Source organism: Gloeocapsopsis crepidinum LEGE 06123 (assembly GCF_015207655.1).
Classification (GTDB): domain Bacteria; phylum Cyanobacteriota; class Cyanobacteriia; order Cyanobacteriales; family Chroococcidiopsidaceae; genus Gloeocapsopsis; species Gloeocapsopsis crepidinum.
In genome coordinates this window covers 1-57,671 of sequence record NZ_JADEWN010000033.1, presented here as the reverse complement: position 1 = coordinate 57,671, position 57,671 = coordinate 1, and the positions used below count along the sequence as shown (strand labels likewise).

Genomic DNA, 57,671 nt, shown 5'->3' with positions numbered 1-57,671 from the left:
CCCGCCCACGAATCAAACATTTGGACAACTTGCGCCCCGCAGTCGATTTGATAGCATACGTAAGTGGCGATCGCATCAGATAATTTCGTCAACAGTTGATGCAATACTGTTGGATCGGCAAACGCCATTCCTTTAATTTTGGAATAAGTTTTAGAACCTTTACCTTCTACCATGTATGCAGCGAGTGTCCACGGCGCACCTACAAAACCTAAAACCGCAGCTTTATTACCAACTTCTTGGCGTAACGCTTGTAAAATTGTTTTAATAAATGGCAATGATTCTTCAGGTTCAAGAGGACGTAACTGATCGACTTGTGCAGAAGAGCGAATTGGTGAGGCAATAATTGGACCTTTCCCCTCAGCAATATCCATGTCTACACCCAAGCCTGGTAAGGGTGTCACAATATCGGAAAATAAAATCACTCCATCGGGTTGAAATGCCCTCCAGGGTTGCAAGGAAACTTCAATAGCAACTTCAGGGATTTCAGAACGTTCGCGAAATGAAGGATATTTCTCCCGTAGTTCCCGATAGGCTTTCATATAGCGACCTGCTTGCCGCATCATCCACACTGGCGGACGTAAGAGCGTTTCACCATATGCTGCTCTTAGTAAATAGGGAACCTGGGTAGCAACGGTCATTTATCTTTTCACCTAAAGAATGTTTTTTATCCATTGTTCATTGTATCAGTGGTAATTTACTCAGCTCTTTGACTCATTCATTAAATTAACAGTGCAGGGGTATGAAACTAAATGCTAATACACCTTGTTGCTACCAACATTTAGCTGATCGTTCTTTGAAAGTACTTGTTTTTGCTTGATTTAGACAAAACCCTCCGCTTTGCAGAGAAAAGATGTGAACCCATCCTGGCACGATCAGTCATAGATGGAGATTTTTTGGGGTGTTATTTATGCAGTTAAATGAATTTGCACAACAAGAAAAATGCCCTACGTCGCTTCCCCCAGCGTTACAAGCATTGTGGTATGCCAAAACAGGTAATTGGCATAAAGCGCATGAAATTGTCCAAGAGGCAGATGATATTGATAGTGCTTGGGTTCATGCCTACTTACATCGTCAAGAGGGAGATTTGAGTAATGCACGTTATTGGTATCGTCGTAGCAGGCAACCAGAGTTTACAGCATCTTTGAGCCAGGAGTGGGAATACATTACGCAGGAACTACTCAAAAAGTTTACACAAATTAACGTTTAACGTGTTTAGGCGCAAAACAAGCAGATCAGGGGCTTAAAATTAAGTGATTGATGGCTCGAAGCTTAAGATCCCTTTGTCTGCATTCAGCTGGACTGGGATTCCTACAGGTAAGGCGGCGTTAGTACCATCATGACCAAAAGGAAGATCGGAAACAATTGGGATATTAAGATCGCCAAGGCGATCGCGTAATACTTCTTCGATGGTTAAGCTAGGAATAGTTGGTGGTGGTTCGCAGCGGCTGAAACGTCCTAATGCAATACCGCGTACTTTGTTAAACGCACCGTTTAAGCGCCATTGTGTGAGTAGTCGATCGATGCGGTAAGGCGCTTCTGTAACATCTTCTATGGCAAGAATGACACTATCTAAATTTGGTTGTATTGGTGTCCCCAGTAGATGTGTAGCAACAGTAAGATTTGCGGGTAACAAAATACCACTCGCACTACCACCTCCCCAGCCTGTTCCTGTAAGCGAAGTTATTTTGTGACTTTCAACTAAATCAAACAAACGCTGAACTGACCAATCGGGTTCTTTAGCTAGGGTAGTGAGTACAGGCGCATGAACGCCAGAAATCCCAACTGTACTAAGACTCCACAGTAATGCAGTAATGTCTGAAAACCCAATTAACCATTTAGTGAGGGGTGAGGGATGAGGGGTGAGGGATGAGGGTTTCTTTTGATTTTTTGCTAACTCGTATACTTGCCACGTCCAATCTTCCAAAATTCTGGCACTACCGTAACCACCTCTAGCACAGAGGATACCCCGACATGCGGGATCTTTCCAGGCGTTGAGTAACTGAATACGGCGATCGCCATCTTTACCTGCTAAGTAACCCCAACGGTTATCGATGTCAGCACTGATTTCTATCCGATAGCCACGCTTTCGCCAAATTTCTACTCCTTGATGAAATGCTTCTAATTCTCTTAATGCCCCACTAGGTGCAATGACTCGTAGCAAGTCTCCTGGTTTTAATAATGGTGGTAGTTGGCAAATTTTCATATTAAAGATATTGAGTAAGTTTGACAAAGTCTTTGATTAATCAGTATTTAATAATCAATCAAAAGATATAATAGTTATTCTTTGCTTATCAGTATTTGTTCTACAAATTCAACAAAAGTTTTAAGTTTTACATGATTTTATTTCATGTCTTCTGTGCGATAACGCAATTCTATCAATTTGTTTTATGATGTCAGAATTAGTCCTTCTTTGTTTATTTTCTTTTTTGGCTGGGTTAATTGATTCAATTGTTGGTGGAGGAGGTTTAATTCAGCTTCCGGCACTTTTAATTGTTTTACCTAATACAGATTTACCATTATTATTAGGAACAAATAAACTTGCTTCAATTGCTGGAACATCTGTGGCGGCAATTCGCTTTTACCTGTATCTAAAATTAGATTTTTCAATTGTTATTATGGCAGCGATCGCTGCTTTTATTTTCTCTTTTGTTGGCGCTAGCACTGTTAGTGTTATCAATCCTAATATTTTACGTCCTTCAATTCTTGTATTATTGACTGTTGTTGCTATCTACACTTTTCTTAAGAAAGATCTTGGTTCGCAACACTTGTTTGAGACAGCGCGTGCAAGGCAAATTATTCTTGCTCCAATTATTGGAGGTATAATCGGTTTTTATGATGGCTTTCTAGGACCTGGAACTGGCAGTTTTTTAATATTTGCCTTTGTTGGAATTATTGGCTTTGATTTCTTAAGAGCTTCTGCCGCTGCTAAAATCGTAAATTTTTGCACTAATCTAGCTGCTTTAGTATATTTCATACCTAATCATAATGTTATTTACTCCTTTGCTTTACCAATGGCTGTATGTAATATTGTTGGAGCTATGATTGGAACTAAATTAGCCATTTTTAAAGGAAATGCTTTTATTCGCAATTTGTTTTTAATAATAGTTTGTGTTTTAATCATAAAGCTTACTCATGACATATTTTTTAGTTAACCCTATTACACTTATCTCATAGATAAATGATGACCCTAGAATTTATAAAAATTCTTCTCTATCTCTTTTTTTGCGTTCTTTGTGTTTCATTAGACTTCCTGCGTGAAGAGAATCGCGAATAAATTCGCACCTAAATAAACAAAGTCCACCTCCGTGGACTTACTGCTAAAAGTCTTATTTTAGTGTACGAAGGTACACTCCGCTTGGATACCCCGACTTTAGTCGTCGGGCATCTGTGATTTATGCAGGAGGTCTATTTAAAAAATCAAGTTATTTACTTCAATTTTTTAAAGCTATTGGATTAGTTGCAAATACATACTTAGAAAGAACCTAATAGTTTATCAGATAAAGATTTTGACTCAATTTTTACCACAGATAAGCCGACTATCTTTGCTTTCCACAGCTATCCTTGGCTAATTCATCGTCTGACATACCGCCGTATCAATCATAAAAATCTCCATGTACGCGGATACCAAGAACAGACAACAACACCGTTTGATATGTTAGTAATGAATAATTTAGATCGTTTTCATCTTGTAGGAGACGTCATTGACCGCGTTCCTGGGCTACAAAACGTCGGTGCGCACGTTAAACAAATGATTCGCAATAAACTGATCGAACATAAGCAATATATCAACAAGTACGGCGACGATCTGCCGGAAGTACGCGATTGGACTTGGCATTACTAGAGATTAGAAAGTATGTAATGATACCTTAGCCTACTAAGTGGGCTGAGGTTTTGTTTGTTATTTTTATTTTTCTGTAATGAGCTATATTTTTTCGCAAACAAAGCGTGAGTACTATAGTTGATGTTTCATGTTGATTTGTAAATGGATTTAACGCTATAACAACCCTTGTGCGCGTTTTGAATCATAAAAAGGATGTAAGCATAAACACAGATAGAATATGAATTCCTGATCGTTCGGACAAGTGGCTGTATGTCCTCAAGTGTTTGAAACACAATGAATCTCTGACTTCTCAATTCCCAACTTCTCAACCCTGCTTATGCCTGTGATGGTAACAAATACAGCAATAATTACCTCAGAAGAATGGTAGCAAGGCAAGAAGACACTACATCTATGCTTGAAATTTAAGTAAAAAAGGAACAAATAATGCAAACTGTGCCGAATCATCAGGTAGACAACCTACAGATAGAAGACGACCGGACAGGATTAAGTGTTGAATGCCTAAAGCGAGCCTTTTTAGATAATTTGTTCTACGTTCAAGGCAAGTTTCCTAAAATTGCGACAAAAAATGATTACTATATGGCGTTGGCGTATACAGTACGCGATCGCTTACTACAACGTTGGATTAATACTGCGGTAATTTATACCGAAAGAGCTTCGCGGACAGTATCATATCTTTCGGCTGAGTTTCTGATGGGACCACATCTTGGTAATAATCTAGTAAATTTGGGAATCTATGACCAAGTAAAGCAAGCTGTTAGTGAATTAGGACTAGACCTAGAAGATTTACTCGAACAAGAAGAAGAACCAGGACTTGGTAACGGTGGTTTGGGACGCTTAGCAGCTTGCTATCTCGATTCGATGGCAACTCTAGAGATTCCCTCATTAGGATACGGGATTCGCTACGAATTCGGTATCTTCGACCAAGATATTCGCGATGGCTGGCAAGTTGAAATTACTGACAAATGGCTACACTGCGGTAATCCTTGGGAAATTGCGCGTCCTGAGTGGGAAGTCTACGTCAGACTAGGCGGACATACTGAAGCATACACCGATGAACATGGACGCTATCGAGTCCGATGGATTCCTTTCCAAGTGATCAAAGGTGTTCCGCACGATACCCCAATTCTTGGCTATAAAACAAATACTGCAAATACTTTGCGCCTCTGGACAGCCGAAGCCCCAGAATCGTTTGACTTTGCTGCCTTTAACTCTGGCGACTACTTGGGTGCAGTACAAGAGAAAATGGTTTCGGAAAACCTCTCAAAGGTACTTTATCCCAACGATGACTCTTCACAGGGTAAGCGCCTGCGTCTAGCACAGCAAATCTTCTTTGTGTCTTGTTCGCTGCAAGACATGATTCGGATTGTCTTTCGCCAAAATGTCCCGTTAGAAAAGTTCCACGAAAAGTTTGTCGTGCAACTCAATGATACTCACCCAGCGATCGCTGTTGCTGAGTTGATGCGACTCCTCATCGATGAACATGATATGGGCTGGGATCAAGCATGGCAGATCACCCAAAAATCGCTTGCCTATACAAACCATACATTACTACCAGAAGCACTCGAACGCTGGCCCATCAGCTTGTTTAGAGAATTACTACCTCGGCACTTAGAAATTATCTATGAAATCAACTATCACTTTTTAGAGGAAGTCAAAGCCAAGTTTCCTGGAGACAGCGATCGCTTGCGCCGGATGTCGTTAATCGACGAATCAGGAGAAAAATATGTGCGCATGGCACATCTGGCGTGTGTTGGTAGCCATTCAATTAATGGTGTTGCGGCTTTACACACCAAACTGTTGCAACAGGATGTGTTACGCGACTTCTATCAAATGTACCCTGAGAAGTTCAATAACAAAACCAACGGCGTTACTCCCCGACGGTTTATAGTATTGAGTAATCCACGACTGACCAACTTAATTTCTAGTAAAATTGGTGATAACTGGATTAAGCACTTAGAAGATCTCAAACATTTAGAAGCGTTTGTAGACGATCCTGAGTTTTGTAGTCAGTGGAGATCGATCAAGTCTGCTATTAAGCAAGACTTAGTGGCATATATCGCACAACAAAATGGCATTACTGTCAATCCTGACTCGATCTTTGATATCCAAGCAAAACGCTTTCACGAGTACAAGCGCCAGCATCTCAACGCACTGCATATCATCACGCTGTATAACCGGATCAAAGCAAATCCTGATATCGACATTACGCCACGTACGTTTATTTTTGGTGGTAAAGCTGCCCCTGGCTACTACATGGCAAAGTTGATTATTAAATTACTCAACTCGATTGGCGATGTTGTCAATAACGATCCTGATGTGCGCGATCGCCTTAAAGTTGTCTTTTTGAAAGATTACAGCGTTAAGTTTGCCCAACGCGTTTATCCTGCTGCGGATTTATCCGAACAAATTTCGATGGCGGGTAAAGAAGCTTCTGGTACAGGTAACATGAAATTTGCCTTGAATGGAGCGCTAACAATTGGTACGCTGGATGGAGCAAATGTAGAAATCCGCGAAGAAGTCGGAGAAGACAACTTCTTTATCTTTGGACTCACCGCACCTGAAGTTTACGCACTAAAAGCAAGAGGCTACCGTCCGCTAGATTACTACCATAGCAATCGCGAACTCAAAGCTGTGATTGATCGCATTGCATCAGGTCATTTTTCGCATGGTGATACTAAGCTGTTCAAACCCTTGTTAGATTCTCTACTGTATCGCGACGAATACTTATTGTTTGCCGACTATCAAGCCTATATTGATTGTCAGGATCGTGTCAGTCAAGTGTACCGCGATCGCGATCGGTGGACGCGGATGTCAATTTTAAACGCTGCGCGGATGGGCAAGTTTTCCTCTGATCGTTCGATTCGCGACTACTGTCAAGATATCTGGAATATCAAACCTGTACCCATTGAATTAGGAGAATGTATTCAAGCTAAGGAGAATATGCAACCGATTAGTATTTAAAGAGAGGTCAGAGGAGTTATGAGTCAAGAGTGTTGAGACAATTCTTTTAATTCAAAACTCAAAACGTGCTAAGGCACCGCTACGCTAACAAAATTCAAAACTCTTGAGGATTCAAAACTCAAAACAATCCCCTCACCCCTAGTTCAAGATATCTCCAAACCACTTTTCAAAGCGATCGCCCAATGCTTCTAGTGAAAATTCTATTTCGGCTTGTTGACGACAAGTGTAACGGTCAATTTCATCAAGACGGGCGATCGCATTTACTAACCCCGTGACACTATCGGGTTCTATCAAAAACCCTGTTTTCCCATCTTGCACAATTTCTGCTGGACCACCACGACGGTAAGATATTACTGGTACGCCACACGCTAGCGCTTCAATTGCAACATTTCCAAAAGCTTCTACCCAACGCGGAGTCATTAATAGTACTTGACATTGACGGACTTGCTGTTGCATTTCTGATGTTGAGAGAAAGCCTAAATATTCCACTGGTGCATCAGGATAAGCTGCAACGATTTGTTGCCAGTAAGTTTCATCCTGCATTTTCCCCATAATCTTTAAGGGAATTTGCGTTATTTTTGCCGCAGCGACAGCATCTTCTAACCCTTTTTCTGGGGCAATTCTGCCTAACCAGGCTAAACATTTTTGTGGTTGAGCGCAAAATTCATATAGTGATAAATTGATACCACTTCCTAAATACGGACATTTGTCATCAAGCGCAAACGTTTGTGCTTGCGATGCGGTGTAAAAGCCAAGCGTACCTGGAAAGCGATCTGCTGTTTGTTTGATCGTACGATCCATCGCCTCATAAAGCGATCCCATACTGACGAAGTGAGCGATCGGACAACTGAAAAACGGCGTCAGGTAAAAAGGCAACCAATCGTAAGCAAAATTTACAATTAAGTCATACTCAGTTTGTACTTGCCGTGCATACTCCCACATATTTGCCAAAACCGAGTCACCAGGCATCACAATTGAAGCGTTGCGTTCCTGACTTTGGGCAATCATTTGTAACTCGCCAGGAATCTGCACAATATTAGGTAATGATTCAAAATAAGAACCATTTGGCGCGACAATTTGCACCTCATGTCCGCGCCGCCGCATTTCTTGGGCAATATTGTATAAACTTAATTCCACTCCGCCACCAAGTCCAGTACCTAGTGGTCCCACCGAAGTAGAAACAAATAATAGTTTTAGCAATTCGTGCGTAGAATTTTATTTTGATGAAGAACAGCTGATTCGGTTGAAACCGTAGCTACACAGGCAAAACCTGTCTTCACAGGTTTCAAAAACTCTTATTTTCGCGTTAGTCTACAAAGGTGGACTTCGTTTGCTTAGCTGCGACTTTAGTCGCCAAGCTTCTCAGAGTCTTGAATTGATAAAGAAACAGGTATTCTACTAGTTTCTAACTCTTCTGTCACAGCAGAAATTTTACCACCAATTCCCAAAACTTCCCGCTGATTAATCAGGTAAATGCTCATCAAAGTTAAGCTAACACCTGCCCATTGTAGAGGGCTAAGGACTTCAGCAAGTAAGAGATTGCCAAACAATAAAGCAAAGACGGGAGTCAGAAAAGTTAACGAACTCAAGCTGGTGAGGTTTCCGCTAGAGGCGAAGTAAAAGAATAAACCATAAGCGATCGCACTACCAAAGATTGTGGAGTATGTTAGTGCCATCCAGCCAGATAAATCAATATTTACCCACTGCTGCGACTCTACACTCGCACTCAATGCAAATAATGGCAATCCTCCCAAAATCATATGCCATCCAGTTGCAACAACGGGATCGGCATAGCGACAAACATAGCGAATAATCACCGTTCCCACTGCCATTGAAAGCGCAGCTAGTAGCATCAACCACTCACCACTTTCAAATAAAGCAGTGAAAGTGAAATCAACATGACTTGCTGTCCCCAAAAACCATTCATCTGGCAAGCCAATCAAACTGATTCCCACAATACCAATACATAACCCTAGCCAGCCCCACAACCCAATTCTTTCACCAAATAGCCAACAAGATAGCAAAGCCACTGCAATAGGCTGCGAATCAATCATCACTGAACCCAAACCCGCACCAGTTCGCACTAATCCTTCAGCTAGGAAACCTTGAAACAGCGTGCCATCTATCAGGGCAAAAATGCTAATCCACAACCACGCTTGCCAACTGTGAGGCTGCGGTTTACGCAAGATTGCACCAGCTGCCAAAACTAAAACTCCTGCCGGAACTAAACGCACCCCTGCCATAAATAGCGGTGTCGTATGCGGGATAACTCCTTTCATTGCCACCATTGCAGTTCCCCACAAGAAAAATGGCGCAATTAATAAAAGCGACGCGAAGGGAAGTCGAGATTCAGTTAGTTTGTGCATGCAATTGCTAACCGCTGGGATAAATCAATACTTCTGATTGTAATCAATTATGTATTTTCATGAAGACACCCCAGGCACGGGTAAAAAAAATTAAGATGGGTGTAGATTTCTAAGTACTAGTAGGCAAGTGAACACAAAGCAATTAGCAATTAGCCGATTCTTTGTTGCTTTACCTAGTGCTACTTGATATTAATTTACTCAAATCAGTTTAGACTGCTCATGGTGTGGCCTTTTAAGCCGTCGTTTCGGAAACAAATTGCGCGAATTGAAATTACAGGTGCGATCGCTAGTGCAACTCGTAAGCGAGTCCTCGACGCCCTCAAAACAGTAGAAGAAAAACGTTTTCCTGCTTTACTTCTACGCATCGATAGCCCTGGGGGAACAGTTGGAGACTCCCAAGAAATTTACAGTGCCTTAAAGCGACTGCGCGACAAAGTGAAAATAGTTGCCAGCTTTGGCAATATTTCAGCTTCTGGTGGTGTTTACATTGGCATGGGTGCGCAGCATATCATGGCAAACCCTGGTACAATCACCGGAAGTATTGGCGTGATTCTCCGAGGTAATAATCTCGAACGCTTACTACAAAAAGTTGGTGTGTCTTTTAAGGTCGTGAAGTCAGGTCCTTATAAAGATATTTTGGCGTTTGACCGCGAATTAACTCAACCTGAAGAAAACATCCTACAAGAATTAATCGATACAAGTTATATCCAATTTGTGCAAACCGTTGCCGAGGGACGAAATCTAGCATTAGAGACAGTGAAAAGTTTTGCTGATGGTCGGATCTTTACGGGACAGCAGGCATTAGAATTAGGCGTGGTAGACCGTCTTGGTACTGAGGAAGACGCCCGTCGTTGGGCAGCAGAACTTGTAGGGCTAGATCCAGAGAAAACTTTGTGTTACACCTTGGAAGAACGCAAACCATTGCTAGCGCGGCTAATTTCAGGAGATAGTCAGATTTCATCCTGTTTATCGTCTGGAATCGATTGGGTAGAATTTGATCTTTCTACTAATGGTCTACCTTTATGGTTGTATAGACCATAATATTGGGCAATGACGATCGCGCTACAGCAGCGACAAGCTAGTGTAAAAGGAGATAAAGCGTGGAGTGGCAAGTTCGAGCAATTCGCGGTGCAACAACGGTTTCAGAAAATTCTTACGAAGCAATTCGAGAAGCCGTATTAGAACTACTAGCAGAAATTGAGGCGCGAAATCAACTCGAACCTACTGCAATTATAAGTGCCACGTTCTCAGTGACACGAGATCTCGATGTTGTCTTTCCCGCAGCGATCGCCCGCGAACGCCCGTGTTGGGACAGTGTTCCCATGCTAGATGTACAGCAAATGCACGTCGAGCGCAGTTTACAACGATGCATCCGTTTGTTACTTCACGTTAATCTACCTGTTTCACATACTCAGATTTATCACACTTATCTTCGCGGTGCTAAATCTCTACGTCCTGACTGGAACTTACCGCAGAAGAGGGGCGAGGGGCGAGTTTCTTCGAGAGGCGAGGGGATATTGAATTTTTAACGCACCCAGAAGTAAACGATAGATAGCGTTAACACAGTTAGGGGTAAGCCAAAACGAAAATGTTCCCAAAATGTTAGTTCATAACCTAATCTTGCGGCTGCTTCTGCTGTAATCAAATTAGCGACAGCACCAAATAACGATAAATTTCCAGCTAAAGTTGCACCTGCTGCTAGCATTAGCCACGATCGCGTATCTTCTTGCGAAATCAACGGTTCAATTAAAAGTACGGCAGGAACATTAGAAATCAGATTAGATAAAATTGCGGTAACTCCAATTAGTCCTGCGGGATCGCCTACCCAAGCGGTAAACGGGGCTAACAAATTCAGTTTTTGCGTACCCTGCGTCAAAATAAATAAGCCGGAAAACATCACGAGTAAATTCCAGTCTATTTCGCGAAGAACGCGTTCGGGTTTTAACCGGCGCGTAATCAACAATAAAGCAGCAGCAACCAATGCAGCCTCAGCAAGAGGAACACCTAAGACGAAACTTGTTAATAGCGCTAAGGTAATAGCAACACTTTTGATAAACAGTGGTCGATAGATGCGGTAACTAACTAGCGTTGCTTCTCCAGAAACCGCTTGCAGCGATGCCGCCTCTGGCGGCTTGCCCCTGAGGGATCGCACTTCAGGGTAATACCACCATAACAACGCGATTTGTATACATAACCCTACCACCGCCACAGGTGCGAGAACGCGGGCAAATTCAACATAACCGATCCCAGAAAACGAACCGATCAAGATATTCTGTGGATTACCACTAATTGTGGCAACAGAACCAATATTTGTTGCAGCAGCTAAAGCTAAAAGATAGGGAATTGGATTGAGTTTAAGGGTTTGTGTTAGTGAAAGTGTTAAGGGTGTAAACACCAGTGCTAACGTATCGTTGAGGAGAAATGCCGAAAGAAATCCGCTGCCAAACGTCAGTACAATTAATAAACCAAAAGGACTGCGAGTAAGACGCAAAAGAAACGCCAGCGCGACTTGAAAGAAACCTGCATAAGCAAGATTAGCGTTAACCACCATCATACTGAGCAGAAAAACAATCGTTTTCGGGTCAATCGCCTGCCATGCTTCTGAAAGACTTAATACTCCCAGGGCAATCAAAATAGCAGAACCTACAAGCGCAATCGTCGCCCGATTCATGCGTAATCCAGGAAAATACCCCAAGCCTAAGCCTAAGTAAGTTAAGGCGATCGCACCGATGCTGGCGTATTGCAAAAAATCCACCACAGATTAAAAGTAGCTATGCAGCATGTAATTAGTCGTGATTGGCAGTTAGCTATTAGCTTTTTTCAGCTAACTACCAAATGCTTCTCTATTGCTTACTTTCTAATTGAGAACTGATAACTTCTGGTGGCTCAGTTTTATGATGGTGCAAGCGAATACCCACAAACACGTCATAAATAAAATTCCAGAAATCCTTTTTTCCTTGTAGAATTCCTAAAGTTTGCGGAGAACCCTTCGCATCAAGTAGAGGTTTAGTAGCATAGTAAGCGGGTTGATAGTTATACCAAGGAATTGAAGGCCATAGATGGTGAATTAAGTGATAATTTTGCCCCATGATGAGTAAATTCAAGATGCGATTAGGATAAACACGGGCATTTTTCCAGCGATCGCGTGCTTGATGAGGACGGTGGGGAAAATAATCAAAGAATAATCCTAAAGCGAGTCCTACAATTGCGGAAGGAATAAACCAGAAATTTAGGATATAACCTAAGAAATGGTACTGAATCGAAACCCAAAAAATGGCGACAACAATCAAACGACCAATAAACCATTCTAATAATTCATAATTGCGCCACAGTTGCCGTTTGAAGAAAAATACCTCGTGATAAAAAAATCGAGCATTAATCAACCATAACGGACCTGCGGTAGAAACAACATAATCAGGATCGTTGTCGGGATCGTTGACATGGGCGTGATGCTGCAAATGCACCCGCGTAAAAACGGGAAAGGAAAACGCTAACATCAACGCACTACTATGCCCTAAAATCGCGTTAATTATGCGATTGCGATGGGCAGATTGATGACAGGCATCGTGAATTACTGTACCTGCAATATGTAAAGCCAGCACATTCGTTGTAAAGCAGCACCAGTGCGGCCATTCCCACAGCCAGTAGCCCAAGTTAGACAGCACCAGCATGACGACTGCGGCTAGAAACATTGTGACTGTAATATTTAGACCCCCTGGGGCAATTAAAAACTCCTTGGGGACTGTCATTGGCTTTTTTGCCTCTGACATGAGCATCTGTTAACTCCTTTTGCAGAAGGGATTGAGTATTGTATGATACGGCTATCTCAATATTAAAGTTTTGTATAGCAGAAGTCATAGAATTTTAGAGTTTGGAATGAAAAAAAGCTAATTAGTAAAGCTGCTAGGCGATCGCAGGCAACAAGCATTAGATAATGCTCAACGAGATTGACTTAAACATTGTAGAGATTGCAGGATGGGCATCTTGGTTGTCCACTCAGCAAAATTGCAGAAAAACTGGTCGCAGCTTTTACAGCAGTAACAGGGGCAAGATAAGATTTGATTATCAAAATTAACTGTGTCATTCCAAAGTACTTTTTAGCGTTAAATTAATTTCTCAGCTAATAACGGAAAGCGCTCTTCTAACTAATCAGGAATAGGCTCAATGCAACTACCAGGTTCCTCCTTCCCACGTCGGACGAAAATTGTCGCCACCATTGGTCCAGCCACTAGCCAACCCGAAGTGCTACGTGCCTTGATTGAAGCAGGCGCAACAACACTGCGACTTAATTTTTCTCATGGGAGTCATGCCGATCACCAACGTAGTGTTCGTCTGATCCGCCAAATTGCTTTTGAACTCGATCAACCGGTAGCCATTCTTCAAGATCTACAGGGACCAAAAATTCGTTTAGGAAGGTTTGAAACTGGCTCTGTTGTCGTGTGTAAAGGTGATGTTTTCACGCTGACTAGCAAACCAGTAGTTGGAACTCAGCACCTTAGCTGCGTGACCTACGATAATTTGGCTCAAGAAGTTCCTGTGGGAGCAACAATTCTACTTGACGATGGTCGAGTTGAGATGGTCGTCAAAGAAGTTGATCGTACTGCTCAAGAGTTACATTGTCAGGTTGTTGTAGGCGGAGTGCTTTCCAACAATAAAGGAGTCAATTTTCCAGGAGTTTATTTATCAATCAAAGCACTGACGGAAAAAGACCGTGAAGACTTAATTTTCGGTCTCGATCAAGGAGTAGACTGGGTAGCACTCTCCTTTGTGCGCAACCCCCAAGATGTCTTGGAAATCAAAGATCTGATTTCTAGTGCAGGAAAGCAAGTGCCAGTCATTGCCAAAATTGAGAAACACGAAGCAATTGAACAAATGGAAGCAATTCTTGCTTTGTGTGATGGTGTAATGGTAGCAAGAGGAGATCTTGGTGTAGAACTTCCCGCTGAAGATGTTCCAATCTTACAGAAGCGCTTAATTACAACTGCAAACCGCTTAGGTATTCCAATCATTACAGCAACGCAGATGTTAGACAGCATGGTACACAGTCCGCGTCCCACTCGTGCAGAAGTTTCTGATGTTGCCAATGCTATTTTGGATGGAACAGATGCCGTCATGCTTTCTAATGAAACTGCGGTAGGTAAGTATCCGGTGGAAGCTGTAGCCACAATGGCACGAATTGCAGTGCGAATTGAGCAAGAACAAGCTCTAGCAGCAAATCCTCACACAGTGAGAGATACCTACCATTCAATTCCGAATGCAATTAGTCAAGCTGTAGGTCAGATTGCAGAACAATTAGCAGCAGCAGCAATTATGACGCTGACAAAAACAGGTTCAACAGCGCGTAACGTTTCTAAGTTTCGTCCAACAATACCAATACTTGCGATTACCCCACACGTTGATATCGCTCGACAATTGCAACTTGTATGGGGAGTCAAACCTCTGTTACTTCTAGATTTAGCTTCCACAACTCAGACATTCCAAGCTGCATTAAATGTCGCTCAAGAAAAACAGTTACTCAAACAGGGCGATCTCGTTGTCATGACGGCTGGTACCCTGCAAGGAGTTTCGGGTTCTACAGATCTCATCAAAGTTGAGGTAGTTAAAGCAATTCTTGGTCGCGGTCATGGAATTGGACAAGGTTCTGTCAGCGGACGAGCACGAGTAGCTTACGAACCTATGGATGTTGGTAAGTTTAATCCTGGAGAGATTCTAGTTGCATCCAATACTAATGCTGATTATGTCGAAGCAATTCGCAAAGCAGCAGCGATCATTATTGAGGAAGAAAGTTCAACCTGTCATGCTGCTGTGATTGGTCAATGCTTAAATGTACCAGTGATTGTTGGCGTTAAACAAGCTACAGAAGTGATTCGCGACGGGGCAATTTTGACGTTAGATGTCCATCGGGGGTTGATTTATTCAGGAGTTGTTTAACTCGATTGATACAAAGCAAAATAAAAACCACACTTTCCGGCTGAAGAATGGCAAGATCAAAAAGCTTAGCGACTAAAGTCGCGGCTTAACAAACAACGTCCACCTTTGTGGACTGTATACCAAAATAAGCTTCGGAGAACCTGTAAAGACAGGTTTTGCCTGTGTAGCTGCGGCTTCAACTGCTAAAGTCTTTTCCGTCGAACTGACGTTAAACTTCTATGCCGGAACATCAAGATTCAATTGCTCAGCATTACCACGATCGCACGAAATATCACCCTGAGACGATCGCTGCTAAAAGTCAAGGACTGGATTGGAGTAAGCAACCAGTACCGTTTAAAGAATATAAAATTGGCACAAGCTACGATTTAAAACCATATATCCAAGAGGAAAATCTTGCTTTTTCGGATGAACCTGTTGCCTTGTGGTGGCGACGGTTATCGCGGCTATTATTTTGCAGCTACGGGCTAACAGCGAAAGTGCCTAGTATGATGAATCCAATTTATCTTCGGGCTGCACCTTCAGCAGGTGGTTTATATCCAGCAGAGGTTTATTTAGTTTCACGTGGTACACCGCTACTTCCTGCAGGATTGTATAACTACCAACCGCAAACACATTCTTTAGTTCATTTTTGGGAAAATGATGTTTGGCACTCTTTGCAAAGTGCCTGTTTTGGACACTCAGCACTAGAAAAGACAGACTTGGCAATCGTCACGACAGCAGTTTTTTATCGTTCTGCATGGCGATATCAAGATCGTGCCTATCGTCGTATTTTCCTTGATACAGGTCACTTGTTAGGAAATATTGAGTTAGCCTGTGCTTTAAATGAATATCGGGCACATTTGATCGGTGGTTTTGCCGATGAAACGGTAAACCAATTACTCTACCTCGATGCAGAACAAGAAGGTGCGATCGCAATTGTCGCCTTGGCTGACTTGCTTGATGTCCAACAAAATTTTCCTATAGGAATTGCTGTCTTACCTTCTACGACTCAAACAAATTACCCCTATATCCCTGATGGTGAACTTTTAAGTTTCTGTCACCGTGCAACTCAAATTGAACCTGATGCTGATATTCACGAGGTTCCTACCGCAACGTCAAATACCTCACTGGAAGATAAGTACAACTTTCCCTTCTGTCTTAAAGTTCCTACCGCAACAACACCAATCGATTGGGGCTTAAATCTAGAAGGACTAGAGAGAACTGTGCTGCGGCGACGTTCCACTCGTGCTTACAGTGGTGCAGATTTAAATTTAGATGAACTCAAAGCATTACTCGATTTTACTTACCAACCACAACATTACATCGAACAAGGCTTAGACGATGCTCCTGATTATTTTGACTTGAATTTGATTGAAACTTTTATTGCTGTATCAGGAGTAACTGGCTTAGAGGAAGGCTGTTACTACTACGCACCTCTTGCTCAAGAATTGCGGCAAATTCGCTTTAAAAACTTTCGTCGCGAGTTGCACTATCTCTGTCTAGGTCAAGAACTGGGTAGAGATGCATCAGCCGTGCTATTTCATACAGCAGATTTAAAGTCAGCAATAGCTCGATATGGCGATCGCGTTTATCGTTATTTACATATGGATGCCGGACATTTAGCTCAAAGACTCAACTTAGCAGCAATTTATCTTCATTTGGGTGTTAGTGGCATCGCTGGCTTTTTCGATGACCAAGTTAATGAAGTATTAGGGATTCCTACGGATGAAGCAGTTATTTATATCACTACTATTGGTAGAGCAAGATAAGTATTTGTCCTGAGATAAATTTATTATTTGTTGCTACAGCCAGTTGTGTCATGACTAGAAAACAACTGGCACTTCATTATCTGCTCATTCAGGTAGAGTTAAGACTACTACTTTAAACCTGATAAGAACCTTTGGAGGGAATATCTTCCGTAACTTTTTTCTGGGTAACTTCTACAGTTGTTTGCGACGCATCAGTGCGGCTAGGATCTCTATCTTGACCGGCAGCAATTTCGTGTGCTGCTTCTTGTGCAGAGGAACGTACTGCACTTAAAGCCGTTTTAATCACAACTGCAGTTGGTACTGCAACAATTACGCCTAATAAGCCACCAATTCTTGCTCCGGTTAAGACGGAAACTAGCACCCAAACAGGATTTAAACCAGTGACGCTTCCTAAAATGCGCGGTGCGACTAAATTATCCAGAATTTGCTGCACAATGACAGCCGCAATCAGAACCCGCGATCCTAGCCAAAAATCTTGCAATGCAACAAGCAAGGTAGTACCAGCAATACCTACAGTACCTCCAAAGGGAACTAGCGCCATGATGCCAATAGTGATACCAAACAGCAAGCCAAAGGGTACCTTTAACCATAAGAAGATTGCTGTGAGCGAGGAACCCATGCATAACCCAAAAATAAGCTGTCCAATAAAGAAATTTTGGAAGCTGAGGCGTAAAGTTTGAGAAAAAGGACCGCGAAGTTTCGTTGGTAGCCACTGAACTAAACTTTGCCAGAGATCGTCGCCATGCTGCAACAAGTAAAAGGCTAGCACCATCGTAAGTAGGAAATCCAAAAGGCTAGTCAGTGTAACAACCGCGAGGTTTAACACTTGTACTGCGATCGCTTGCAGCTGTCCTTTGACGCGATCGTTGATTTGGACAACTAAAGCATCAAGATTCAATGGTAAACCTTGATTTTCTGCCCACTCATTTAACAACATCAGCTGATGTCGTCCAGAATCGATCAACTCTGGCAACCGCGCCACGAGTTGCTGTGCTTGCATCAATACTAGAGGTACTAAAGTTACCCCCACAGCCAGCAAGATCGATAACGTCAGCAAAAAGACCAAAATAGCAACTTGCTGTCGTTTTGCTCCTTGGCGTTCCATCCAACTGACTGGATAATTCAACAAAAAGGCTAACAGCGATGCTCCAACTAAAATCACAATCAACGAGTGGAAGTAATCAAAAATCGTTGAAATCGCCAAACCATTTAAGACTAGCAGGGGAGCGAACAGCGCGATCGCTAATAGCCGCCCAGAAGGCGTCATCACCTGCCACCAATTTAGGAGTTTGCGTGTTTGCATTTACCAACTGCCAGATAGAACAAACTCAATTTCCATGCAGGATATTATCTCTAACTCTATCGCTTTACCTCATCCATCTACTTCAGGATTCTGGAAACTGATATGAATCATCCGCTAAATCGTCTAATAAAGACGAATAACCACATCTTCTCGCCAAATGATCGTTCTCCTGATTTTATTTGTAGTACTGCCCTAATGTCTGATGCCAGTCTCAATCCTACTAACCGTCTATCTCTATTTGTATATCTCATTCCTATTATTGGCTTTTTCCCAGCCCTTTGGACTTTGTATCGCCGTCAGTGCAGCAAAGAAGAAAAAGCAGTTTGCCGCTTAGCAGTCTCTTTAGCAGGAACTTGGTTATTAGGTTATCTGTTAATGGGTTTTGGGGCAGAAACTTTTGAGTTTTTAGCACTGCGTTTATTAATACTGAACAGCTTTTTAACTTCTAGTTATTTTTTAGTCAGTCTTTGGCTGATGTTTTTAATTGTCAAAGGTAAGCCTGCACGCTTGCCAGGATTCAGCCAGTGGGCACAGCGTTTGGATATGCGGTAGGGATAGGTCGGCAGGCATGCCTAGCTCACATCTAAATAGTTAGATTTAGTTTGAAGAGTAACTAAATTAGTTGTTAACTTAATCGCACTTATCTTTTAAGCTTGATAGCTGACCTTAGCTTACTTCTACGTGACAACTCAAAAGTAAAACAGGACTAGAGATTAGAAGTAGGTAATCTGAGAAATATAGCACATCTTTTGATAGGTGCTATGCAAATCCTTAACACAAAATATTTTTTCATATTTATGGAGGAATTTAGTGGTTAATTCCAACAAATCCAGCTAAACTCCAAACAGCAAAAAATCAAATTTGGAGTGAAAGTTCTCATATCCTGCAATGTGTGTCATAGTTATTGCTATTTATGACCCTCTACAGCCGATAATTGAGAGCTAGCTTAATTTAGGTTCGTCTTTTGTCTCGTTCTTAAGTGAAGTGTAATTGAGTATGTGTGAGGAAGTCTGTGCCATTTCATAATAAAATTTCTACTCAAAATCCCTCTGTTACTGGGACTCCCAGACTAGTCAACACCAAATATTCCTCAGCTAAATCAGGTCGTTGGTTATGGTTCTGGGTGGCGATGACTGGTATAGCAATGTTGTCTGCGACAGCTGGAGCACTGCTTGCTGTTTCTTTATCAAGTACTCCTTTAATGCAATCTCAGCTTAGCCCAGAAGAAGAGGCAGTATTTGGTCGCGGCGATCGCATTTCTAAAACGGGTTTACGGCTGTCTGAATTGACTCGCCCTGTCAATATTCTTGTTTTAGGTGTCAAAGTTCTCTCTTCTGATGTAGACGATCCTGATGTCAGATCAGAAGACTTGGGCTACCACGCACTGGTTAATTCCTTTGAAGGTCTTTCTGATACAATGCTGCTGCTGCGGTTTGACCCAGAAGCAGAAAAACTAGCTGTATTGTCGATTCCTAGAGATACTCGTACAGAAGTCGAAGGACTCGGAACCACAAAAATCAATACGGCAAATGCTCAAGGTGGTCCAGCACTGAGTGCGAAAGCGACGAGCGATCTTCTCAACGGTGTTCCGATTGACCGCTACATCCGGATCAACGTTCAAGGTGTAGAAAAATTAGTTGATGCTTTGGGTGGTGTTACTGTTTATGTCCCCAAAGACATGAAATATCAAGATGATAGCCAACATTTGTATATCAATTTAAAAGCAGGAAGGCATCACTTAGATGGCGATCAAGCGTTGCAATTACTCCGCTTTCGCTACGATGAATACGGTGATATTGGTCGCATTCAACGACAGCAAATGTTGATGCGGGCTTTGATGGAACAAGCCTTAAACCCAGCAACCTTAGCACGAGTGCCTCAAATCATGTCGGTCATTCAAACCAATATTGACACCAACCTAACGGTTGAAGAATTAATGGCGCTAGTGGGTTTTGGCGTCCAAACAGAACGCTCGGATGTTGAAATGTTGCTTGTCCCTGGTACTTTTAGCACGCCAGACCAGTATGTAGCAAGTTACTGGCTGCCTGATCGCGATCGCATAGCCATGATGATGGCAAAGCACTTTAATGTTCCGACAGATTCTAATTTTAGCGACCTCAATCCGGCAAAGCTGAGAATCGCTATTCAAGATAGTACAGGCAGCGATCGCGCTATTCAATCGCTCGCTAACATGCTTGAAACATCGGGATATCGTCAAGTTTATGTTGCTACGCCTTGGAATGAACCACTCGATGTGACTCGGATTGTGGCTCAACAAGGTGATATTGACAACGCCCGCGCAATTCGCGATGCGTTAGGAGTTGGCGAAATTCGTGTCGAAAGTACCGGAAATCTTCGTTCGGACGTCACAATTCAACTCGGTCAAGATTGGCTGCGAACACAAGAGTACTAACTCTAAAGTTGTTGTGCAATCCACGCTTGTAAAATCGGATTGACTTTTTCCGGTGCTTCATCTTGGGGACAATGTCCGACGCCTTCAATGGGAATAAACTCTTTCACTTGTGGGTAATTAGCAAGTTGTTGACCTAACTCGAATGGTTCCCACGGATCGGCTGTTCCCCACAACATAATTGCTGGACATGGTAGCTGCGGTAGTAAATCTTCTGGCAACGGTCCTGAAGAATAAGCGGTAAATGCTAAAAATACAGCAACAGCACCAGGATCTTTTGCCGGTGCCATTAAAAGATCCACTAGTTCGTCAGTCACAACCTCAGAATTAGCATACGCTTGCAGCAGAATCTTGCGTACAGTTTTTGGTTTAGCAATTTGATTGAAGAAAAAGCTGCCTATTGGCTTAACTGAGAGTAGGCGTTGTACCATTGGCGCACCAAAGCGGCGATACCAAGGTAATGCCCCACGTTTGCGATCGTGCAGCAGTCGCAGCGAACAGTTTAGGAGTGCAATACTTCTCGCAATTTCTGGACGATCTACCACAGCTTGCATCACTGCAATACAACCAATTGAGTTTCCCACTAAAAAAGCAGGTTCCTCCCCTACAACTTCCTGGCAAAAATCGGCAATTTGTTGTCCCCAAGTCTCAAAGGTGTAATGCATTTCTGTGGTTGGTTCGGGTTTGGCAGAACCACCAAAGCCAATTAAATCTATCGCATACACGCGGCAAGTTTCTGCTAATACAGGAATATTTTTGCGCCAATGCCACCAAGAAGCACCAAAGCCATGAATCAGCACAATGGCAGGTCCTGTCGTGCCTTGGCTTTGATAGCAAATTGGAAAACCTTGCCAAGTCCAAGTTTTAGTTGTGGTGAATGATGCAGTAGAAATCATGAAATTCATTAGTGGGCGATCGCTCTAACTATATTGTGACAATTCTTTACAAAAAACGGCAGTTTATTTATTTCCATTAAACTAGAATTATGGAAAGTACGAACACTGCAAAGTATGCAGATTTATTTGCAGCACTTGGGTCAGAGCCTCGATTAGAAATTATGCGATTGCTGTTTGCCGCATACCCGCAAGGAATGATCGTTGGTGATATTCAAGCGAAATTACAAATCCCAAATTCAACACTGTCTCATCATCTAGAGAAACTGCGACAAGAGCACCTCATTAGTTCAAGAAAAGAGAAGCAATATATCTGGTACTCAGTCAATACCAAGACAACGGAAGATTTATTAGCTTTTCTCTTCAACGGCTGTGCAATCGGCAACCCTCGCACTAAAGACAAGCTAGACCCTGTTCAAAATCCATTCACGGAGGCAGGATTTATGTTTGAAGGATTCTTAAGATCTATAGAAAGCCTATTTGGTAATGTATTTGACCGAATGGTTCTTCCCAGAGGATTTGAAAGATTTAGCCAAAAAGCAACACAAGTCATTGCGTTAGCGCAAGAAGAGTCACGCCGTTTGGGACATCAATATGTCGGCACAGAACAACTTTTATTAGGATTAATTGGAGAAGGAACAGGAACTGCAGCACAGATTCTTTCAGCAGAAGGACTCAACTTAGAAAATATGCGAGTAGAAGTTGAGAAGCGCATTGGACATGGTAAGGGAACACCGCTGGATATTCCTTTCACCCCAAGAGCAAAAAGAGTATTAGAGCTTTCTGTCGAACAGTCGCAGCGACTAGGCAATCAATACATTGGTACTGAGCACTTACTACTAGGAATTGTGCGCGAACGTGGTGGCATGGCAGTGCGAGTACTCGAACACTTAGGAGTTAACCTGTATAGCCTAGAACAGCGCATCTTACAGTTGAATAAATCTGATTAGTCATGCAGCGATCGCTCTTTGTATGCCAGGATTGTTCGTGTTGTATTCATATTAAATAATTCATTTGTCATGCTGGCACAAACTTCTACAGAGGTTATACCCTTCCTAGGCGCAGACGTTGCGGCGAGTTATGACGCGGCGCAGGTCGCGATTTTACCAATTCCCTACGAAGCAACAACAACCTATCGTCGTGGCTGTGAGACTGGTCCCGATGCTATTCTTGCAGCATCGCATCAAGTGGAATACTACGATGAGGAACTTGACTGGGAAACAGGACTAGATGTTGGTATCTACACCCATTCTTCAATTGCTGATACCCGTAGCAAAACTGTCACCTCCGAGGAAATGTTGCAAGTTACTAGAGAAACTGTTCTGAAACTTGTGCAAGATGGCAAGTTTGTCATTTCTTTGGGAGGCGAACACAGCATAACCACTGGCATTGTGGAAGCATACCATCAGGCATATCCTGATGAATTGTTTACTGTTGTGCAAATTGATGCGCATGGAGACTTACGCCACGAGTATGAAGGTTCAATTCATAACCATGCTTGCGTGATGCGGCGTATTGTTGATATGGGATTACCTACTGTTCAAATCGGCATTCGTGCAATTTGTAAAGAAGAAGCTGATTTAATCAAAGAAAAAAACCTTACTGTCTTTCGCGCGCGGGAAATTGCAGCACAACCGAATTGGATCGAAAATGCGATCGCGGCAATTCCCACACATAAGGTATTTATCACGATTGACTTAGATGGCATCGATCCTACACTTATTCCTGGTGTGGGAACTCCTGAACCAGGTGGCTTGAATTGGTATGCACTTACAACATTTCTTCGTGGTGTGTTCAACAAGCACCATGTTATTGGCTGCGACGTGATGGAACTAGCCCCTGTGACTGATTCTGTCGTCTCTGAATTTACTGCCGCTAAGCTCGTTTATAAACTCATTGGCTATCAAGCAGTTGCTCAGGGTTGGGGAAAGAATTAAGTAGTTGAGTTGAAGAGAGTTCTGAGTTTTGAGTTTTGTTCGCTGAAAAGGTACCGGAGGCAATTATTGAAGAAAATAACTCACCCCTCGCTCCGGACTGCGTCCCGCTAAACGCTAGACGCTACACTTCGTGAACGCTAACGCTCCTCATCCCTCTTAAAGTCACTAGAGACACAGAACCCCTCTACTGCTATCTTAAATTGGAGGCAATTGCAATAACATTTATCCTAACTACATGGGAAAACCTTACCGGCGGATTTTACTCAAACTGAGCGGTGAAGCTTTGATGGGCGATCTGGGCTATGGCATCGACCCAGCCATTGTTCAAGAAATTGCGGCAGAAGTCGCAGAAGTAGTAAATAGTGGCGTTCAAGTAGCTATTGTAGTAGGTGGTGGCAATATCTTTCGTGGCGTCAAGGCGTCAGCTGCTGGAATGGATCGGGCAACTGCCGACTACATTGGTATGATTGCAACTGTGATGAATGCACTCACGCTTCAAGATGCCTTGGAACGAATAGAAGTGCAAACACGCGTGCAAACTGCGATCGCCATGCAAGAAGTAGCGGAACCTTATATCCGGCGTCGAGCAATTCGCCATCTCGAAAAAGGACGGGTGGTGATTTTTGGCGCGGGTTCTGGGAATCCGTTTTTCACCACTGATACCACAGCAGCTTTAAGAGCTGCTGAAATTGATGCCGAGGTGATTTTTAAAGCCACCAAGGTAGACGGAGTTTACGATTCCGATCCTCATAAGAATCCTGATGCCAAACGCTATCAAACACTCAATTATGTCCACGTTTTGACTCAGGATCTGCGAGTGATGGATAGTACTGCGATCGCTTTATGTAAAGAAAACAATATTCCGATTCTTGTCTTTGACCTCTCGGTACGGGGTAACATCCGCCGAGCAGTGACAGGAGAATCAATCGGAACCCTTGTGGGAGGTTTTTGTGAAGTTAGCTGAAGCTGAGAGTACGATGCAAAAAGCCGTTGATGCAACGCAACGAGCTTTTAATACAATCCGCACTGGTCGCGCTAATGCGAGTTTACTTGATCGTGTCATGGTGGAATACTACGGTACGCCAACATCGCTTAAATCACTGGCAAATATCAGTACCCCTGATGCCACAACAATTACTATTCAACCTTATGACCGGAGCAGTTTAAATCTGATTGAAAAGGCGATTTCCATGTCGGATGTCGGACTAACTCCGAACAACGACGGCTCAATGATTCGCCTCAATATTCCTCCACTGACAAGCGATCGCCGTAAAGAACTGGTGAAACTTGCTGCTAAGTACGCTGAGGAAGGGCGTGTTTCAATTCGTAATATTCGCCGCGATGCTCTTGATACAATCCGCAAACAAGAGAAAAACAGTGAAGTCTCAGAAGACGAAGCGCAAGATCTCCAAGATCAACTGCAAAAATTAACGAACAAATATACCAGTAAAATAGATGACTTATTAGCAGAAAAAGAGAAAGACATTACAACTGTTTGACCGCTAACTCAATTGACCAAATTTGGTACAAAAAAATTCATGCTAGATTTATAGCATAACTGCACACTTATTACTGCAACAGTTTAGCTAATGAATAGTCAGTTGATGTTTGACATAACAACGTGTACCTAAGCCTGTAATCGTGCTTGATAAGTGTAAAACTACTAATAATGAACCCGTTTTTCAATCAGAAGCGGGTTTTTTCTTCTTAAAGTTCACAACATATAGCAGTAAAAAGGCAGCTTAATTTATCACTTGCTATACTGCCCCATTTTGGCAATATGTAATACATTGTCTCTTTATAAATAACCTTTAATTGCTTAAAAATCAAAGAAAAAAAGGGATAAATAGATGCTAATACAGATTTTTTCTATCTTATAAAAAGCTAATCATATAGAGACAATAAGCTTCTTTTACCTTGATTTGCCATGTTGTTACGGATAAACAGAAGTACCTTACAACATAGAACTTCCTCAGGGTTATGAGACTAAAATGGGCAACAGAGGAGTTCGGCTATCAGGAGGACACAGCGACAGCACCTGCTTTAGCGCGTGCCATCATTTCTACCCTGAAATCTTGATTCTTGATGAGGCTACTAACGCACTTGATAATATTTCAGAACATCTCATTCAAGAGGTATTGCATTTTGGTCAAAACCGCACTGTAATTGTTACTGCGTACCGTTCGTCTACTATTCAGCAAGCCGATCAAATCATCGTGATGGCAAGAGTTAGGGAACAAGGTAATATTCAGTCTCTGTTTCGACTGAACGATCTTTTTGCCAAGCTTTATCACTTGCAATACGATACTGTTCAGACTTGAGTCTATTCACAGCTTCAGTAACCTAGGCAAATATAGTTGTATGTTATAAAGCAATCAATCAGTAGTTTTTTCGCAAAATATGTGATTTTTGTAAAAACACCTTACTGGCATTTTGATCTCACTAGTAAGAGTGCAAAATAGTTTAAAGCCTTTGTGCCCTCATAGTCGTAGAATTTAGGAGCAAAACTGTAGCTTTATGTATGATTGCATAATTGTCGGTGCTGGACCTGCTGGCGGTACAGCAGCTTATCATCTAGCAAAACGGGGTCATTCTGTATTAGTGCTGGAAAAAGAATCACTCCCACGGTACAAGCCCTGTGGAGGTGGAGTTTCACCCGCGATCGCTAAATGGTTTGACTTTGATTTTTCTCCAGCTATTTCCACAAAGGTAAATACCATTCGCTACACCTGGAAAATGGGCGATCCAGTGCAAGCTAAATTACAAACACCCGAACCGATGTGGATGGTACGGCGCGATGTCTTTGACCACTTCCTAGTGCAGCAAGCACAAAAACAAGGAGCAGAACTGCGCGACAACACCGAAGTTAAAGGAATTCAGTTCAAAAGCGATCATTGGCAAGTTGATACCGCTAACGGTTCGGTTACAGGTCGCTATATCATTGCTGCAGACGGTGCTAAGGGACCAATGGCAAAGTGGTTAGGCTTCAAAGACCGCAAACGCCGCTTGGCAGGAGCATTAGAAGCTGAAGCCCCTGCGAAGGTAGAAGATGGTCACATTGCCCACTTCGAGTTTGGCTTAGTCAAAAATGGCTACATTTGGAACTTTCCTAAAGCCGACGGCTACTCAATCGGTGTCGGAACATTTATTGGCGGTGAACCTCAAGATTTCAAAGGAATTTTGAACGAGTATGGTAATTTATTTGGCTTAGACATTAAAACCTGCAAGCAATACGGTCACGCGCTGTGCTTGTGGAATGGCAATCAAAAACTACATACTCAAAATGCTGTATTAGCGGGAGAAGCTGCTTGTGTTGTCGATCCACTAACTGCTGAAGGAATTCGCCCATCGATCTTTAGTGGTGTCAAAGCTGCTGAAGCAATTAATCGGGCGATCGCTGGAGATATTAATGCCCTGGAGCAGTATTCGCAAGCAATCTGCGACGAGTGGGGTGCTGATATGGCATGGGCACAAAAACTAGCCGGAGTTTTCTACCGCGTTCCTGGTATTGGCTACAAAGTTGGCGTCAAACGTCCTACAGCTACACAGCGCATGGGTCAAATCCTTTGTGGTGAAATGAGTTACGGCGATGTTGCTGGTCGTGCTCTCAAGCGTCTCAGTGGTAGCTTGATTCCAGGCATGGGAGGATAGTGATTAGTTTTGAGTTTTGAGTTTTGAGTTTTGAATTGGAGAATTTTCTTAACTCAACACTCAACACTCAACATTCATAACTCTTCTAAACCTCTATACTTGTCCATTACCTTTAGCGTGAGAGGCTGCTGAACCTTTGTAGATACGCTGTTGTTGTTCAGGAGTTAACCACGCTGAGCGGGATAATCGACTTTCTGGCGATACAAACTGACGTCGTACAGGATCATATTCTAGGACTTCTCCTGTTTCGATATGATAAACCCAACCATGCAGGTGCATTTGACCACTGTGCAATTTGGAATGAATCACAGGGTAAGTACGTAAGTTCTCTAATTGACTGAGGATATTCTCTTCAACAGTTGCTTGAAGTAGTTTTTCGCCCTCATAATCTTGGTAATTCTCCTTCATCATCCGGCGAGTTGCTTCAGCGTGTTTGAGCCATTGATAAACTGATGGCATTTCTTCTTCTAACTTGTCTAGCTTTAGCAATCCTTTCATCGCGCCACAGTGCGAGTGACCGCACACAATGACTTCTTTAATACCTAAAGCATGAACTGCATACTCAACCGCAGCACACTCGCCACCATTAGTTGCACCGTAGGGCGGAATAATATTACCAGCATTGCGAATGATAAACATTTCTCCTGGCTCGGCTTGCGTGATTAAGTTTGGATCAATCCGAGAATCAGAGCAAGTAATAAACAAAATTCGCGGATGCTGACCTTGCGACAGCAACTCGAACATCTCGCGGTGGGTACTCACATAATTGGTTTGAAACGAATGAATACCCTGAATTAGCTTTTTCATACATATTCCCCTAACGGTGCTTTGCTCAACACCTTCCTACTTAACTTAAGTTTATGAAATAATAGCCCCTGAAACACTAAAGATAGATTTTTTCTTGCAATAGCTCACATTAAAAGAGAAAATCACACCAAAAAATATAGTGATTTCCTGACGCTGAGATTGTTCAGAAATCCAGAAAACTCCGAATATCTTTACTGATTCCTAAAATAAATCACTCAAATAAGTATATGTTCCCCTAAAATAGGGAGCGAGTAAGCGTAAAGAATTATTATTTATGCGAGTAGTAGCCCTAGTCCCTGGCGGCATCGGCGATCAAATCCTATTTTTTCCCACCCTTGATGACTTAAAGCAGAATTATCCTAATGCTCAGATTGATGTCGTAGTAGAACCACGCGCCAAAGAAGCATATCGCATCTGTAAGGCCGTAACCAATGTTCTGCTATTCGATTATCAAGACCGGAACAGCGCTGCAGATTGGGTCAATTTAGTCGGTATTCTGCGCGATCGCGAGTATGATGTAGCGATTTCCTTAGGGCAACGCTGGTTTGTTGGTTTATTGCTATGGTTAACCGGAATTCCTACCCGTATTGGCTACAAAGGCGCAGGTAATATGTTTTTGACTAACTCTGTGCCCATCAAGTCACAGCAATATGCTGCAGCAATGTACCATGACTTGTTACAAGGGTTAGGAATTCGTTCTTCCTGCCCAGAAATAAATGTTAATTTACCATCCTCGGATCTTCACTGGGCAGAAGAGGAAAAGAAACGATTGGGGATTCAAAGTAGTGGCTATGTTTTGCTGTGTGATGGTTATGAGCAATTAATGCCAGATCAATGCTACCCAGTTGATAGTTGGCAAAAGATTATCCAGGACTTTCAACAAAAACAGCCAGAACTTCCTTTAGTCGCACTTCAAAATCCAGATAACGGACAGTTGGCACAACTACAATCTAATGCTGATGTTAAACTCACATCGCCACCCGATGTTGGTAAGTTAGCTGCTATGATTGCGGGAGCCGATTTGTTGCTATCTACTGGAGGTGTGTCGCTACAGTTAGCAGTTGCCGTGCAAACGTATACTATTGCCCTGTTTGGACTCACAGAACCAGCAAAAGTATTGCCAAAAAGCGATCGCTACATTGCGATTAAATCTCCTAGTGGACGAATTGCGGATATTCCTCCGCAGACTGTTTTGGAACGAATTTGGCGTGGCTAAAAGAGTTTTGAATTTTGAGTTATATAAAATTTTCTTAAACTCCCTCGCCCCTCGCTCCTCACTCCTCACACCTTAAAACATTTCAAAGAATGTATCCTCTAAGTCATAGCCGAACATTTGTCCCATAGACTTCAGGCGTGATTGACTGGGGATACCTTGTTGTTGCATCCAATCGTGCAAGATAAAAATTTTGTGCATCAAGAAAATTTCCAAAGCTTCAGGGTTAAATTGGATGCCTTCTTTTGAGCTAAATTGATGCGGCACTAGCATAGCAGTATAGCGGGCAAGTTCCCCTGCTTTCCAATCGAGTAAAAATGGCAACCAAGGATACTGAGCATCTAAACGAATAAACCATAGCCGAATCTCTGGGATTTCTGATAATTCCCGAGGGTCGTCGGGTTCACGAGGATAGTCTATATCAAAGCGTATCTGTTGCTCATGGGCATTGATTGTTCCTGCTTGTAGTAGGTTTTCAATCGTCGTTTGCACCGAAGACAAGTCTAAGGCATTGAGTTGATTGAAATTAAGTGCGATCGCCAACGTCATGGAATCATCAAATCAAGGTACATTTATTGTTGCACTAAGGGCGATGAGGTTGTAGGTTGCTTATGAACTGACTTTTGGCTCACCTTGATTCTGTTAAAAAATATGTATATTTTTCTGAAATTAGCATAAATCTACTGAGTGTGATCTTGAACACAATTTCAAGGTGCATAGCAGTGATGAAAACACCAAAGTTGGCAGAACTAATTGGTATATCTCATTCCCCAGAAAAATCTGAAGCAGCACTACGGTTCCACAATTTGATTAATCAAGTTGACAGTACTGAGCTTCACTTGGTTATGCACAGGCATCACCCAATTAACCATGAGATCATTTTAAAATCAAATGTTGAGCAGGTAAGCTGTTATGCGGATTACCACAAAACAAAGTCGAACAACGACATTCATCTTAGTCCACGAGAACAAGCGATCGCTCAATTAGTAGCCGAAGGTTTGCCTAATAAAGTTATTGCCCACCAACTGCAAATTAGTCAGTGGACAGTTGCTACTCACCTACGTCGGTTGTTTCTCAAAATAGGTGTCTCTTCAAGAACTGCGATGATTGCTAAGCTTTTGTCCCAAGATTTGTTATAACATCCTAACCATATTAACTATTGTCATATTTTTAATGTGACGAATTAGGCAATTAGGTACATAGAATTCACTATTACGCACACGCAAACGAAGTTTAGATGACGTGTATAATTAATAAAATAACCCGCCTGCGCGGGTTTATTCTGTACTACAATTTTAATTCTTAAGGTTAAATCAATTCCTATTAATTATGCTCAACTTCCTACATTTCTATAAGCATTCATCGGCTTTAATTTAGGCGTCCATTCTTTATCTACTAACTTATTGTATAAAGCTGTACGCGGCAAGACTCGTAGAACTTCTTCCACAGTCGTTAAGCCATTTGTTACTTTCTCAACAGCAGCAGTACGGAACGAAGCGAAATGAATTTCTCTAAGATGTCGATGTAGTTGTGTCAGTGTACCTTCATAAATAATTTCCCGCACAGTATCATCAACATCTAATAACTCAACAATTGCTTCACGTCCTAAGAAACCAGAATTGAAACAAATGCCACAACCTTTACCCTTGCGCCATTTTTCAGAATGAACATGTTGCGAGTCAATTCCAAGTACTCGTAAATCTGCTTCAGCAGGGGTGTAAGGCTCACTACAGTGCGGACACACTCGGCGGACGAGTCGCTGTGCCACAATTCCTAATAACGCATCGCTGAGTAATCCAGGATCGGGACCAATATCTCGCAATCGAGGAATCGCACCTACTGCGTCATTGGTGTGCAGTGTTGTAAATACCAAGTGTCCTGTCAGTGCAGCACGTACTGCTGTTTCTGCGGTTTCGTGGTCGCGGATTTCTCCAACCATGATAATGTCAGGGTCTTGACGTAGAATGGCGCGTAAGCCTGCAGCAAAGGTCATTCCCGCTGCTTCATTAACCTGTGTTTGTGTAATCCGTGGCAAAATGTACTCTACAGGATCTTCGACGGTAACAACGTTGACATTTTCAGTCGCTACAGCTTGCAAACTTGTATAGAGAGTACTTGTCTTACCTGAACCTGTGGGACCTGTCAAGATAATCATCCCCTGCGGTTGTTGCAGCCAAGATTTATACACTTGAAGTGTTTGTTGCGTAAAGCCCAAATTTTCAAGTTGTGAGAATGGATTTTCACGTGGTAGTAAGCGGATAACTGCCTTCTCTCCGTTAACGCAAGGAAGGGTACTCACACGCATATCCATTCCCATTTCCGCGTGTTCCCCAGTTGTGTATTTCTCTTCGATCCTTCCATCTTGGGGGCGGCGGCTTTCAGAGATGTCCATTTTAGACATAACTTTGATTGCCACAATCACGCGACGGCTTAACTCTTGAGGTAGCATTGTGATATCACGCAGCACTCCATCAATGCGATAGCGCACGCGCAAACCTTCAGTCGTAGGTTCGAGGTGAATGTCACTCGCTCGATTTCGCAACGCTCCAGAAAGCAGGGTTTTAATGCGTTCAATTTGGTCAGCAGAGCGTGATAAATAAATTTGGGTTGTTTCTGTAATGTTTTCGGCTTCTTGCTCACCAGTGATAGGATTGACGAACGGTGTAGCAGTGATCCGATTTGTGTTGAGATTTTGTGTATGAAACCAGGTACGGTAACTGTTGTCGGATATGGGAATTATCTTGATGCTGCTACCAGTGCGTTCAGTTAAAAAAGCGATCGCTTCAGAATCAATATTGACTGGACTTCCTAAATAGTAACAACCACGCCACAATAACAACGGAATTACAGGAGGAACACTGCTCTTATCAGGAAAGTGACGTAAAAATCTGGAGTTCACATCGCGATCGAGTAGTTCAGTATTAACTCTTCCTTGCTCGTCTACAAGCAGCTTCAGGGCTTGGGCACAGCTGATTTCTTGATTTTTGAGTCTTTGCCAAGCAGAGGAGGGTACAGATTGCATAATTAATCAGAATTAATAAGTTTGAACCAGCCTTATATAATTAACTTCTTATTGAAGTTACCAGATTACGTAATAGTACTTCTTCTTTACTTATACCTTACTTAAGCTTTTGTGGAAAATATAGCCATTTTTTTTGAGTAACTTCATTTTTTGAAAAATGGTTGTTACTAAGTTTAATAAAAAACCGAATTGCCATTTGCAGTGACAACTCAGCTTTCAATTAGGTAATTTTTTTAATGTGTTAGCAAACACAAATAATTAACCTAAAGTCAACCTAATTTTAAAGATGCTATCTACTGTTAGGACCTTCTCTAGGTGGTGTTCCGATCGATTCAGTACTAGGCTTGATGATTGATTGTTGACTAAATGTCGTTAAAGGTGTCGTAGGTGCGGAGCAGTTGACATTACCTGAAGGATAACGTCCATAATTCAACGTAAAATCGGCATTAGCAGCAGTGCCATTATAGCGAGCAATTTGAAGCGTGTACCAACCACGCACATCTGTATTAGCCTTGATCAAAGGACGCAAACTGCCACCACCATCATCATCTTTCCAAACTGCACCGCTGGGTGACACTAAAACTGCTTCTAGGTCGGTTCCTTGCGAAATCACAGCTAAACGCACACATTCACTGCCGGTACTAAAAACCTGCAAAACGAAAGGATCTGCATTATTAGTTGAACTCGTTTGATAACTTCCATTAATACTTGCAGCAGAACAATTAATTGTTGTACAAACATTTCTGCTGTCAAAAACCGCTGGTCCTGCCCAAGCTGGGTTTAATGAGAGAACTAATCCTAGAATAGGAGTTGACCACAACAAAATCTTTGTAGTTCTCGCAATCTTTTTCATACTATCTCCATAAAAAACTAATTTTTTATGTTTTAAGCTACTTAAGTAGTTTTACAAAAGCTTTATACTTATATCTAATTTTTTCTTTAACTATGTGTCAATTCGCATAATCATGTTAACTAGAATGTGTTAACTCAAATGTGCTAATAACTAATAGATAAAAAAATGATTTTTGGGAAAATAGATAGATTTAAAGTCCATCTAAGACGAACGAGTATATTAGAGAAATGTTGTGCATACAACGCGATCGCTACAAGCAAAAATCAACTAGAAGCTTGGGCACTATAGTCTTGTAGACATTCTGTACAGTTTTAAGCTAAAGTGGTAATGAGTTTATTTACCAAATCCGGTGTGCCATCAAATTGCTTGAACTAGCAAAAAAGCACTAGGAGGTTTGCAAGCATCACTGAGTGTGCTGGCTGAAGTTCCCCTAGCTGTAGTGCAACTCCCAGTAACTCAAATGTCATAGTTAGTTCGGTAAAATAATAAACAAGAGGTAGATTCACTACCTAATCGCAAAAGAAGTTTCAGCCATGCAAAAAGAAGCGGCAGCTACAAAACCAATTCGCTCACTTGAAGATGCTGTTGCTCAGTGTCAAGCACTGGGTATGCGCTTGAGTCGCCAGCGTCGCTTCATCTTGGAGCTACTTTGGCAAGCTCAAGAACACCTGTCAGCCAGAGAAATTTACGATCGCCTTAATCAACAAGGAAAAGAGATCGGACATACATCGGTGTATCAAAACTTAGAAGCACTTTCTAGTCAAGGTATCATTGAGTGCGTTGAACGCTCGGATGGACGCCTCTACGGAAATATCAGCGATTCACACAGTCATGTGAATTGCTTAGATACAAACCAAATTTTAGATGTAGAGGTAGAACTCCCCAAAGATTTGTTAGAGGAAGTAGAAAGAAGAACCGGAGTCAAAATTACTGACTATAGTATTAACTTTTACGGATATCGGCGGGCAGAAGTGTAAGATGTGCGCGTACGCTGAATGTGAAGGCACGATCAAGCATAATGAGCGATCGCACAACCAAGCTATTGTTAATTGAGCCTGACCCAATTTTTCGGATGGGATTTTCACGGCTCATCAATGAATCGTATCCCGACATCCAAATCGTTGCAGAAGCTGAGACTGGTGCAACTGCAAGGAAGATCTTGGCAGACTTCGCTAGAGAAAATGCGACAGCATTTTCAAGTGGTTTACCATCAGACACAGCAGTCAATTTAGTTGTTTTAGAGCTACAGCTAGGGCTAGAGCTTTGCCAGCAGCTCAAATCTCATTATCCTGACCTACCGATACTCATTCTCAGTTCATTGCAGGAACCAGCCCTATTAGCCTCAGCAAAGGCTGTAGGAATCGAAGGCTACTGTCCCAAAGGGACTTCTATTTTGGAGGTCGTAGCAGCGATCCGCCAAGTAGCTTTAGGGAAAAATTACTGGATTGAAGCAGAATCACTACAAAATCCATTAGCTGCACCTAGCATTCTTGCCTTAGTCCGAAATCACCTGCGATGGACAGGATTACAGCAAATTGATACAACTTTAGCCGCAGTAAATGCTCGATTACAAGTTCCTGGCTTACCGTTACTAGATCGAGCATTTTTAGCCGGACAGCGTAGAGAACTTCTCGCATCACGTTGGCTAGTGACTCACTTGTTACCTCTACCAGAAGGCAAAAGCCGTACAGGTACAGAGGATACATCAAGGCTTAGAAATGGTGTTGAGAATGTCACTCAATTGTCCCAGACGCAAACTAGAGAAGAGGTTGAGTTGTCATCTCAAATCAATGTCTCTTCTGGAGCGCTTGTGCGATTAGACGCTAGCTTGAGTCGCCAAGTAGGAGTATACGAAATCTTAGAGATCGTTGCAGCAAAACTTGAGTCGAGCTTGCAAAACCTAACAACTGTAACTTTAGAAACTGATATTTTGCGGGAAGGTAAAAAGCGAGAACTATTTAAGATTATTCTCCAAAAAGTAGTAGAAGTTTTAGAAGATTTACGTTTTGCCCAAATACAACCGCATCAATTAGGAGAAATGCAGTATTTAATTCTGCGAGACTTGTGGCAAGGAACAACTGTCGATTTTTTTGGTAGATACGCTGTCTTACAAGTAGAAAATCGTAACTTAGAGATTGTTAATCTTTTGCTACAAGATGTAGAAACTGTTCAAATTGAGATTTTGAATAAAATTCCTCTAGTCAGTGAGCTATTTTCTTATTTATTATTTCAAACACCTTTAGTCATTGATAATTTCCCCTATAAAGTTGATACACCAGAAGCTAAAGCAAGAGCAGAAATTATCTTACATAACCTTTTAATTCATGTCGCCAATGCCGTAGCACAACCACTGTTAAATAGACTTGCTGATGTAGAAGTTATTAAACAATATTTTTATGATAGTCGATTAATTTCAACACGAGAAATCGAACGTTTTAGAAATAATCTTTCGTGGAAATATCGCTGGCAGAAATATTATGTGGAACCTAAAGCAATCTTTGAAAGTCGTTACGAATTATTTCTGTTCATTGATAGAGGAATTGTCAAAACTTCAGTTTATGCACCACGAGGTCAAGAATTACAGCAACTTTCTGGTATTCCTCAATTAGTAACATTAGCCTTAGAACTACGCGATGCGATCGCACCACGATTCCGCGCAGTCATTGCGTTTTTAGGAAGTGGTGTTGTTTATGTACTCACACAAGTTATTGGTCGTGCGATTGGTTTAGTTGGTCGTGGTATTCTGCAAGGAATTGGTAGTTCAGCATCAGCAGGCAGAAAAAAGAAATTTTAACGCGGTTGCAAGCGTCTCGCTTGTATTCATGCAATGTCAATTCCACAAAGCTAGAAACCGATCCAAAATTGAAGGACGAATCAGCTGTGTTTGATACGCCAAGATAGCGATTTGAGCAAAAATTTCCGAAAAACTTGGATAAACTGGAGCAAGCTGAGCGATTTTATCAATTTTGATCCGTTGGGCGATCGCCAAGCCAAAAACGTGAATCAATTCTGCGGCGTAGGAGCCTACAATAGTAGCACCTAAGATTTCTCCAGTCGGTGCGAGGACTACCTTACAAACTCCAGTTGTTGTCATTTCCAAGTGAGCAGCTGCTACGCTTTTAAAGTATTGTCGCAACACCACTACATTACTGTAACTGCATCGGGCTTGTGTTTCCGATAATCCTACGCGTGCCAACTGAGGATCGCAAAAAACTGCCCAAGGGATGCTGCTGTAGTCTACTCGGTGGCGTGGGAAAAACAAACCATTTTTAAGGGCGATCGCCGCTTCATAATTAGCAATGTTCAGAAACGAATAACCGCCAATTGCATCACCACAAGCATAGATTCGAGGGTGTGTTGTTTGCAGTTTTGCGTTTAACACCAGACGATTACAGTGCGATCGCACACCTGCTGCTTTCAAGTTAAGATGTGCTAAATCTGGCTGTTGTCCAGCACACAATAAAATCTCATCGGTTTCAATTGCTTGATTTCCGGCTTGCACCCATTTTTTACCTTGAATCTGCTTGATTTGACTCACAGGTGTTGCTGTCAGGATGCGGACACCTTCAGCTTCCAATGCAGCTTGAATCAATTGCGTAATTTCTGGATCTTCTTGAGGAAGAATGCGCGAATGTCTGACGATTAAAGTCACATCTAAACCAAAGCGCGTGAAGATTTGCGCCATTTGAATTCCAGATGGATTGCCGCCCATAATAACCCATCGAGTTGGTGGATTGGGGGAAGTCAGTACAGATAAAACTTCTGGGAGTGTATAGTAAGCTGTTGCTTGTAGTCCTTCAATATTTGGGATAACAGGACGAGAGCCAGTTGCAAGTAGAAACTTGCGCGATCGCAATTGACGCTGATTCACACTAAAAGTAAGTGAAGGAGTGCGTTCAAACTGCCCTATACCAGAAATAACATCAACTCCCAACGCAGCTAAAATAACGGGGGAATATAACTCTTCTATATTAGTGACAACCCCCTTAGCTTTTTGCATCACTTCTGCCCACTGTACAGTATTGGGATGAACTGCATCTGATGCTATTTCACTATACTGCTGCCGTAATTTCCCCAAAGAAGTTAAAGCATATGGTGTCAAAAGATAAGGAAACTCTTGCTGTGGAGGTTCTACCAGCGCAACTTTAGCCTCAAATTGAGTTGCAATCGTGGCTGCATAGCGTCCCGTAAGACTGCCACCAATAATTACGACATCGTAGTCAATCATAATATTCAGCTAATTGCTAATTGCTGAAGCAATGCTTGCAATAAACAATTGTTTTCTGTATTTGAGCGTACTGCTATGCGGAAAAAGCGATCGCCTAATGTGGGAAAACTCAGACAATCGCGAATTAAAATTTGGTAATGCTGTAGTAACTTTTCTTGCAAGGTAGAACTTGAGTGTTCAGTCTGCACGAGTAAGAAGTTAGCACTACTTTGATATGGTCGCAAGCCTGATATTTGAGATAAACCCTTAAACAGTTCTATTCTTGCAGATGGAAGCCATTTCCAGGTTCGCTGTTGAAACTCGCGGTCTTGAATTACCGCAACAGCCGCCGCCGCCGCAAGCGTATTAATCGACCACGGATCGCGTCGTTGCTGCCAGTTTTGTAAACGATCTGGGTGGGCGATCGCATATCCCAGGCGCAGCCCAGGTAAACTATAAAATTTAGTCAGCGATCGTAAAATCACCAAATTCGGATATTCTTGTACCACACAAATCAAGCTTTGTTCTTGTTCTGGTGGCAGAAAATCCATAAATGCTTCATCCACGACAACCAAAGCAAATTGCTCAAGATAAGGCAGAATTGTTTCCCGTAAAAACATCTGCCCTGTAGGATTGTGAGGATTATTCAAAAGTAAACCGCACTCTAAAGAATTAGAAAAAGTGGGGCAGGCATCTTGCCTGTCCTCTAGTTTCTCCAACTCCAAAGGACATTCCTGTACTTTCGCACCAAAAGCCTTCAAAGCGCGGTAGTAATCAGCAAAGGCTGGGGTAGAGAAGAAAGTTTTAGTAAGTTGTGCCAAATCCCAGCCCGCCCAGGTAAGTAATTCTGCCGAGCCATTCCCCGGCAGAATCCATTCGGGTGGTAATTGATGCCATTGACCTAACGCGGTGCGGAGTTCCCAATAATTGGGGTCTGGATAAGCGCCTAGTTCGCCTAGATGTGCTTGAATAGCCGCGATCGCACTCCTTGGTGGTCCCAGGGGGTTAATACTCGCAGAAAAATCCAGAATCTCGCTAGGGGAACAGCCAGCAACGGCTGCTGCCCAGACTAAATTTCCCCCGTGAGTAGGTCGCATCAAATATGTGTGTTGTAGCCTTACTAGTCTTTGTCCGGCGAAACTTTTTCTCTGAAAAGCTTCCCAGCCGAAAATGCAGGCACTTTTGTTGCTGGGATATCCATTTTATCACCCGTTTTTGGGTTACGACCTTCACGGGCTTTACGCTCGCGTGGCTCAAATGAACCGAAACCTACCAGAGTTACTTTATCGCCAGAAGAAACAGCTTCGATGATTGTTTCTAAAGCTGCGGTTAAGACCGCATCAGCTTGCTTTTTGGTGACGCTTGCCTTGTCTGCGATCGCATCTACTAATTCGCCTTTGTTCATGTGGATCTCCTTAGAGTACAAATGAGATTTAACGAAACTGCCGAGTCTCAGGGTTTTGGGATACTCAGCTCGTAGCCGAGAAAGAGGTTTCGTTTGAAGACAATCGCTGAAACCTCCTAGGCTCGATATTTCAATGCCCTATTCTAAGGCGTGCTAGCTCAATCTGGATCGGTGAAACCTTTAAGTTATATAGATTTCAACATTTTTTAGGTATTTTTCCCCATAAAAAGTTGAAAAATTAACCAGTAATCACAAAAATGCGATCGCATTTCGTTGTTTTTACGTTCTTAAAATCTCCAGTTGACTAGACTCATCAGGCATAAAGTTCCGCATTTTTTCTGGGTGTATAGCAGTCAAAGCATAAGTTAGGACATTATACTCACAGAACTTCCACCCCAACTTGCTTATAACCCTGACCCCTGACCTCTGATCCCTGCTATAAGTCACATTTCATTGAGACTGAAAACCTTGACGTTCTAGCATCTGTCGTGCCTCTGGGCTTGGAGTATAGTTGTAACCTGCTGTAGCATTCTGTGAGTCGTCCAAGACTTGAGGCGTGAGTAATACAATCACCTCTTGACGTTGATTAATCTTATTGGTTCTTCTAAACAGCGCCCCTAGCAGGGGAATATCACCCAAAATAGGAACTTTGCGTACTTCGGCTCGATCTATTTCCTGAATGATGCCAGAAATAACGAGAGTTTGGCGATCGCGTAGCCGAATTTGACCTGAAGAAAAGCTTCTTGTACTCAAGAAAGTGACAAGTCCACCATCTCCGGTGTCTATTGTGTTAGTTGGTGCAGAAATACTCGGTGCCACAGACAAGTTCACAAAACCATTGTCATCAATCCGAGTAATTTGAATAGCAAGAGATAAACCAGCCTCTCTGATATCTACTGTTCGCACAGGAATGGCAGGAGCGCCTTCAGTAGGAGAAATAAACTGTACTTGAATACCTCCAGGTACTTCTGTTGTTAAGTTTACTTGTGCCGTTTGTCCTTCCTGTACAGTAAGAGTTGGATCGGTCAAGATTTTGGCATTGCCATTTTCAACAGAGGTTTCCAACTGAGCTAAAAATCTGCTAGTAAAATTTCGTAACTGGTTGGCATTAAAACCTGCTGGTGAATTGTTTCTACCAAAGTTAACAATCGCGTTCCCCGTATTATTGAATTGAAAGAAATTATCGCCAAGTCCGAAAGAAAAACTAGTATTGAACAGATTAGCATCTGATAAATTAACATCAACAATCTTGACGTTGACAGCCACTTGACGGCGACGCGAATCAACTTGAACTAACTGGGCAGTAGCAATTTCAACTTGGCGAGGAGTACCGATTAAGCTTACAGAGTTGGTGCGTTCATCTCCGACTACCTGTAAACCACGTAAAAGTGGTATTGAATCTTGAAAGTCAATCCGCTGAGTTTCGACTCTGGTTTCTGTACTCGTTTGTGTTTGGGTAACAGGTGTTGCCGAACCACCTACAGGAACAGCATTCACGCTAGTAATAACTCTTTCGCGGCTGACAGCGCTTTCTGCACCCATTGCAACTAAAAAGTTCAAGGCACTGCTCACATTAATTTGATTGAGGCGCAAGCTGCGGACAATCACGTTACGTGCTTCATTTGTTAGCCTTGGGGCAACAAAAATTGTTCGTCCAGTGCGGTTAGCTTGCAGTCCACTAATGCGTAGGACGTAGTTAAAAACGTCTTGTACCGACTCGTTTTCAATATCCAAAGAAATTCTCGGTCCATCTTCACCACCAGGGGTAGGCTCAGCTTGTGCTTGTTGTGTTCCAGGTGCGGGGGCTGCACTAAATGCGAGGTTAAGCCCAGCGGCACGAGCAAGAAGGGCTAAGACTTCTCTGACAGGGGCTTCGCGCAGTACTAAGCGCGGTACGCGTTCGGCAGTTTCTAAATCAATTGTCGAGGCAGAGGAATCTACATTAGAAACGGCAATATCGCCTACAGGTGGAGCAACGGCTCGTGGTAAGAAAGGCGGTGGCGTTTGTGTTCCTGGCTGTGGTGCGCCTTGAATTTGGACATCAGGATTAGGGACAAGAACTCCTGGAGTTTGATTTGCAGGTGTTTGTTGTGGTTGCTGTGGTGCGGGAGTTTGATTTGTAGGAGGTTGCTGTGCTATAGGTACACCCGATGCAGGGCTAATGCTGAAGGTAATTCCTTGAGCAGTTTTAGCCGCAGGTTGGCTGCTAGGAGCGTTAGTAGTTCCTGTAACAACTAACCTGACGCTATTTTGGTCAAGCTGAGTGACGCTGATTGAGCTAATTCCTGGTGCTGGGTTATCTTGACGAAAATTGTTACCTTGTGGCGTGCGTAACTGCGTGTTGATGATATCCGCAACCAAGGCGTTACCTCGGCTACTTGTGAATATTTGCGGGCGATCGCCTGCAGCAGTCTCTAAGAGGATATTCAACCCCTGATTTGTCGGACTCAAGCGCACTGCTGTGACTTGTGTTGCTGCTGCCCACACTGGCTGTGCTGACAGCAACGTTATTGTTGCTCCAGCGAATATCACTCCACTACCTGCAAGCTGTCTCACTGTTCTCTCCTCAGCCTTTGAATCTGTAGCATTTGCGGCTCAACTATTTGCACTTCAATTTGTGTAGAAAATGTAATATATTCCTTTTCGGGAAAAAACAGAAATCATATTAAATTGATTGATGATTGCGATCGGTAGACTGCTGCAAAGATTATCTGATGAATCTTTCAATATCCAAAGCTCAATAACTGCTAGCGCAATAATCATTTTCAGCTAGTTTCAGATCACAAAATATAAAAAACTTAACGCTACTTATACTTTGTCTCCAAGAGCAATTTTACCGACAGCACACAATAATTTTATGCATTCAAATTTTAGATTTCTGTAAAAATACGGTAGCTAAATTTATAACAAGAAGTTGTGCAAAGATTACGCAACAGTGTAAATAAAATTAAGTGTTGTCTCTACCTTCGAGTGACTGTTGCTCAGGATTACTTGCAGCTGATGCTGCTTCAGCAGGGCTAGCTGGCATTAATGCCTCTAACTGAAAGGATGTTGTAATGACCGGTCCTCCTGGCTGGATAACACCAGCTTGCTGATCGCCACTTTGTGCCAAGGATGATTGATAATCTTTGACAATTAATAAAGGCTGTAACCGCTCAATATTGCGAATAATGGCTTGGGTTTGCTCAAAAGTCCCTTCTAACTCAATGTTGACAGCTTGGCGTTTCAGTTTGCCATTGACAGCAGATCCCAAGCTGCCATCAGAGACAATTTCTGGTGACTGATTGATGGGAACAAAACGCTTGAGTCTAGCTCTAGGTGCATTCTGTGGTAGTTGGGCATTACCCGATTCAACAACACGATTAAGATCTAACAACAAAGTATCTAGTGTTCGCTCGTCAGCAAATAGAGTAAGAACCTGAGCATTTTGCTGTCTTACTTGGGCTAACTCAGCTCGTACTTGTTCAGTTTGTTGAATTGCGAGTTGTTTTTGTGCCACAAGGGCATTTTTCTCATCTCGACTTGCTTGCAATTCTTGGTGTCTTTGCCAAGTTGGCATCAACAAATTAACAACCAAGTAAACACCACCTGCTAGCCCTAGTAGTGCAATGAGTACACCACTTACGCCAGGAGTGAGGGTGACACCAAATGCCTTAGGATAACTTGGTGCTACAGGTTGAAAGTCTATAGTTTCTTCCGGAATAAAGTCTTCAGCGATCGTCATTGTTGAATCACACCTTTTTGTTGCAGTGTGCGAATGCGAGTTACCAATCCTAATGTACCCTTGCGCTCTAGTTCTCTTAACAAGTCAGAGGCAGGAACATCGCTCAGTGTTGATTGAATTGTGTACCTTACCGCTTGAGGAGTCGCAACTGCAGAAGCATTCGCTTGCGGCATAGCCACTGTACCAGGTTCACCAATATTTACTAACTCAGCAGTAACAATTCTAGTATCTGTAGGTTTGAGAAATGCAGATTGTTGCAGTGTCAGCAAGAAATCGTTGACATCGTTAAAAGATCTGGCTACTCCAGTAATTTCGATACTACCTGCAGGAATTTGAGCAGGTTGCTGGTTCTGTTGTTCAGCATTTTGTTGTTCTTGTTGTCCTTGCTGTTGATTGTTAGTATCATTTGCAGCTTGCGGTTCTTGTTGAGGCGTTGCAGCGGCAGTTTGCCGGAGGGTTTCAATTTGTACGGCACGAGGAATGCGATCGCGCATATCCTGTAACATCGCAGACCAAGGACGAATTTGATTGAACACGGTGGCTAAGGCTTGAGTTTCGGTGCGGACTTGATTGATTTGCGCTTGTGTCGTTTGAATTTCTTGTTCTTGAAGTCCCAAGCGGCTTAATTCAGCATCAAGTTGAGCATTTTCGTTCTCTAGTTGTCCATTACGAGTTTGCAGAACTAACCATGCGCCGCCGATCATCGCTGGTAAAATCACTCCAATCGCGATTCCCAAATAAAGTGGTGCAGTCTCACCGCCCAGCATTTTTAGTTTTCTGGCACTTGTTCCTGTCTTTAGTAGATAATCTGGGCGATCCTGAATAAAGTTAATGTCTAAGCTGTACATAAAATTTAAGGACTCATCATGATTGAAAGTAATGTATGGGTAAGACACCAGCGCTGACTTCGGTTAAATTAAATTTCACGCATTCCTAAACCTAAAACGATACCTAGCCCTGGTCGTTGTCCAGGCGAAATTTTTTTCTCATCAACTTCTAAAGACAAAGCTGCCACAGGATCGATTTGTACGGTGGGAATATTTACTCGTTGTTGGAAAAACTCATCTAAGTTTACTAATCCACCACCAGGTCCTGCCAAGAGTATTTGTGCAACTTCTAGATTTTCACTTTGACTAAGATAAAAATCGAGCGATCGCCGTAATTCATCAATTAACTCTCCCATCACTCGCAGCATTGCAGCAGTACCAGGATCGACACTAATACCGACTACTGCTCCCATATCATCCGTTGTCGTGCTGGGAAGAACGACTGACTGTAGCATGACTTGCGTGTCTCTAGACATTGGTAAATGCAGTGCCCGCAACAGCGCACCTTGCAAATGAAATGTACCAATCGGAACAGTCCGCGAGAACTGTGGTATTCCATCTACAATAATTGCAATTTCTGTGTTGTCAAATTCAATATCAACTAAGACTACAGCTTCCTGTGAAGGAAACTCGCGCAATTTCTCGCGAATTGTACGCAGTAGGGCAAAACTATTAATTTCTAAAACATCAACTTGTAGCCCAGCTTGTTGAAATGTATCTATATAGAGGTCTGTGACTTCTTTACGGGTAGCAACGAGCAAAACTTGTACCTTTTCAATGCCGTCTTCATCCACAAAGTACCCTAATTTTTGATAATCAACATCCGCTTCTTCACGAGGATAGGGCAAATACAAACCTGCTTCGTGATTTAAGACCATTTCACGTAATTCTTGGTCATCTAACTCAGCAGGTAAAGGAATCAAACGCACTAGTGAGTCTCTTCCAGGAACAGCGCTAGCAACTCGCTTCGCTTTAATTTTGCTCTGAGCCATAGCTGATTGGATAATTTCTGCTAGCGCTGGTGGATCAATTATCTGCCCGTCTTGAAAAATTCCTTCAGGTACGGGAACTGAGGAAAACGCTGCCAGTCTTATTCCCTGTCCTTGTTTACGTAGCTGCGCTATATTAATGCGTTCGGGAGCAAGTTCAATACCAACTCCCTTGGTACGTTTCGGTAGTATCTGGAAGCGGTTAGGTGGTATTTGGAAGCGGTTAAACACAGTTTTGCTGGTTGTCTAGAGGGTAAAAAGAAACTACAGTGAGATACTAAAAAGTGAATGTCTGCTACTTTAGCTTAGAATTACTTCGCTCGTATAATAAGCAAATTACGTTTGAAAAATGTCAATAGTCTCAGTATTTTCTAGCAAAATCAGGGGTTGGAAACGCCTCGGAATTTTTGCTTTATTAGGCTTAATCCTGAGTTGGGTTGTTAGTTGTGGTACTGGTAACGTCAATAATAGTACCCAGCAATCGGCATCAGGTAACAGCAATGTGGAATTCTGGACAATGCAACTCCAGCCCCAATTCACAGAGTTCTTTAACAATCTGATCAGTTCTTTTGAGGCAGAAAACCCTGACATTCAAGTTAACTGGGTAGATGTTCCCTGGTCAGCAATGGAAAGCAAAATCCTCACTGCAATGTCTGCACGCACAGCACCAGATGTTGTGAATCTCAACCCTAGTTTTGCTTCCCAGCTTGCAACACGCAATGCTTGGTTAGATTTAGATTCTAAGGTGAATGCGGATGTGCGCCAAACTTATCTACCCAATATTTGGAAAGCAAGCACAATCAACGGTAAAAGTTTTGGTTTGCCTTGGTACCTCACAACACGTCTGACAATTTATAACACTGATTTGTTAAACCAAGCAGGAGTGAGTCAACCGCCAACAACCTATGCAGAATTAGCAACAGTGGCTCGGCAAGTTAAAGAAAAAACTGGAAAGTATGCTTTTTTTACCACCTTTGTTCCCGAAGATTCTGCTGAAGTTTTGGAATCTTTCGTGCAAATGGGAGTTAATTTGGTAGACGCGAAAGGCAAAGCCGCGTTTAATACTCCTGAAGGTCGTTCTGTATTTCAGTATTGGGTGGATTTGTATCGCAATGAACTGATTCCGCCTGAAGCATTGACTCAAGGGCATAGATATGGTATAGAGCAGTATCAAGCTGGACAAACGGCTTTATTGGCATCAGGTCCAGAGTTTTTAAGGACGATCGCCAAAAATGCCCCAGCGATCGCCCAAGTTTCGGCAACTGCACCACAAATTACAGGTCCGACAGGCAAGAAAAACGTTGCAGTCATGAACTTAGTCATTCCTAATAATACAGACCAACCTGATGCGGCTTTAAAATTTGCGCTATACGTCACAAATAATCAAAATCAACTTGCCTTTGCCAAAGCAGCAAATGTCTTACCCTCAACTGTAGCAGCGCTCTCAGACGACTACTTTAAGGTAATACCAGCAGATGCACCAACTGTCGAAAAAGCCCGCGTTGTGAGTGCAAGTCAATTGCAGCAAGCTGAAGTATTGGTTCCCGCAATGGAAAATCTCAACGTCTTACAAAGAACGATTTACGATAATCTTCAAGCCGCAATGTTGGGCGAAAAAACTGTAGATCAAGCCGTTGCTGATGCTGCTGCTGAGTGGGATCAAAGAAGTTAGAGGTCGGAGGACGCACTTTTCTCAGACCTACGGTTCGGGGATTATGGTTTTTTCGGAGCAGAGGAAGCAGAGGAGTTATAAGTTCTCAGGGTTGAATGTTGAGTTGAGAAAACTTCTTATAATTCAAAACTCAAAACTATTCACTAGCCACTAACTACTAACCAAAGCGCGACTCTTTCACTCGCTCCTCTCTCCTATTCCCTCTTAGAATGGAATATCGTCAATATCCTGGTCTTCGCTGGGTGGTAACGGCGCTGATGGTCTTAGAGGTGGTTCGTAAGTCGCAAAGTCAGCAATTACGTCAGTTCTACTAGCTGTAGCTGTAGAAGTTGTTGCAGTTGAAGTGCTCGTGTCTAAATTAGCTTTGGGGGCTTTTTCAGAACGCGAACTGACAGAATCTGGTGCAGTTTTGGGGTTGGCTTTTGTAGCTGTTGTATCTACAGTTTTATCAATTGCGTGAATGCGCTGTACTGTCAACTCGGCACGTTTTTCTTTGAATCCCTCAGAACGCTCAAAAGTATTCATACTCAAGCGACCTTCAATAATGACGCGATCGCCTTGCTGATAATTTTGTTCAATCTCTTGCGCCAAATTACCCCACCCAACAGCTTTTAGTGTTGCAGGGGAATCTTCTGCCCGTAAACCAGGAAACTGAACCAGCATTTCTGCTAACGCCATGTTGTCAGACGTATAACGCAGTTGTGGCGCTTGCACAATTTCTGCCATCAAAATACAGCTATTCATTTGCTTCTCCTAAATGAGGGGTGAGGGGTGAGGAATGAGGGGTGAGGGTAAGCGGGTAGTTGGGTACACGGGTGGTTGCGTAGGAGGGAAAAATAGCAATTAAATCTCTCAACCTCTACAACTCGCCAACTCTACAACGCTCCCACTCTCCCACTCTCCTAACTCACAATCGACTGCTGAGGGCTGTTGCTGTAAGCTTCCACTCCCTGTTGTTGTTCAATAAATGACTGAACGCGGGTGCGGTATTCCCTTAGCGATTCATCTACCCAATTACGATCATTACCGTTAGCGAACAAATGTACCAGTGGTTCACCCGCATCGGGCAAAATTAGTATCCAATTGTCATCTTCAAAGCGGATTTTCACGCCATCAATCAACTCCAGACTGTCCTCTTTGTGCGTTTCAACTAGATAGCGCATCAATGCTCCTTTGACCGTCCAAGGACAGCGAACAGTGTAGCTTCTGTGACTGACTTGCGGTAAGTCATTATCACGAATTGACGCAAGCGATCGCTCTTGCACCGTCAACATCTCAATCACCTTCGCAATACAGAACATCGCATCAAATCCAGGATGCAGCTGCGGGAAGATAAATCCCATATCTCCACTTCCAGCAAGGACTACATTTGGGTTGACTTCCGGTAATGAAGCTTCCATCAATGCAGTAGGACTTGCCTTCGTGCGAATTACCTTACCATCATGACGACGAGCAATTTGTTCCACCGCACTTGAGGCATGAATTGGCACAACAACAGTTCCTCGCGGATGTGCTGTCAGGATCATATTAACCATAAGTGCGGTCAACATCTCACCGCGAATCGGTGTTCCCAACTTATCCATCAGAATCAACTGTTCTCCGTTAGCTGATACCTGTACGCCGAAGGTAGCTCGCAATGCTTCTACAACATGACCAAGTTGCTGTAACAGTGCTTCCTTCTCTACTGAAGAAACCGCTGTTTGTTTCAAACTGGCATTTAATACAACAGCATCGCAACCAAATTTAGCTAAAAGTTGCGGTAACACTGCACCAGAAACAGCATAAGTATAGTCAATGACAACTTTTGAGTTACTGTGGCGAATTGCTTCTACATTTAAATTCTTCTCAAACGCATTGCAGTAAGTGTCGATCATCTGGATCGGATAGACAACATTACCAATCTCATGAATTTGCACGCGCCGGAGATCTTCTTTAAAGTAAGCACCCTCGATTTTCTTTTCTAGTGCTTTTGAAATATTGACACCTTTGCTATCAATAAACTCAATTAACAGGTAATCGGGGCGATCTGGATGCAGCCGTACGTGAATTCCTCCAGCAACTCCAAAGGTAGAGACAACTGTTCGCGACATTGGTATTGCTGTAGCATCAAGGTTCTGAATATTGACACCCACAGACATTAAACCGGCAATCAGCGATCGCGTTACCATCCGAGAAATGCTGCGCTGATCGCGGGACATCATCACTTGCGAACCAGGTTTTAAAGTTGAGCCGTACGCGGCACCCAACTTCACAGCAAATTCGGGTGTGATGTCAATATTAGCTAATCCAGTCACACCACGCTGACCAAATAAATTGCGTTGTGCGGTTTGTCCCCAAATTAAATTAATATTTAATATCGCGCCCGACTCAATTTGTTTGCTGGGCCAGACACGAACATTTGGAGTGATTTGAGCTTCTTCTCCTACTGTAGAAAGTGAGCCGACCACAGCACCCTCTAACACTTGGGCACGGCGATCTACTCTTGTCCCACGCCCAATAACGCATGCTCGAAGTTCTGCATCTTCGCCCACTATTGCACCGTTCCAGATGATCGGTCGTTTTAAGTCAGCGTCAGCACCAATTGTGACATTATCTCCAATCACAGTTCCAGCATCAATTCGCACTCGCGGTCCAATTCGACAATTACTACCAATCAGTGCTGGGGCACAAATCTCAACACTTGGATCAATAAAAGTGTTTTGACCTTCCCATATCCCTGGCTTTGTCTCTGTGTAGGCAAAGTCAAGTTTTACCTTACCAAACAAACCATCATACTGACTTTCGCGGTACGCATCCAGATGTCCGACATCACACCAGTATCCCTGAGCAATATAGCCATACATTGGCTCGCCTTTTTCCAACAGCAATGGAAATAAATCTTTAGAAAAGTCAGATTCTTGATTTGCTGGTAAATAGTCCAAAACAGACGGTTCTAGAATGTAGATACCAGTGTTGACTGTATCGGAGAAAATCTCACTGGTGGAAGGCTTTTCTAAAAATCTCCGAATGTGATAGTTTTCGTCGGTAATGACTACCCCAAACTCAATTGGGTTGGGAACGCGGGTCAGCACTAATGTCGCTTTTGCTTGTTTGCGTTTATGAAACTCAATGGCTGCTGTGAGATCGAAGTCTGTAACGCTATCGCCGCTAATCACTAAAAACGTTTCATCGAGAAATTCCGCGATATTTTTGACGCAGCCTGCGGTACCTAGCGGTTGATCTTCTTCAACGGCATAGGTCATTTGCACGCCAAAGTCACTACCATCTTGAAAATAATCGCGAATGACGTCAGGTAAATAATGAAGCGTGGCAATAACCTCAGTTATTTGGTGCCGTTTGAGAAGGTTAGTGATATGTTCCGCAATTGGTCTGTTTAAAATAGGTACCATCGGTTTAGGAAGGTCACAAGTCAGCGGTCTTAACCGCGTTCCAGACCCTCCAGCCATCAGCACTGCACGCATAATTCCTCCTTAATTGATTTGCACTCGTCACTGACACACAGCCAATGACTCTGGCAAAAAAGCAAGTCTTGTTCTAGTTTCCTATGTATGTTGAAACTTAAGGTACTTCCACAAGATACATCCGTTAAGCGTAAACTTCATTAGGCACATATGTCAGTGTAGGGGTGTACAACTACGCGCCTATACTCGACGATGAGTGGCAAGTTACTATGCTTTTGAGCTACAACTAACTCAAAGCTACTTACGCGATCGCTGTAACGATTTCTGTAAGCTACTCTACACTAAAGATAGTGGAAGAGGACATTTGTCACCGCTGAAGATACCAGCTTTTACTTAATCAATGAGTTGTACAGGTGGTTGCTGAGAATGAACTTCATTTATTGGTTAGTTGTTATTGCATATGCAATAGGTGCTTGGAAATTCTGGAATGGGTTTCATCGCACTACCTTCTCGCGTAGTTTTTCTAATCGATTATCTCTATCACTATTATGGCCAGCATTGTTAATTTCTAATAAATCTTATCGACAAAATTTCAGGAAAGCACTCAAGGGCTAGTACGCGTATGTCTGCCGCTTTCAATCAGTCACTGCAAGTTTGTCATCATGGGAAGTTGTGGCTGATTGGCGGAACTCAAGAAAGCATCAAAATTACTCAGGCGATCGCACCAGAAAATGTCTGTTGTATTGTTTCTGTAACAACTGAATCTGCGCGATCGCTTTATCGTCCTGCACCGTGTTTAACAATCTGGGTAGGGCGTTTAACTTTAGCTCAAATTTCAGAATTTATTCACCAACAACAAATTAAGGCGATTGTTGATGCCTCTCATCCCTATGCTGTGGAAGTTTCGCATAATGCGATCGCAGCGGCGCAACAACTACAGATACCTTACCTCCGCTATGAACGCCCAGTATTGCTATCTAGCACAGGAAGTGCGAGCGAGAATTTCGATAGTTTTGAAGCTTTACTAACAACAAACTACTTACAGAATAAGCGAGTATTGTTAACTGTGGGATATCGACCGCTACAGATGTTTCAAGCTTGGCACAATCGCGCAACATTATTTGCCCGAATTCTCCCTTCAGCGATCGCCATGACAGCAGCAGCGCAAGCTGGGTTTACCCCAGATCGATTAATTTGTCTGCGTCCTCCCATTTCCGCTGATTTAGAACTCGCACTTTGGCGTCAATGGCAAATTCAACTCGTGATTACCAAAGCTTCAGGAAAACCAGGGGGTGAAGATATTAAACGTCTTGTCGCTACTCAACTAGGTGTTCCCTTAATCACAATAAGTAGACCAATAGTTAATTATCCACAACAAACTAGCGATTTATCTGTTGTATTAGATTTTTGTCGTCAGCACCTCAACCTAAGCCTTTACAGTTAATTGATATTAACCTTAGCTAGCTTGCCAAATAAATTCGCAGATCAATCAACAAAATCCACGGAGGCGAATTTACCAACAAAACTCAAACTTAAGAGTGTGCCTCCGCACAATTCGTCTAGGGTAGCTCCGAAGAAAGTGGCAGGGCACCTGCGATTGATGTCAATCGACTCTACTTAAAAAGCTTGAATCCACTCCTTAATGTAGTACTCAGTCCAAACTCCATTTTTCCAATAAGGATCGGCTTCAACAAGTTGATGGACTGTTGCTTCATCCTCAGCTTCGTAAATGCCAAAAACCTTTATTAAATCCTTTGTTGGACCGATTGTAATCAACACCCCAGATTCTTTTTGTGCAGCCAGCCCGTCGAGATGAGCCTGTCGATAAGGAGCGCGTTTTTCTAGTACATTATCACAGTAACTTCCCCACATTACGTACTTAGGCATAGTCTTCCAGTAATTTACAAACTCAACTGCGTAGATTCACGCCAAATTTTTCTACCAGAGATTCTCGCACTTTTTGGTGTAGAGGTTCGATGTCCTCATCTGTTAGAGTACGGTTTTGGGCGCGATATACTAGGCGAAATGCTAAACTTCTTTGTCCTTGTGGGACGTGTTCGCCGCGATATTCATCAAACAATTCCACCGATTCGAGTAATTCTCCGGCTGCAAGGGCGATCGCGCGTTTTATTTCCGCAACAGAGACTTCTAGATGAGCGAAAAATGCTATATCTCTAGGTGAAGCTGGATAAGTAGAATACGGACGGAATCTTGGGACTAAAACTTCGTCGCGATCCCAATAATCTAAAATCACATCTAAATCAAGCTGAAATACATAAACCGCATCTGGTAAGCCTTTTTCTTGACGTAATTGAGGATGGACTTGTCCAAAATCACCTAATCGATTACCCTGCAACCATAACGATGCAGTACGTCCTGGATGCAAGCGAGAGTCTTGATGACTGGGTTGAAATTCCACCTTCAAGCCCAAGCGTTGAAAGACACTTTCTAGAACGCCCTTAGCTTCAAACCAAGTCAAAGGATGTTCTTTTCCACCTGACGTCCACTTACCTTGAGTGGCATCTCCACCTAAAATCCCACCTAAAGCCTCAGCTTCAAGCAAGCCATCTTCTTCTTGCCAGAAAATGCGCCCAATTTCAAAACCATTCAAGCTGCCATTACCTTGCTCTAGGTTGTACTGAAAAGCATCAATCAAGCCAGAAATTAAGTTTGTGCGCAGTGCTGAATATTCGACGAAGATAGGGTTAGTCAGCACGATTTGTCTTTCTTGTCCTGGTTTACCTAACGAATAATGGATCAGTTCTGTTAGTCCAGCAGCGCGGAAAGCTTCGCGGAGTTGGCGAGTGAGTTGCTGTTCTAGGGAAAGATAGCCAGGCTCTGTTTTTTCAGGTAAAGTGTCGCAAAAGCGATCATAACCATACAACCGTGAAATTTCCTCGATCAAGTCAATTTCGCGCTCTAAATCGCGATGACGATACGGCGGAACTGTAACAGTCAAAACTTTTTGCCGTTCAGGTAATTGTTTGACTTGACAACCGAGTGCGGTAAGAATTTGCTGAATATCTTCTGATTGTAATTCGCCTGTCGTATCTCCTAAGTCAATTGGTCCTAAAACTTGGTTGACGCGATTAAGACGTAGTTCAATCGAACGTGACAGCGCACCAACTTCGGGACGTGCATCAGCAAACTGCTGTTGTACGACAACACCTCCAGCTAATTCACGAATAAGCATTAACGCTCGATGACAGGCTAGCTCTAATTCAGCAGCATTGATGCCACGCTCATATCTTGCTGAAGCTTCTGTACGTAAACCTTGGCTCCGCGCAGAACGACGAATTGCTACAGGATCGAATAGTGCGGCTTCTAGAACAAGGTTTTGAGTAGCTTCATGCACTTCTGTTGCTTCGCCTCCCATAACCCCTGCTAAAGCAACTGGTTTGTCGTGCGCGGTAATCAGTAAAGCTTGATTGGAAAGCGTGCGCGTTTGACCGTCCAGCGTTTTTAGTGTTTCGCCAGGTTGTGCGAATCGGACACCGATCGTTAATTCTGATTGAGTTCCACTAACAGCTAAAAGGCGATCGCGATCAAAAGCATGTAGCGGTTGACCCCATTCCAGCACAATGTAGTTTGTAATATCTACAACATTATTAATTGGGCGAATTCCTGCGGCTTGCAATCGCTGTTGTAACCATGCTGGTGAAGGAGCAATTTTTAGGGATTCAATCGCCGTACCCATGTAAGCAGGGCAAGCTTGTGATTCTACGATATTAATAGTTAAATTCTTCTTACCATCTGAGATTGAGCTTTCCTGTGCTGCTGGTAATCGCACTGTTTTACCTGTAATTGCGGCGACCTCTCGTGCTACACCAACCATACTTAATGCATCAGCACGATTTGCCGTTGCCGTCAAGTCAAGAATGACATCATCTAAGCCAAGCAATGGACGAACATCACTGCCTAATGGCACTTTCTGCTCAAAAATATGAATTCCCGCAGATTCTTTAGCTAATCCCAACTCAGCTAAAGAACAAATCATGCCTTCAGAGCGTACTCCGCGTAGTTTTGCTGCTTTGATTTTGACGTCAATTTTGGGCAGATAAGTGCCAACTAACGCGACCGGCACATAAATTCCCGCCCGCACATTAGACGCACCGCAGACTATATTTAATAGTTCTGAAGAAGCAGTTCCCACATCTACTGTCGTGACACTCAGTTTATCAGCATTGGGATGGCGTTGACACTCCAGTACTTTTCCGACAACCACTCCCTCTGCCCAAGTACGACGATCTTCAATTTCTTCTACTTCAAATCCTGCCATTGTTAACGTTTCCGCCAATTCTTCTGGAGAAAGCGTCAACTCAACCAGTTCTTGCAGCCAATTCAGAGAAATACGCATGGAGTATGCTTGCTTAAACTTCAGCCAGACTATCTTATCAAATTGCAAAGCTTCGAATACATTGCCGTGCCAGCGAAACCATTTGATGTACTCCAATTAATGTAGCCGAACGCAAATAAGAATCTTTGCTACCTGATTCATCACAGCGAGCCGCATGATAATAGGAACCTGTCAAGCAAATATTCAGCCTGTCTGCTTAAACTTAAAGAAGTAGAGATAGCTGCCATCGAGTTTAACCATCTAGGGCATTTCAGGCAGTGACAATTCATTATTACTGAGTTCTCCTGCAAACCGTTGGGCAACTCGTTGCAAGTTATTTCGCGCAATAATAGTGTTGATAGGCTACGACCAGCAGCGGAACACTAAACAGGAATAAAGGACTGTTGTAAGTACAACTACCCGTTTCGCCAAGGGTACATATCCTTAAACCAGTTTTCTGTTCCGATACTTATTACTACCCTAGCTAAAGTATTTAATCAGGGCAAAAAAGATTTTCTAGATAATCTTGGCTAAACTGTCTCACGCCAACTTAACTTAACAATATCTGTTAATGTTTTTTTGCCTGAAAGGTTTGCTTCTACACATCAGTTCTCTGATCGCGAATTTCTACCGGAATAACTTTCTCTTCAGGGAAGTCTGCTTCACTAGAAGCACCTAGCGTTTCGGTGTCTGTAGTTATTCTGGGTAGCTCAACTTGCTTTTTCTCTACTGAGGATGGTTTGACCTCTTCAGTTGCACGTTTAGCTGAGTCTGCAACACTTTTTGTTGCATCCGTGGCCGAGTTTGCAGCACTCTGTACGGCTGGTTTAACATCCTCAACTGCACCTTTTACAGATTCTGAGACACTTCTGACAGCTGGCTTAGCCTCCTCGGATGCAGACTTAACAGCTTCTACAACAGAGGGTTTGGACTCCTGCACTGTTTCCTTGACTGCTTCTGCTGTGTCAACTATAGAGGGTCTTGCCTCCTCAATTGTCTTTTTGGTTGAGTCTACTGCACCTTTTACAGATTCTGAGACACTTCTGACAGCTGGCTTAGCCTCCTTGGATTCAGACTTAACAGCTTCTACAACAGAGGGTTTGCACTCCTGCACTGTTTCCTTGACTGCTTCTGCTGTGTCAACTATAGAGGGTCTTGCCTCCTCAATTGTCTTTTTGGTTGAGTCTACTGCACCTTTTACAGATTCTGAGACACTTCTGACAGCTGGCTTAGCCTCCTCGGATGCAGACTTAACAGCTTCTACAACAGAGGGTTTGGACTCCTGCACTGTTTCCTTGACTGCTTCTGCTGTGTCAACTATAGAGGGTCTTGCCTCCTCAACTGTCTCTTTGACTGAATCTACTGCGCCCTTTACAGAAGGCTTAACATAATCAGCTGTATCTTTTACTGCTTCGCCTACACCTTCTACAGTTTCGTTCACATTGTCGGCTACACTCTCTACAGCGTCTACTACACCTTCTACAGTCTTATTGACAGCCTCAGCTGTACCCCTACCAGCCATTGCCCCTGCTGCTGCACCTGCTACAGCACCAATGATTCCTCCAGTACGACCGCCAAGTATAGCACCAACAGCAGCTCCAGCTGCCGCTGCGCCAACACCTGAGCTGCTTGGTTGATCCTCATGTTGCTGGCTATTGGGTTCAGTATTCTCGTCAGACTTATCAACTGGTTGCTTGTTCTCAGTCATCTCTTTTTCCTTTAAGTAAAGTATTTACCAACAATTTATGGCAAGTTAACTAGTGCCAATTTAACTATTGCAAAAAAGGATTTACACCTAACTGAGGGAGGACAACGCCAAATACACAGTTAATCTAAAGTTAGAAGTTTTAGAGCGAGGAGCGAGTGAAAGAGTGATTAGTTTTGAGTTTTGAGTTTTGGAAAGCGCAGCGAAGGGAGGCAACTATTTTAAGTTTTGAATGAGTGAGTTTTGGAAAGCGAACAAAGGTGCCGGAGGCAATTATTTTGAATTTTCTTAAACTCAACACTCAAAACTGAGAACTCATAACTCTCTTGAACTCAACACTTCACGACTCATAACTCCCAGTCTTCCCTAGATTCCTCTGCCCCTCTGCTCCAAAAAAACCTGACCTTTGATCCTCGACCTTATGATCCCCAATTTCCGTATAAATCAGGTGGTGATTGGTCGTTTTTCTTTGAATAATTGAAGCAGGGTGCGATCGCTCCCAGTATTACCTGAAGCAGCGAGTAACGCTCATATGAGCTATTGCCTAAATCCTGATTGTTCCCATCCGCAAAACTCAAGTTCCCGCCAGACATGTGCAACCTGTGGCGCTCAATTATTATTACGCGATCGCTATCGGGCACTGCAAGCTTTAGCCCAAGGTGGGTTTGGAGCAACGTTTTTAGCCCAAGATGTAACGTTACCTGGCGAACCGAAGTGCGTCATCAAGCAATTACGACCTTCAGCAACATCGTCAGAAGCCTTAGACATGGCGCGAAAACTGTTTGCTAGGGAAGCTAAAACTTTAGGCAAGATTGGTAGTCATCCTCAAGTACCAAGGCTACTCGACTACTTTGAAGACACCGAACAGTTTTATTTAATTCAAGAGTACATTAATGGCTTAACACTGCAACAGGAAATCAAACGCTCTGGTCCTTTTAGTGAAGCTGGAGTCAAGCAATTTTTGAGCGAACTTCTGCCAACGTTGCAATATCTCCACAGCCAACAGGTTATTCACCGAGATATCAAACCAGCAAACATTATTCGACGTCATGAGGATTGTAAACTCGTTTTGATTGATTTTGGAGCTGTGAAAGACCAAGTCAGTCAAACAACGAGTATGTCAGAACATACAGCTTTAACAGCTTTTGCGGTTGGAACTCCAGGTTTTGCACCTCCCGAACAACTCGCGATGCGCCCCGTTTATGCAAGTGACGTTTATGCTTTGGGAGTGACTTGTATTTATCTGCTTACGGGCAAATCTCCTAAAGATCTTGACTACAATTCCTCAACTGGAGAAATGCTTTGGCAAAACAAAGTACAAATTAGCGATCGCTTCCGCGAAGTTTTACAAAAAATGCTAGAAGGTGCTGTACGACATCGTTACCAATCTCCTAATGATGTCTTAACGGCACTAGAACTAGAACCATACATGGATAGTTTAGCCAACAGTATGGCGGCTCAACCTTCTGCGGTTCACAAACCTAGATTACCCAGAATGGTGAAGCAAGCGACATCTACTACAGCACCAGTGACTACTGCAACAAGTACGTATGGTAATAGTGCGGCTCAATCGAGGGCACAAATGGCAGATGCAATTCGTGCAAGAAGAGCAAATCTTACCGAGGTGCCAAATAAACTTAAACAATCAGCAAGCGTTACTTCTGCGCCTTCAGCAATTGGACAAAAACCCAAAGTTGCACCACCAAGAAAGCTAGATGCGGACAATTTAGTTTTGTCTTATATCAAAGGAAGAAGAGATTTTGCTTCTTACGATCTCAGCTCACTTGACTTGCAGCGAGTAGATCTATCAGAAGTGAACTTTCGGGCAGCGAAATTAGATCGTACAAATTTTTTTAAATGCATTTTGTCAGGTAATGATTTTAGCCACGCTAACCTCAAGCGAACTAATTTTAGAGAAACCATTTTAACAAAGGCTTACTTTCATTCTGCTGATTTAGAAGGAGCCGATTTTCGCGGTGCTAATTTGAGCTATGCTGACTTGAGTGATGCTAATTTACGAAATGTTAATTTGTGTGGGGCTAATCTCACTGGAGCAAAAGTTTCGGATGAGCAGTTAGCTCACGCTAAAGTAAATTGGATGACAGTACGCCCTAATGGCAAGCGCGGCTGGCTTTAGAAATTATAAATATCAGATATTAAATTTACTAGAATTTCATCATTTTTAGCTTAAGTAAGAGTAATTTCTTAACACTTTTTCTAGACTAGTGAAATATATTTAATATAGAACTAATTTATGTAGTTGCAGATAATTCAGCCGCAACAGCAAATTAGTAAAAAAATATTTTTGAGTTTTTCTATATATCTAAATAGAGAAGCAAATTTACAGCCTATTGCAAGTTTATGAGGTACAGTAAGAGGAGTACACAAATGAAGTCTAATGAAACCGTACTCGCTCGACTTGCGAGAAAAAATAGTTAAGGCATACACACAAGGTGACACCTCAATCAG

46 protein-coding genes and 3 pseudogenes (1 of these 49 running past the window's edge) are annotated in these 57,671 nt (G+C 42.7%); 25 read left to right on the top strand and 24 right to left on the bottom strand.

Going from position 1 to position 57,671, the window contains the following annotated elements:
- Positions 1–638: the 5' portion of a uroporphyrinogen decarboxylase gene (gene hemE, locus IQ230_RS14315; protein WP_193932639.1), read on the bottom strand. It extends 418 nt beyond the left edge of the window; 638 of the gene's 1,056 nt are visible here — the first part of the coding sequence; it begins with the start codon at positions 636–638; the stop codon falls past the left edge of the window.
- A 269-nt stretch (positions 639–907) separates the two neighbouring features.
- Here hemE and IQ230_RS14310 point away from each other — a divergent pair, with 269 nt between their 5' ends.
- Positions 908–1,207 (top strand): hypothetical protein, encoded by a 300-nt coding sequence (locus tag IQ230_RS14310; protein WP_193932638.1) that lies wholly within the window; start codon positions 908–910, stop codon positions 1,205–1,207.
- A 39-nt stretch (positions 1,208–1,246) separates the two neighbouring features.
- On the opposite strand, the gene IQ230_RS14305 is transcribed toward IQ230_RS14310, so the two are convergent.
- Positions 1,247–2,203: a S66 peptidase family protein gene (locus IQ230_RS14305; RefSeq protein WP_193932637.1), complete on the bottom strand. Its 957-nt coding sequence runs from the start codon at positions 2,201–2,203 to the stop codon at positions 1,247–1,249.
- A gap of 184 nt (positions 2,204–2,387) precedes the next feature.
- Here IQ230_RS14305 and IQ230_RS14300 point away from each other — a divergent pair, with 184 nt between their 5' ends.
- The 3 genes and pseudogenes from IQ230_RS14300 (at position 2,388) to IQ230_RS14290 (ending at position 6,802) form a co-directional block, all read left to right on the top strand.
- On the top strand, positions 2,388–3,152 hold the full coding sequence (locus IQ230_RS14300; protein WP_228054920.1) for a TSUP family transporter: 765 nt from the start codon (positions 2,388–2,390) through the stop codon (positions 3,150–3,152).
- 338 nt (positions 3,153–3,490) lie between these two features.
- A pseudogene (locus tag IQ230_RS14295) lies at positions 3,491–3,841 on the top strand (phosphoketolase family protein); the annotation flags it as partial.
- A 423-nt stretch (positions 3,842–4,264) separates the two neighbouring features.
- The gene (locus tag IQ230_RS14290) at positions 4,265–6,802 is read left to right on the top strand and encodes a glycogen/starch/alpha-glucan phosphorylase (protein ID WP_193932636.1); all 2,538 of its coding nucleotides are present in this window, start codon (positions 4,265–4,267) and stop codon (positions 6,800–6,802) included.
- Between the two features lie 138 nt (positions 6,803–6,940).
- Here IQ230_RS14290 and IQ230_RS14285 read toward each other — a convergent pair whose 3' ends face one another.
- Positions 6,941–8,002, bottom strand: a complete 1,062-nt coding sequence (locus IQ230_RS14285; RefSeq protein ID WP_193932635.1) for a glycosyltransferase family 4 protein — start codon at positions 8,000–8,002, stop codon at positions 6,941–6,943.
- A 146-nt stretch (positions 8,003–8,148) separates the two neighbouring features.
- Positions 8,149–9,168 carry a DMT family transporter gene (locus tag IQ230_RS14280; protein ID WP_193932634.1) on the bottom strand — a complete coding sequence of 340 codons (1,020 nt, stop codon included), beginning with the start codon at positions 9,166–9,168 and terminating at the stop codon, positions 8,149–8,151.
- 219 nt (positions 9,169–9,387) lie between these two features.
- On the opposite strand from IQ230_RS14280, the gene sppA reads away from it, so the two are divergent.
- Both sppA and aroH read left to right on the top strand, forming a co-directional pair.
- Positions 9,388–10,209, top strand: a complete 822-nt coding sequence (sppA, locus tag IQ230_RS14275; protein WP_193932633.1) for a signal peptide peptidase SppA — start codon at positions 9,388–9,390, stop codon at positions 10,207–10,209.
- 59 nt (positions 10,210–10,268) lie between these two features.
- On the top strand, positions 10,269–10,697 hold the full coding sequence (gene aroH / locus IQ230_RS14270) for a chorismate mutase (RefSeq protein WP_193932632.1): 429 nt from the start codon (positions 10,269–10,271) through the stop codon (positions 10,695–10,697).
- Here the strand turns inward: aroH and IQ230_RS14265 are convergent.
- Complete coding sequence (locus tag IQ230_RS14265; protein ID WP_193932644.1) at positions 10,694–11,923, bottom strand: anion transporter; 1,230 nt, start codon at positions 11,921–11,923, stop codon at positions 10,694–10,696. The genes aroH and IQ230_RS14265 overlap by 4 nt on opposite strands.
- 88 nt (positions 11,924–12,011) lie before the next feature.
- Positions 12,012–12,938 carry a beta-carotene hydroxylase gene (crtR, locus tag IQ230_RS14260; protein ID WP_228054918.1) on the bottom strand — a complete coding sequence of 309 codons (927 nt, stop codon included), beginning with the start codon at positions 12,936–12,938 and terminating at the stop codon, positions 12,012–12,014.
- Positions 12,939–13,332: 394 nt separating this feature from the next.
- Here crtR and pyk point away from each other — a divergent pair, with 394 nt between their 5' ends.
- Both pyk and IQ230_RS14250 read left to right on the top strand, forming a co-directional pair.
- A complete protein-coding gene (gene pyk / locus IQ230_RS14255) occupies positions 13,333–15,099 on the top strand; it encodes a pyruvate kinase (protein ID WP_193932630.1) in 1,767 nt (588 codons plus the stop codon).
- A 218-nt stretch (positions 15,100–15,317) separates the two neighbouring features.
- The gene (locus IQ230_RS14250) at positions 15,318–16,847 is read left to right on the top strand and encodes a SagB/ThcOx family dehydrogenase (protein WP_193932629.1); all 1,530 of its coding nucleotides are present in this window, start codon (positions 15,318–15,320) and stop codon (positions 16,845–16,847) included.
- Positions 16,848–16,959: 112 nt separating this feature from the next.
- Here IQ230_RS14250 and IQ230_RS14245 read toward each other — a convergent pair whose 3' ends face one another.
- Complete coding sequence (locus IQ230_RS14245) at positions 16,960–18,150, bottom strand: AI-2E family transporter (RefSeq protein WP_193932628.1); 1,191 nt, start codon at positions 18,148–18,150, stop codon at positions 16,960–16,962.
- A gap of 102 nt (positions 18,151–18,252) precedes the next feature.
- On the opposite strand from IQ230_RS14245, the gene IQ230_RS14240 reads away from it, so the two are divergent.
- Positions 18,253–18,702 carry a hypothetical protein gene (locus tag IQ230_RS14240; RefSeq protein ID WP_228054916.1) on the top strand — a complete coding sequence of 150 codons (450 nt, stop codon included), beginning with the start codon at positions 18,253–18,255 and terminating at the stop codon, positions 18,700–18,702.
- 460 nt (positions 18,703–19,162) lie between these two features.
- Positions 19,163–20,563, top strand: a complete 1,401-nt coding sequence (locus IQ230_RS14235; protein WP_322742416.1) for an LCP family protein — start codon at positions 19,163–19,165, stop codon at positions 20,561–20,563.
- Positions 20,564–20,565: 2 nt separating this feature from the next.
- On the opposite strand, the gene IQ230_RS14230 is transcribed toward IQ230_RS14235, so the two are convergent.
- Positions 20,566–21,456, bottom strand: a complete 891-nt coding sequence (locus IQ230_RS14230; protein ID WP_228054914.1) for an alpha/beta fold hydrolase — start codon at positions 21,454–21,456, stop codon at positions 20,566–20,568.
- 89 nt (positions 21,457–21,545) lie between these two features.
- Here IQ230_RS14230 and IQ230_RS26690 point away from each other — a divergent pair.
- From IQ230_RS26690 to IQ230_RS14200, 7 genes and pseudogenes are all read left to right on the top strand, one after another.
- Positions 21,546–21,791, top strand: a pseudogene (locus IQ230_RS26690) (ArsR/SmtB family transcription factor); the annotation flags it as partial.
- A gap of 162 nt (positions 21,792–21,953) precedes the next feature.
- Positions 21,954–22,388, top strand: a pseudogene (locus tag IQ230_RS26685) (Clp protease N-terminal domain-containing protein); the annotation flags it as partial.
- 84 nt (positions 22,389–22,472) lie between these two features.
- Complete coding sequence (gene speB / locus IQ230_RS14220) at positions 22,473–23,390, top strand: agmatinase (RefSeq protein WP_193932624.1); 918 nt, start codon at positions 22,473–22,475, stop codon at positions 23,388–23,390.
- A 235-nt stretch (positions 23,391–23,625) separates the two neighbouring features.
- Positions 23,626–24,354 (top strand): UMP kinase, encoded by a 729-nt coding sequence (gene pyrH / locus IQ230_RS14215; RefSeq protein ID WP_193932623.1) that lies wholly within the window; start codon positions 23,626–23,628, stop codon positions 24,352–24,354.
- Positions 24,341–24,889, top strand: a complete 549-nt coding sequence (gene frr, locus IQ230_RS14210) for a ribosome recycling factor (protein ID WP_193932622.1) — start codon at positions 24,341–24,343, stop codon at positions 24,887–24,889. The genes pyrH and frr overlap by 14 nt, the downstream gene beginning before the upstream one ends.
- A gap of 492 nt (positions 24,890–25,381) precedes the next feature.
- Entirely contained in the window at positions 25,382–25,711 is a 330-nt protein-coding gene (locus tag IQ230_RS14205) for a P-loop NTPase family protein (protein WP_193932621.1), read from the top strand.
- Between the two features lie 196 nt (positions 25,712–25,907).
- On the top strand, positions 25,908–27,041 hold the full coding sequence (locus tag IQ230_RS14200; RefSeq protein WP_193932620.1) for a geranylgeranyl reductase family protein: 1,134 nt from the start codon (positions 25,908–25,910) through the stop codon (positions 27,039–27,041).
- Positions 27,042–27,134: 93 nt separating this feature from the next.
- Here IQ230_RS14200 and IQ230_RS14195 read toward each other — a convergent pair whose 3' ends face one another.
- Positions 27,135–27,848 (bottom strand): carbonic anhydrase, encoded by a 714-nt coding sequence (locus IQ230_RS14195; protein ID WP_193932619.1) that lies wholly within the window; start codon positions 27,846–27,848, stop codon positions 27,135–27,137.
- Between the two features lie 274 nt (positions 27,849–28,122).
- Here IQ230_RS14195 and IQ230_RS14190 point away from each other — a divergent pair, with 274 nt between their 5' ends.
- A complete protein-coding gene (locus IQ230_RS14190; protein ID WP_193932618.1) occupies positions 28,123–29,064 on the top strand; it encodes a glycosyltransferase family 9 protein in 942 nt (313 codons plus the stop codon).
- Between the two features lie 72 nt (positions 29,065–29,136).
- Here IQ230_RS14190 and IQ230_RS14185 read toward each other — a convergent pair whose 3' ends face one another.
- A complete protein-coding gene (locus tag IQ230_RS14185) occupies positions 29,137–29,610 on the bottom strand; it encodes a CRR6 family NdhI maturation factor (protein ID WP_193932617.1) in 474 nt (157 codons plus the stop codon).
- A 176-nt stretch (positions 29,611–29,786) separates the two neighbouring features.
- On the opposite strand from IQ230_RS14185, the gene IQ230_RS14180 reads away from it, so the two are divergent.
- Complete coding sequence (locus tag IQ230_RS14180) at positions 29,787–30,200, top strand: response regulator transcription factor (protein ID WP_193932616.1); 414 nt, start codon at positions 29,787–29,789, stop codon at positions 30,198–30,200.
- A gap of 194 nt (positions 30,201–30,394) precedes the next feature.
- Here IQ230_RS14180 and IQ230_RS14175 read toward each other — a convergent pair whose 3' ends face one another.
- Together IQ230_RS14175 and IQ230_RS14170 are read right to left on the bottom strand one after the other, a co-directional pair.
- Positions 30,395–32,083 (bottom strand): GspE/PulE family protein, encoded by a 1,689-nt coding sequence (locus IQ230_RS14175; protein WP_193932615.1) that lies wholly within the window; start codon positions 32,081–32,083, stop codon positions 30,395–30,397.
- A 289-nt stretch (positions 32,084–32,372) separates the two neighbouring features.
- The gene (locus IQ230_RS14170; RefSeq protein WP_193932614.1) at positions 32,373–32,936 is read right to left on the bottom strand and encodes a hypothetical protein; all 564 of its coding nucleotides are present in this window, start codon (positions 32,934–32,936) and stop codon (positions 32,373–32,375) included.
- Positions 32,937–33,469: 533 nt separating this feature from the next.
- Between IQ230_RS14170 and IQ230_RS14165 the strand changes: the two genes are divergently transcribed.
- Both IQ230_RS14165 and IQ230_RS14160 read left to right on the top strand, forming a co-directional pair.
- Positions 33,470–33,913 carry a Fur family transcriptional regulator gene (locus IQ230_RS14165; RefSeq protein ID WP_193932613.1) on the top strand — a complete coding sequence of 148 codons (444 nt, stop codon included), beginning with the start codon at positions 33,470–33,472 and terminating at the stop codon, positions 33,911–33,913.
- Positions 33,914–33,933: 20 nt separating this feature from the next.
- Positions 33,934–35,730: a DUF3685 domain-containing protein gene (locus tag IQ230_RS14160; protein WP_322742415.1), complete on the top strand. Its 1,797-nt coding sequence runs from the start codon at positions 33,934–33,936 to the stop codon at positions 35,728–35,730.
- A 36-nt stretch (positions 35,731–35,766) separates the two neighbouring features.
- Here the strand turns inward: IQ230_RS14160 and IQ230_RS14155 are convergent, their stop codons facing one another.
- The 7 genes from IQ230_RS14155 to pilM form a co-directional block, all read right to left on the bottom strand.
- Positions 35,767–37,164, bottom strand: coding sequence for a dihydrolipoyl dehydrogenase family protein (locus IQ230_RS14155; protein WP_193932611.1), 1,398 nt, complete (start codon positions 37,162–37,164; stop codon positions 35,767–35,769).
- Positions 37,165–37,169: 5 nt separating this feature from the next.
- Entirely contained in the window at positions 37,170–38,243 is a 1,074-nt protein-coding gene (cobD, locus tag IQ230_RS14150; protein WP_193932610.1) for a threonine-phosphate decarboxylase CobD, read from the bottom strand.
- Between the two features lie 20 nt (positions 38,244–38,263).
- Positions 38,264–38,548 (bottom strand): HU family DNA-binding protein, encoded by a 285-nt coding sequence (locus tag IQ230_RS14145; RefSeq protein WP_099702493.1) that lies wholly within the window; start codon positions 38,546–38,548, stop codon positions 38,264–38,266.
- A 450-nt stretch (positions 38,549–38,998) separates the two neighbouring features.
- Entirely contained in the window at positions 38,999–41,104 is a 2,106-nt protein-coding gene (locus IQ230_RS14140; protein WP_193932609.1) for an AMIN domain-containing protein, read from the bottom strand.
- 391 nt (positions 41,105–41,495) lie between these two features.
- Positions 41,496–42,272, bottom strand: coding sequence for a pilus assembly protein PilO (locus tag IQ230_RS14135; protein WP_193932608.1), 777 nt, complete (start codon positions 42,270–42,272; stop codon positions 41,496–41,498).
- Positions 42,269–43,120 carry a PilN domain-containing protein gene (locus IQ230_RS14130; protein ID WP_193932607.1) on the bottom strand — a complete coding sequence of 284 codons (852 nt, stop codon included), beginning with the start codon at positions 43,118–43,120 and terminating at the stop codon, positions 42,269–42,271. Before IQ230_RS14130 ends, IQ230_RS14135 begins: the two co-directional genes overlap by 4 nt.
- Positions 43,121–43,188: 68 nt before the next feature.
- A complete protein-coding gene (pilM, locus tag IQ230_RS14125) occupies positions 43,189–44,319 on the bottom strand; it encodes a type IV pilus assembly protein PilM (protein WP_193932606.1) in 1,131 nt (376 codons plus the stop codon).
- Between the two features lie 118 nt (positions 44,320–44,437).
- Here pilM and IQ230_RS14120 point away from each other — a divergent pair, with 118 nt between their 5' ends.
- Complete coding sequence (locus IQ230_RS14120; protein WP_193932605.1) at positions 44,438–45,760, top strand: ABC transporter substrate-binding protein; 1,323 nt, start codon at positions 44,438–44,440, stop codon at positions 45,758–45,760.
- A gap of 204 nt (positions 45,761–45,964) precedes the next feature.
- Here the strand turns inward: IQ230_RS14120 and IQ230_RS14115 are convergent, their stop codons facing one another.
- Positions 45,965–46,504, bottom strand: coding sequence for a single-stranded DNA-binding protein (locus IQ230_RS14115; RefSeq protein ID WP_193932604.1), 540 nt, complete (start codon positions 46,502–46,504; stop codon positions 45,965–45,967).
- A 158-nt stretch (positions 46,505–46,662) separates the two neighbouring features.
- On the bottom strand, positions 46,663–49,221 hold the full coding sequence (locus IQ230_RS14110; RefSeq protein WP_193932603.1) for a mannose-1-phosphate guanyltransferase: 2,559 nt from the start codon (positions 49,219–49,221) through the stop codon (positions 46,663–46,665).
- 196 nt (positions 49,222–49,417) lie between these two features.
- Between IQ230_RS14110 and IQ230_RS14105 the strand changes: the two genes are divergently transcribed.
- Together IQ230_RS14105 and IQ230_RS14100 are read left to right on the top strand one after the other, a co-directional pair.
- On the top strand, positions 49,418–49,558 hold the full coding sequence (locus tag IQ230_RS14105) for a hypothetical protein (RefSeq protein WP_193932602.1): 141 nt from the start codon (positions 49,418–49,420) through the stop codon (positions 49,556–49,558).
- A gap of 225 nt (positions 49,559–49,783) precedes the next feature.
- A complete protein-coding gene (locus tag IQ230_RS14100) occupies positions 49,784–50,605 on the top strand; it encodes a cobalt-precorrin-6A reductase (protein WP_193932601.1) in 822 nt (273 codons plus the stop codon).
- 173 nt (positions 50,606–50,778) lie between these two features.
- Here IQ230_RS14100 and IQ230_RS14095 read toward each other — a convergent pair whose 3' ends face one another.
- The 3 genes from IQ230_RS14095 to IQ230_RS14085 form a co-directional block, all read right to left on the bottom strand.
- On the bottom strand, positions 50,779–51,048 hold the full coding sequence (locus IQ230_RS14095) for a YciI family protein (RefSeq protein WP_228054910.1): 270 nt from the start codon (positions 51,046–51,048) through the stop codon (positions 50,779–50,781).
- A 22-nt stretch (positions 51,049–51,070) separates the two neighbouring features.
- The gene (gene pheT, locus IQ230_RS14090; RefSeq protein ID WP_193932600.1) at positions 51,071–53,518 is read right to left on the bottom strand and encodes a phenylalanine--tRNA ligase subunit beta; all 2,448 of its coding nucleotides are present in this window, start codon (positions 53,516–53,518) and stop codon (positions 51,071–51,073) included.
- Positions 53,519–54,095: 577 nt separating this feature from the next.
- A complete protein-coding gene (locus IQ230_RS14085) occupies positions 54,096–55,205 on the bottom strand; it encodes a hypothetical protein (RefSeq protein WP_193932599.1) in 1,110 nt (369 codons plus the stop codon).
- A 529-nt stretch (positions 55,206–55,734) separates the two neighbouring features.
- On the opposite strand from IQ230_RS14085, the gene IQ230_RS14080 reads away from it, so the two are divergent.
- Positions 55,735–57,339 (top strand): serine/threonine-protein kinase, encoded by a 1,605-nt coding sequence (locus tag IQ230_RS14080; protein ID WP_193932641.1) that lies wholly within the window; start codon positions 55,735–55,737, stop codon positions 57,337–57,339.
- Positions 57,340–57,671 lie beyond the last annotated feature (332 nt).

Coding starts and splice junctions, on each gene's coding strand:
- IQ230_RS14130 (WP_193932607.1), bottom strand. CDS start 43,120: ATGTACAGCTTAGACATTAACTTTATTCAGGATCGCCCAGATTATCTA.
- IQ230_RS14165 (WP_193932613.1), top strand. CDS start 33,470: ATGCAAAAAGAAGCGGCAGCTACAAAACCAATTCGCTCACTTGAAGAT.
- IQ230_RS14135 (WP_193932608.1), bottom strand. CDS start 42,272: ATGACGATCGCTGAAGACTTTATTCCGGAAGAAACTATAGACTTTCAA.
- IQ230_RS14155 (WP_193932611.1), bottom strand. CDS start 37,164: ATGATTGACTACGATGTCGTAATTATTGGTGGCAGTCTTACGGGACGC.
- IQ230_RS14095 (WP_228054910.1), bottom strand. CDS start 51,048: ATGCCTAAGTACGTAATGTGGGGAAGTTACTGTGATAATGTACTAGAA.
- IQ230_RS14205 (WP_193932621.1), top strand. CDS start 25,382: ATGGGCAACAGAGGAGTTCGGCTATCAGGAGGACACAGCGACAGCACC.
- IQ230_RS14145 (WP_099702493.1), bottom strand. CDS start 38,548: ATGAACAAAGGCGAATTAGTAGATGCGATCGCAGACAAGGCAAGCGTC.
- IQ230_RS14175 (WP_193932615.1), bottom strand. CDS start 32,083: ATGCAATCTGTACCCTCCTCTGCTTGGCAAAGACTCAAAAATCAAGAA.
- IQ230_RS14115 (WP_193932604.1), bottom strand. CDS start 46,504: ATGAATAGCTGTATTTTGATGGCAGAAATTGTGCAAGCGCCACAACTG.
- IQ230_RS14280 (WP_193932634.1), bottom strand. CDS start 9,168: ATGCACAAACTAACTGAATCTCGACTTCCCTTCGCGTCGCTTTTATTA.
- IQ230_RS14190 (WP_193932618.1), top strand. CDS start 28,123: ATGCGAGTAGTAGCCCTAGTCCCTGGCGGCATCGGCGATCAAATCCTA.
- IQ230_RS14290 (WP_193932636.1), top strand. CDS start 4,265: ATGCAAACTGTGCCGAATCATCAGGTAGACAACCTACAGATAGAAGAC.
- IQ230_RS14310 (WP_193932638.1), top strand. CDS start 908: ATGCAGTTAAATGAATTTGCACAACAAGAAAAATGCCCTACGTCGCTT.
- IQ230_RS14300 (WP_228054920.1), top strand. CDS start 2,388: ATGATGTCAGAATTAGTCCTTCTTTGTTTATTTTCTTTTTTGGCTGGG.
- IQ230_RS14195 (WP_193932619.1), bottom strand. CDS start 27,848: ATGAAAAAGCTAATTCAGGGTATTCATTCGTTTCAAACCAATTATGTG.
- pheT (WP_193932600.1), bottom strand. CDS start 53,518: ATGCGTATTTCTCTGAATTGGCTGCAAGAACTGGTTGAGTTGACGCTT.
- IQ230_RS14180 (WP_193932616.1), top strand. CDS start 29,787: ATGAAAACACCAAAGTTGGCAGAACTAATTGGTATATCTCATTCCCCA.
- pyk (WP_193932630.1), top strand. CDS start 13,333: ATGCAACTACCAGGTTCCTCCTTCCCACGTCGGACGAAAATTGTCGCC.
- pyrH (WP_193932623.1), top strand. CDS start 23,626: ATGGGAAAACCTTACCGGCGGATTTTACTCAAACTGAGCGGTGAAGCT.
- IQ230_RS14185 (WP_193932617.1), bottom strand. CDS start 29,610: ATGACGTTGGCGATCGCACTTAATTTCAATCAACTCAATGCCTTAGAC.
- crtR (WP_228054918.1), bottom strand. CDS start 12,938: ATGTCAGAGGCAAAAAAGCCAATGACAGTCCCCAAGGAGTTTTTAATT.
- IQ230_RS14245 (WP_193932628.1), bottom strand. CDS start 18,150: ATGCAAACACGCAAACTCCTAAATTGGTGGCAGGTGATGACGCCTTCT.
- sppA (WP_193932633.1), top strand. CDS start 9,388: ATGGTGTGGCCTTTTAAGCCGTCGTTTCGGAAACAAATTGCGCGAATT.
- IQ230_RS14085 (WP_193932599.1), bottom strand. CDS start 55,205: ATGACTGAGAACAAGCAACCAGTTGATAAGTCTGACGAGAATACTGAA.
- IQ230_RS14250 (WP_193932629.1), top strand. CDS start 15,318: ATGCCGGAACATCAAGATTCAATTGCTCAGCATTACCACGATCGCACG.
- IQ230_RS14200 (WP_193932620.1), top strand. CDS start 25,908: ATGTATGATTGCATAATTGTCGGTGCTGGACCTGCTGGCGGTACAGCA.
- IQ230_RS14240 (WP_228054916.1), top strand. CDS start 18,253: ATGAATCATCCGCTAAATCGTCTAATAAAGACGAATAACCACATCTTC.
- IQ230_RS14080 (WP_193932641.1), top strand. CDS start 55,735: ATGAGCTATTGCCTAAATCCTGATTGTTCCCATCCGCAAAACTCAAGT.
- IQ230_RS14305 (WP_193932637.1), bottom strand. CDS start 2,203: ATGAAAATTTGCCAACTACCACCATTATTAAAACCAGGAGACTTGCTA.
- IQ230_RS14110 (WP_193932603.1), bottom strand. CDS start 49,221: ATGCGTGCAGTGCTGATGGCTGGAGGGTCTGGAACGCGGTTAAGACCG.
- IQ230_RS14170 (WP_193932614.1), bottom strand. CDS start 32,936: ATGAAAAAGATTGCGAGAACTACAAAGATTTTGTTGTGGTCAACTCCT.
- IQ230_RS14230 (WP_228054914.1), bottom strand. CDS start 21,456: ATGATTTCTACTGCATCATTCACCACAACTAAAACTTGGACTTGGCAA.
- IQ230_RS14120 (WP_193932605.1), top strand. CDS start 44,438: ATGTCAATAGTCTCAGTATTTTCTAGCAAAATCAGGGGTTGGAAACGC.
- speB (WP_193932624.1), top strand. CDS start 22,473: ATGCTGGCACAAACTTCTACAGAGGTTATACCCTTCCTAGGCGCAGAC.
- IQ230_RS14100 (WP_193932601.1), top strand. CDS start 49,784: ATGTCTGCCGCTTTCAATCAGTCACTGCAAGTTTGTCATCATGGGAAG.